The sequence below is a fragment of the Kitasatospora sp. NEAU-69 genome (assembly GCF_057158765.1).
This window is the reverse complement of record NZ_JBWXUE010000046.1, coordinates 1-56,923: the sequence shown is the minus strand read 5'-3', so window position 1 is coordinate 56,923 and position 56,923 is coordinate 1. Positions and strand designations below refer to the sequence as shown.

Here is a 56,923-nt window from a genome sequence, read left to right as displayed (position 1 = left end):
TGCTGCCACCGGAGGCATTCGGGTACGCGGAGGAGCTGGCCCGGGTGCCGGAACAGCGGCTGTCGGCCGACGGCGGCCCCGGCTCGCCGGCGGGGCTCGGCGACCCGCCGACCGCCGGCACCGCGGGTGCGACGACCGCGGGGACGACCGCGCTGGGCGGCTCGACAACGCTGGGCTCCACGGCGCTGGGTTCCACGGCGCTGGGCTCGACCGGGGTGCCGGACGCCGATCCGCGGCTGCTGCTCCAGCTGCTGGCGGCGCTGGTCGCCCGGGCCGCGGCCGCGGGCGAACTGCGGCCCGGCGTAACGGTCTCGGAGATCGTCCTGGTGCTGACCGCCGCGGTTCCGCCGTCGATCGGGCGCGGCGGCGGCGCGAACCGGGCGGAGCCGGCCGAACGACTTCTGCGGATCCTGCTGGACGGCCTGCGGGCGGCGTAGCCGTTCGACTGCCGGGGTAGCGGCGGGGAGGGCGGGGGCCCTCCGGCGCACGCGCGGCGGTCGAACGGCCGCACGCGGCCACGCACGTCCGTGCACCGTCGTGCACGCCTGTGCACCACGGCGCACGGCCCGGCGACCGGCCCACTCACGGGCCGGTCGGCGGCCGGGTTGCGCCCCACCCTCCTGGGAGGCGTCAACCCGGCGTCAACTTGCTGCGCCGGCAGAGGCGAACAGTGCCTCGCAGACGTCCCCGGAAGAGTGGGTCCGGGGCCGCGCGGCTTCCCGCGCACTCCCCGCTATGCCATTCTTTGGCCGTGGTTGGAGCCAATGTCCCGGTGCGCCCCCTTCGCGACGGCGTGAATGCCTCCGCGCCCGGCGGTGCGCCGCGGCGCGCGTCGTCGCCCTGCACGCCGTCGGCGAGCGGGACGACCGGGCGGCGGCCGGCGGCAGGGCTTGCCGGGGCCCGGCCATGAGCGGAGACGGCCGGGGAGGCGAGGGCGGCTGCCGGACAGCCCTCCACCCGCCCGGCAGGGCGGGCGAGTCGGGCGGAGCGGTCCTATGAGTGCCGAGGAGCAGAACGAGCACGACTACGAGCTCGGCGCCGAGCCGGTCACCGGCCAGGTGCCGGGCCAGGGCGGCGCGCCGTCCCGCGAGTCGCTCGCCGACGCGCCGTACGGCGGCCCGCCGGTCACCGGCCGGGTGCCGGGCCAGGCGCTGGCCGGGCAGGGCAGCGTGACGCCCGAGGCCTTCGTGGCCGGCCGCACCGGCCGTGGCGCGAGCGGTGAGTCGGCCGGCGATCCGGACACCGAGCCGGTCCCGCTCGGCACCGTGCCGCCGCCCGCCGATCCGCTGGACGGCGAGCGGCCGCCCTCCGACGCGGAGTTGACCGCGCTGGTGCGGGCCGGCGACGACTCCGCGTACGAGGAGCTGTACCGCCGCCACGTCGATTCGGTGCGCCGCTACGCCCGCAGCTGCTGCCGGGACAGCTTCACCGCCGAGGACCTGGCCGGCGAGGTCTTCGCCCGGACCTTCCAGGCCCTGAAGGCGGGCAAGGGGCCCGAGTTCGCCGTCCGGGCCTACCTGCTCACCGCCGTGCGCAACGTCGCCGCCGCCTGGGCGCGCACCGAACGCCGGGAACAACTGGTCGACGACTTCGGCACGTTCACCCGATCGGCCGCGGCCGGCACGGTCGAGTACGACCTGGCCGACCCGGGCGCGGACGCCTGGGCGATCGCGCAGGCCGACCAGCGGATGGTGATGCGGGCCTTCACCGAACTGGCCGAGGACGACCGGGTGCTGCTCTGGCACACGGAGGTCGAGCAGGAGTCGCCGAAGACGGTCGCCGTACTGCTCGGCAAGACCGCCAACGCGACCGCCGTGCAGGCGCACCGGGCCCGCTCCCGGCTGGCCGCCGCGTTCCTGCAGGCGCACGTCTCGGGGAGCCAGCCGCAGGGCTGCGAGGAGTACGCCGGGCGGCTCGGCCAGTACGCCCGGGGGCAGTTGCGCAAGCGGGCCGCGGCGGAGGTCGGCGCGCACCTGCGGGAGTGCGACCGGTGCACGGCGGCCTACCTGGAGCTGGTCGACATCAACCAGGGCCTGCGGGTGCTGCTGCCCGGCGGGGTGCTGGTCTGGGTCGGCGCGGGCGGCTTCTCGGCGATCGCGGCGGCGCTCGGCGCGGGTGCGATCGCCGGTGGGGCTGCGGCGGGCGGGGCTGCGGCGGGCGGCGGCGCGGCCGCCGGCGGCGCTGCTTCGGCTGCGGCGGGGGGTGCGGCCAGTGCAGGAAGTGCGGCCGGTGCGGGAGGTGCGGCTGCGGCAGGTGGTGCCGGTGCAGCCGCGGGTGCGGGTGCCGGTGCCGGTGGTGCGGCAGCTGCGGGTGGCGCGGCGGGCGGGGCCGGCGGCTCCGGCGGTGCTGCGGCGAGCGTGGCCGGCGAGGGGCTCGGCACCGCCGCCAAGGCGGGCATCGCGGCCGCCGTCGCGGTGGCGACCGCGGCCGCCGTCGCGTACGCACTCACCGGCTCCCCCGAGGTCGCTCCCCCGGCGGCCGCACCGCCGGCCAGCAGCGCGCCGGCGAGACCGACACCACCGCCCGCGCCGGTGGCTCCCCCGCCCGCGCCGACGCCCAGCCCGGCCCCGCCGTCGACGACGCCTCCGCCGGCACCGAGCCCGGCGCCCGTCCCGACCAAGGCCCCCGCGCCGAAGCCGACCCCGGCTCCGACGCCGCCGCCCACTCCCGTGCCGAGTCGGCCGCTGCCCACGCCGACGCCGCCACCGGCGCCCGTCACACCGCCGGCGCCCACACCGGCCGCCGTAGAGCTGCCGCCGCTGCCGCCGGTGCCGTCCCCGACGATCCCGTCGCCGCCCGCCGTCCCGACGCCGCCGCTGCCCTCGGTGTCGGCAAGCATCCCGGAGGTGCCGACGCAGCTGCCGACGCCCAGCGCGGCGCCGAGTGTGCTGCCCGTCCCGACGCTGCCGGTCCAGCCGCCGGCCAGCTTCTGGGTGGACCAGCTGCCGTTCAGCCGCAGCTCCCAGCGGGTCCCGCCACCGGGGCCGAGCATCAACCGCCGGGCGAGCGACTGGTTCTGGCAGCGCGACGGCCTCTGGATGAACGGATCGTCGTACAAGCACGGCATCACGATGCACGCGCCGGGCACGCTGGGGATCGACCTCAACCGGTCCTGCACGTCCTTCGACGCGGTCGCCGGGGTGGACGATCTGACGCTCTGGCCCGGCGCGGTGACGTTCTCGGTGACCGGGGACGACGAGCAGCAGCTCTGGAGCTCCCCCGCGCTGCACGCCGGGGACGCTCCGGTCACGGCGCACGTGCCGCTGGTCGGGCAGCAGTCGATCCGGCTGGTGGTGACGCCGGTGGACGGCTTCTGGTCGAGCGGCAACCTCGCGGACTGGGCGGACGCGCGGTTCAGCTGCTGAACCGCGCGTCCGGCTGCCCCGTCGCTGCCTGCCGGCGCGCGGGTCAGATCGCGCAGGTTCCGTCGGCGCACGCCTCGCCGTCGGCGGCTGCGGCGCGGCCCTCGGCGGCCACCTGCTCCAGCACCTTCAGGAAGGTCTCCGCCTCCTGCCCGCCCTGCACGGACCACTGCCCCTCGAAGACGAAGGTCGGCACCGCGCTGATCCCCAGTCGGCGCCCCTCGGCGAGCTGCGCGCGCACCGCGTCCGCGCCCTCCTCGCCGGCCAGGTACTCGGCGACCCGCGCGCGGTCCAGGCCCGCCGCCACCGCGACCTCGGTTAGCGCGGCCCGGTCGCCGACGTCCACACCGTCGCTGAAGTGCGCCTTGAGCAGGGCCTCCTTGAGCGCGCCCTGCACCGCGGCGCCGTACTCCACCTCGGCGAGGTGCAGCAGACGGTGGCCGAGGAACGTGTTGGCGTGCTGCGCGGCGTCGAAGTCGTAGGCGATCCCGTCGGCCCGGCCCAGCTCGGTCACCCGGTCGTCCATCGCCCGTGACTGCGGCCCGTACCGCTCGGCCAGCCACGCCCGGTGCGGGCTCGCCGTCGCGGGCGCGTCCGGCACCAGCTGGTACGGCCGGTAGACGACCTCGACCTCGGCCTTGCCCGGGAACCGGTCGAGGGCCTGTTCGAACCGGCGCTTGCCGATGTAGCACCACGGGCACGCGATATCGGACCAGATTTCGACCTTCACGGGGACTGACTCCTGTCAACGGATGCGGACGGCGTGCGTCCGATTGGGTGAACCGAGGAGTCTGAACCGAAATGTCCGACTATGCATTCCCGCTAGTGCTCAGCCGTCTGCGGGGTCAGCCGTGTGCGGGCGGCGCCGGGACCACCAGGACCGGGCAGGCCGCGTGGTGCACGGCCGCCGTGCTGACCGAGCCGAGCAGCAGCCGGGCGAAGCCGCCGTTCCCCCGGGTGCCGATCACCAGCGTGTGCTGGCCGACCGTGCTGGCCAGCAGCACCTCGATCACCTGCCCGAGCACCACGTGCAGCGAGAGCGGACCGTCGAACGGCCGCTCCCGGGCCTGCTCCACCGTGGCGACCGCGCGCCGCAGGCCGTCCGCCATGCTCTCGCCGAGCCGCTCGGTGCTCTCCTGCACCAGCTCGGCCATCCCGGGCGGGTAGCCGCCGGGGGACGGGTTGACCACGCCGAGCACGTACAGCGGCAGGCCGAACCGCTCGGCCTCGGTCATCGCCCGGTCCAGCGCCCAGAGTGAGCCGTCCGAACCGTCGCAGGCCGCGAGCACACCCGGCTGCTGCGGCGGCCCGGGCGGCTCGGAGGCGACGGGGACGGGACCCGGCGCCGGAGCGGCGGCGTGGGCGGCTGAGGCGGCTGAGACGGCGTGGGAGACGCGGGTCACCATGGCGCCATGATCCGCCGCGCGCTGCGGTCAGCCCGGCAGCGCCACGGATTCCGCTGCCGGGGCCCGACGGCGGCGTCCGTACGGCGTACGGACGCCCCCGGAGGGCGCCCGGGGCGATGGCGGCACCCTTGCGGGACCCCGGGGCGCGGCCGCCGCACGCCGCCCGTTCGCGGTCAGGCGAAGCGGGCTGCCGCGACGGCTCGGCGCTCGGGCAGCGGGAGACCGGTCCAGCAGGAGCCGTGGCGGCGGGCTGCCAGTCGGCGCAGCCAGAGTTCGGTCGCGACCAGCTCGGCCAGCCCGTCCAGGGCGCCCGGTGGCAGGTCGGTCGGCGGGTACCCGTGCGCGGCGTCCGGGGCCGGATCGGCCGCGCGGCGCAGCGCACGACGGACGGCCGGCAGGTCGATCAGCCCGGCCTCGGCCAGCAGCGGCTCGCGGAACAGCTCCGCCAGCGGCTCGGCGGCCTGCCGCAGGCCGGTCCGCGCCGCCTCGGCCCGGTCGGGGCGCGGCGCGCGGCCCCAGTCGGCCGGCAGGTCGGCCCGGCCGGCACCGGCCAGCACCGCGCGCAGCAGCGCGTGCCGGGCGCCGGGCTGCAGGCGCACCTCGTCCGGCAGCAGCCGGGCCGCCCGGATCACCCGGTTGTCCAGGAACGGAGCGTGCAGCCGCTGCCCGTGCTGCTCGGCCGCCTGGACCAGCGTGCGGTAGCCGCCCGCGTGGTAGTGCAGCGCGAGCCTTGCCCGGCGCACCCCCGGGGTGAGCGTCGGTTCGGGTCCCCGAGCGGCCAGCCGCAGGCGCAGCGCGACCTCGGAGAGCGCGTCGTCGGAGAGCCAGCGCGCGGCCGGTCCGGGCACGCACCAGGCGAGATCGGCCGCCGAGTACGCCCCGACCGTGCCCCGTGCGCCGGGGTGCGCGCTCGGCCGTCCGGGTCCGCGACGGGCGGTCAGCTGGACGGCGGCGTCGTCCAGCGCCTCGGCGTAGCTCGCCCGGGCCAGTCGGCGGGCCGCCCGCAGCACCGTGACGGGGGTGCGGACGGCGTCGACCAGCGTGCCGGTCAGCGCGCGGTCGGCACCGGCCAACGCGGCCACCGGCGGCAGCAGTTCACGCGGGCGCCCGGCCAGGATCAGGTCGGCGAGCCGGGCCGGGTGACCGTCCAGCACCTGGCGGGCGCCGTAGCCGGTGAGGTGGTCGCCGCCGCCCGCGGCGAACCGGGCCGCGGTGCCGGCGGCCGTGACCAGCGCCCGGCCCGGCTCGTCGGTGAGCGGGCCGGCCAGCGGGTCGTCGGCCAGTTCGGCGTACGGCAGGGTCTGCGCGGTGGCGGCCAGCACGGTGTGCCGCAGCCGGGGGCGGCCGGCGGCGGGCGGGGCCTCGGGGGTGGTCCGGGGCGACTCGCGGAGCGTGACGGCGGCCAGCGGCTCCGGCTCGCTCGGCGCCGGGGCCGGGGCGGGCTGCGGGCGGGCCCAGGAGCCCTTCGTCGCGCCGTTGCGGCGCGGCTGCGGCTGGGACCGCGCCGCCAAGTCGACGGCCGCCGCCGCGGCCTGCGCGGTCGGCAACAGGGTCGGCAGCGCGGGCGGCTGCTCGGCCGCAGCCGACGGCGTCGCCGCCGGGGCGGGTGCCGAGGCCGGGGCTGGAGCCGGCCCCGGGCCGATCGGGACGGCCGCCGCGAGCAGCGCGAGCGCCGTCGAGGCCGTGCCGTACGAGAGGTCGGCGCCGATCCGGGGCCGGGCGGGGCCGGCGCCGGGCGTCGACGGCGAGCTGCGCACCCGGGACCGGACCGCCTCCAGCAGGCTGCGGGTCAGCTCGCGCACGGCGGGCGCCTCGCCGCCGCTGCCCGGCCCGGTGCCGGGCAACCCGTCCTCGTCGTACCCGGTCAGCTGCGGGCGGCCGCCGCGGATGCCCAGCGTGTGGCCGGGCGGGACCCGGTGCACCCCCAGGTACGGCGTGCCGGTGCCGATCGCCTCCGGTGACTCGGGGCAGGCCAGCCGGGCGGCCAGGTAGCCGGTGTCCACGGGCGCGCCGACCAGGTCGGCGAGCGGCAGGCCGGCCGTGGCGAAGGCGGTGCCGCCGCACCACGGGGTGTGGAAGACCTGTTGCAGGCCGGCCAGGTCGGTGAGCAGCAGGGTGCTGTGGGTGCCGAGCCGCAGCACCACGGTGTAGCTGCCGGGCCAGCCGGACAAGTGGCGCACGGCGCCGCCCCGGGCGGCGGCCAGGCCGGCCGCGAGCTCCTGGTCGGTCGCGCCGCAGTGGCCGAGCACCACCAGGCGGGCGACCGCCGCGGAGTCGGCGGTCAGGTCGGCGGGCACCGGTCCGGTGCTGACCTCCGGGGAGTCGCCGGGGCGCAGCACGGCCTGCCGGATCTCCCCGGGCCGCCAGTCGCCGACCGCCCAGAGCGGGTCGGGGCCGGTCCAGAGCGCCGCGGCGGCGAGCGGGCGGACGGCGGCGAGGGCGTCCTGCGCGTCCGCCAGCGTGACCGGCGCACCGGCGGGGCGCGGCTCGCGGGCGGGGCGCGCGGCGACGTGCTGCACCGGGGGTGCGCTCGGCGTGCGGCGCACACCGGCGCCGGAGGGCAGCAGGTCGGCGGGCAGCGCGACGCCCGAGGGACTGCGGCGGCCCGGGATCCGGGCCTGGGACACGCCACCGCTCCAGCCGACCAGCCACCGCATCGCGCCTCCACCGGGTGTGGACGTCTCGACCGGCGCGGCGGCGACCGGCAGCGGGGGTCCGCCGTCGGCTCCGCAGTGCCGCGCCAAGGGACATCGTGCCACCGGAACGCGGGGGCGCCGCCCGGCGCGGGGTCGGGTGATTCCGGACGGCGGAGGGTGATTCGGGCATGGGCGGGCGGTTGCCGCAGGGGGTTTCCGGTCAGCCACGAGGTGCCGGCACGGGAGCTGCGGCTACGGGCAGGGCGGGCGTGACGCGAACGGGTGGGCGCAGGAGCGGGCCGGAAGCGGCAGCCGGGACCGGGAACAGCAGGAGTGGCGGCGGCCGGCACGGCAGGCCTTGGGGGCGCGCGATGGCGATGTGAGCGCCGGGGGCGTGCATCAGTCTGGGTGCCACAGTCTGGGGTGCCGCGCGGGCCGGATCCTCCCCTCCGTGACCCGGACCGCGCGGCGCGGGCGGCGCCCGCCGGGGTCCACCCGGCCCCGGCCGCCCGGGAGTGTGGGCCCGGGTCGGGCGCCGGACGGGACGGCGTCCGCGTCCGACCCGGGCGGTCTTCGGGGAGCTGCGGCGGGCGCACCCGGCGCACCGGCGCGAGGTCGAAGCTCGGGCACCCGGCGGCGGTGGCCGCCCGGCGGGTGCGCGCTGGTCAGCCGTGGCAGCGCACCCGCCGGGACCCCGCCGCCGGCGCGGCGAGTCACAGGTGGGTCCCGGCACCGGCACGTCCACGACCAGTCGAGCCCGTGCCCACAGGCCCGGCCGTGCAGTCGTGCAGCCGTGCCGTTGTCCGCAGGTCATGCGGCGCCCCGGCCCGGGCGGCTGCCGGCCCGCTGCCTGCCGGTGGTCCGGGCGCCGCGCGTCCGATCGCGGCGCCCGCACCGGGCCGACGGCCCCTCCGGCCCGGCCGCTACCCCGATCGCGTCATGGTCATGCCCAAATGGCCAAAAAGCGGCGTACAGCCCGGGAGGGCATCCGCATGCCCTCCCGGACCTCCGCCACCACCCGCGGGGAACTGAGGCAGCGGCTTCCCCCGGCCCGCCGGGTCCTCGACGACGGGCCGACCCACAGCTCCCAAGCGAACTGCCGACACGCGTTGCGAACCAGGGGGCACAGGTGGGCGCACGTCAACACGCGACCGGAGCACGCCGCTCCCCGCCCGCAGCACCCGCCGCACCCGCGGCCGGGCGTGCCGGACCCACCGGGAGAACTGCCCCGCCCTGGGCGCCGGGAGCCGTCCCGGAGCCGCGCCGGAGCCGACCCGCCGGGCACCGCGACCCGCCGACGTGCGGACGCGATCCCGCCATCCGGAAACCCGCCCCTTAACCCTGGGAACCCGGACGACTACGCTAGGTGCCACCGCGCCGGGGCGGCAGCGCCCCACGGGCTGCCCGGCACCGGACTGCGCCCCACTCGGACTCGCGGTGCCCGCCGGACCGCTGCGGCCCCCGACTGCCGCAGCCCCGGACTGCCGCAGCACCGCGCGACCACCGGTCACGACCACCGGCCCCGACCAGGGCCCCGGCCGCGACCACCAGGCAACACCGACAAGGGGGTGCCGCCGCCTTGAGCATCAACCCACGGGGACCGAACGAACGGCTCGGCTCCCTGCTGACCCAGGCCCAGATCAGCAACGCGGGCCTGGCCCGCCGGGTCAACGACCTCGGCGCGCAGCGCGGCCTGACCCTCCGCTACGACAAGACCTCGGTGGCCCGCTGGGTGAGCAAGGGCATGGTCCCGCAGGGACCGGTGCCGCACCTGATCGCCACCGCGATCGGCGGCAAGCTCGGCCGGCCGGTGCCACTGGAGGAGATCGGGCTCGGCGACACCGACCCCACGCCCGAACTGGGCCTGGCCTTCCCGCGCGAGGTGGCCGAGGCGGTCCGGTCCGCGACCGACCTGTGGCGGGTGGATCTCGAACTGCGCCGCGGGCCCGGCGGCGGACGGTGGAGCGAGAGCCTGGCCGGCACCTTCTCGGTCTCCGCCTACGCGACTCCGGTCGCCCGCTGGCTGATCACGCCGGTGGACGGCTCGGTCGCCCGCGAGGCGGACGAACCGGCGGCGCGCGTCACCGATCCGGCCGCCGCCGCGCGTACGCCGGCGGGCGGCACCGCCCGGACCGGCCCGAGCGCCGCCGTCCTGCCGAACCCGCGGGCGCACGGCGCGCGCTCCGCCTACCGGGTGGGCCAGTCCGATGCCGCCAAGCTCCGCGAGGCCGCTCAGGAGGCCCGCCGCTGGGACTCCAAGTACGGCGGCGGGGACTGGCGCTCCTCGATGGTCCCGGAGTGCCTGCGGCTGGAGGCCGCACCGCTGCTGCTCGCCTCGTACAGCGACGCGGTGGGCCGCGCGCTCTTCGGCGCGACCGCCGAACTCACCCGGCTGGCCGGGTGGATGGCCTTCGACACCGGCCAGCACGAGGCGGCGCAGCGCTACTACATCCAGGCGCTGCGGCTCGCCCGGGCGGCCGCCGACGTGCCGCTCGGCGGGTACGTGCTGGCCTCGATGAGCCTGCAGGCCTGCTACCGCGGCTTCGCCGAGGAGGCGGTGGACCTCGCCCAGGCCGCGCTGGAGCGCAACCGCGGCCTGGCGACCACCCGCACCATGAGCTTCTTCCACCTGGTGGAGGCCCGTGCCCAGGCCAGAGCGGGCAACGCGCCGGCCTGTTCGACCGCGCTCGCCGCCGCCGAGGGCGCGCTGGAGCGCTCACGCGCCGGGGATCCCGATCCGGCGTGGATCGACTTCTACGCCTACGACCGGCTGGCCGCCGACGCCGCCGAGTGCTTCCGCGACCTCGGCGTGCCCGCGAAGGTCCGCCAGTTCACCCGGGAGGCGCTGGCCCGTCCGACCGAGGGCTTCGTCCGCTCGCACGGGCTGCGCCTGGTGGTCTGCGCGATGGCCGAGGCGGAGGCGGGCAACCTGGACGCGGCGGTGGAGGCCGGCGAACGCGCCGTCGAGGTGGCGGGCCGGATCTCCTCGCAGCGCAGCCGGGAGTACGTGCTGGAGATGATCCGCCGGCTGGAGCCGTTCCAGAGCGAGCGCCGGGTGCGCGAGCTGACCGAACGGGCCCGGCTGATGCTGGCCGCCCCGGCCTGACCCGGGGGCTGTGCCGGGCCGCCGGCCCGTGGCACGATCGGCTGATGGCGTACGACTACGACGTCCTGGTGGTGGGCGGCGGCATCGTCGGGCTCTCCACGGCCTACGCGCTGACCCTGGCCCGCCCCGGGCTGCGGGTCGCCGTGCTGGAGAAGGAGGCCGACCTCGCCCGGCACCAGACCGGCCGCAACAGCGGCGTGATCCACAGCGGCGTGTACTACCGGCCGGGCTCGCTGAAGGCCCGGTTCGCCGTCGAGGGCGCCGCCGAGCTGGTCGCGTTCTGCCGCGAGCAGGGCCTGCCGTACCGGGTGACCGGCAAGCTGATCGTCGCCACCGGCGCCGCCGAGCTGCCCGGACTCGCCGCCCTGTCCGAGCGCGGGCGGGCCAACGGGCTCGCCGTCGAGGAGCTGCCCGGCCGCCGGATCGCCGAGTACGAGCCGGCCGTGACCGGCCTGGCAGCGCTGCGGGTGGCCGCCACCGGGATCTGTGACTTCACCGAAGTGGCCCGCTGCTACGCCCGGCTGGCCCGGGAGCGCGGCGCGGCGCTGCACACCGGCAGCGAGGTGCGGGCCGTCCACCGCCGTCCGGACGGCGTCACCGTGCTCACCAGCACCGGCACCGGCACCGCCGAGCTGCGCTGCGGGGTGCTGGTCAACTGCGCCGGGCTGCACAGCGACCGGCTGGCCCGGCTGGCCGGCCACGACCCGGGGGTGCGGATCATCCCGTTCCGCGGCGAGTACTACGAACTCGCGCCGCAGCGGACGGACCTGGTGCGTGGCCTGGTCTACCCGGTGCCGGACCCGGCGTTCCCGTTCCTCGGGGTGCACCTGACCAGGGGCATCCACGGCGACGTCCACCTCGGCCCGAACGCGGTCCCTGCGGCCGCCCGGGAGGGCTACCGGTGGCGCACCGTGCGACCGGGCGACCTGGCCGACACGCTGCGCTTCCCCGGCAGTTGGCGCCTCGCGAGGCGGCACTGGCGCTACGAGTGCGGCGAGCTGCACCGCTCGCTCTCCAAGCGGGCGTTCACCGGGGCCGTCCAGCGGCTGCTGCCGGCCGTCACCGAGGCCGACCTGCGCCGCGCACCGGCCGGGGTGCGGGCCCAGGCGGTGGCCCGGGACGGCTCGCTGCTGGACGACTTCGCCTTCGCCGGCTTCGACCCGGCCGACCCCGCCTCGCCGCGCCGCCTGGTGCACGTGCTGAACGCGCCCTCGCCCGCCGCGACCGCCTCGCTGCCGATCGGCCGGGAGGTGGCCCGGCGGGCCCTGGCCGCGCTGGCGGCAGGCGGCTAGGGCCTGTGGCGGGTACGCGGACGGGCCCCGCGGGCTTCTGGACGGGCCCCGTAAACTCGACGGCATTGTGACTTCGACTGCCCCCACCCCCCAGCTCCCCGGCCGCAGTGGCCGCGTGTTCGCCGATTCGCCGTCCGCCCGGCTCTCCGCCGCGCCGGCCGGCTACCCGGCCCCGATGTACCCGCACCTGGCCACCGAGGCGCAGCACAGCGAGCGGCGGATCCGCAGCTTTCAGCCGCGCCGCGGCCGGATGACCCAGGCCCAGGCCGGCGCGCTGGACCGGAACTGGGAGAGCCGGGGCCTGGCCATCGACGGCACCCCGGTCGACCTGGGCACGCTCTTCGGCGGGCTGCCGGTCACGCTGGAGATCGGCTTCGGGATGGGCGAGACCACGGCCGCGATGGCGGCCGCCGACCCGGCGATGGGCATCCTGGCCGCCGACGTGCACACCCCGGGCCACGGCAACCTGCTCAACCTGCTGGAGCAGAGCGGCGCCGACAACGTCCGCCTGGCGGCCGGCGACGCGGTGATCCTGCTGCGCGACATGCTCGCCGACGCCTCACTGGCCGGTCTGCGGGTCTACTTCGCCGACCCGTGGCCCAAGCCGAAGCACCACAAGCGCCGGCTCGTGCAGCCCTCGTTCCTGGACCTGGTGCTGCCGCGGCTCGCCCCGGGCGCGCTGATCCACTGCGCGACCGACTGGGAGCCGTACGCCGAGCAGATGCTGGAGGTGCTCTCGGCCCGCCCGGAGCTGACCAACCTGCACCCCGAGGGCGACGGCACCGGCTGGCTCGAGGAGCGTGCGGACGGGACCGTCCCCGGCTACGCGCCGCGCCCGGACTGGCGGCCGCTGACCAAGTTCGAGCGGGCCGGCCTCGCCAAGGGGCACGTGGTACACGATCTGCTCTTCCGGAAGATCTGAGCAGCACACGACCTGAACAGCGCACGATCCCATCACCGCACGATCCGACCGTTGCTGAAGGACCCGCCTTCGCCCCCACCGAACGCCGGTCGTCCCCTACGCTTTCCGGGTGAGCAGCGCGTCGGCTGACGGGCCGTCCGCACCGGACGCCCCCGGCTCGGAGCGGAGCGCGCCCACCCGGGCCGGGTGGGGCGTTCCGGTACGCGGCATGTTCCGCCATCCTCTGACCGCCCCGGCCGCGACCGCGCTGCCGCTGGCCTGCTGCGCCGTGCTGATCATCCACCTGGTGCAGCTGCAGACCGGCACCACCGGGCTGCTGGTCGGCCTGGGGCTCGCCGTGCTGCCGGTGCCGTTCGTGCTCGGCACGCTCACCTGGCTGAACCAGAGCGCCCGGGTGCCGGCCCGGCGGCTGGCGCTCTGCCTGGCCTGGGGCTCCTGCGCCGCCACCACGGTCGCACTGTTCGCGAACGACTGGGCCGGCGACTACCTGACCGCGCTCCAGGGCAGCGACCGCGGCCAGCTGATCGGCGCCGAGTTCGCCACCCCGCTGATCGAGGAGGCCGCGAAGGCCGCGGTGCTGCTGGTCACCATGCTGCCGCTGCGCCGCCGGCGCTCCCGGGCGCCGCTCCCCGCACAGATCGGCGCGACCGCACGGGCCCGGCGCCGGCGCCGGGCGGTCGCCACCGGCATCGTGCTCAGCGGCATGACCGCCTGCGGCTTCTCCTTCACCGAGAACGTCCTGTACCTCGGCCGCGCCTTCAGCGACGACCAGCGCCAGCGGCTGGACGCGATCGGCCTGGGCGTCACCCCCAGCCTGCGCGACTACGACGGCACCGTGCACACCTTCGTGCTGCGCGCGCTGCTCACGCCGTTCGCCCATCCGCTCTTCACCGCCCTGACCGGCCTGGGGCTGGCCGTCGCGCTGAGCACCACGCGCCGCTGGCTGGCCCGGCTGGCCGCGCCCACGGGCCTGCTGCTGGCGGTCGCCCTGCACGGCGGCTGGAACGCCGCGGCGGGCCTGGGCACGCACCGGTTCCTGTTGATCTACGCACTCGCGATGGTCCCCTGCTTCGCCGCCCTGACCGGCCTGGCGCTCTGGGCGAGCGGCCGCCCGGGACCGCGTCGCGCCAGGTCATGACCGCGGAGCCGGAGGAACGGATTTCCCTTCTCCGTCGCCGTCCCGTACTGTTGGGTTTACCGACGCGGGGTGGAGCAGCTCGGTAGCTCGCTGGGCTCATAACCCAGAGGTCGCAGGTTCAAATCCTGTCCCCGCTACTCAGTAGCACGAAGGCCCGGCAGACATCGTCTGCCGGGCCTTCGCCGTTCCCCGGTCGAACGCCTCCGATCACCCGGATTAATCCGTTGCCTTCCGGACCCGGTCCTGCCTAACCTGGCAGCACATTGAAAGGAGGTGATCCTGAGTTGAGTACCCACGCAACTGCGCTCGTGCGCGCGTCTGACCAGCTCGGGCGCGCCTCCGTGGAGCTTTCGGCCTAGCCGTAGTTCTACGGACGGGAACGCGCAGAAGTTGTCGTGCCCCCGGGACACCCTCAAGTCGAGGCCCCGGGGGTTCGGCACATCCGGACCCGGTCACGGACGCGGGCCCGGATCCGGATGTGAGCCCGAAGGTCAGACCAGGCGCTCCAGATAGCCGTTGGTGACCAGCCAGCCGACGTTGATCTGACCCGGCGCACCCGGGACCAACGTGGCGTCCAGCTGGTACTGCCAGCCGAGGCCGGGCTGGTCGAACCACGGGGCGATCGGACCGGCGTCCACCTCGAACGGCTTGAGCACCTTGTAGTCGTGGTAGTTGCAGCCGGCCGCCGGGGTGCCGTCCAGGCTCTGCGGCGGGATCGCGCGCATCGCGTACGGCAGGCCCTCGGGTGCGAGGAACGAGCCGTACTCACTGCCGTACCGGTCGATGTCCTCGCCGGGCTGGAGCGTCTGCTGCGTCTCGATCGGCTGACCGAGCGGGTTGAGCAGGTAGCCGTTGGACGGCGGGTAGCGCCAGGAGCCGGCGGCGGAGTCGTAGTACTGGTTCAGGAAGTCCTGCGTGCTGGCGCCGCCGGTGCGCTGGTAGCCGAGCAGCTGCCAGCCGACCCGCCCGGTGGTGGGCAGCTGCTCGGGACCGAGTCGCTTGTCCCCGTTCTGGAAGGTGGCCGAGCACTGGTCCGACGGAAGGTCCCTGGCGGTCGGGGCCGCGGAGGCGGCCGGGGCCGAGGCGGCCAGTGCGGCGACGGCGACGAGGGCGGTCAGCAGGCCGCCGGCTTTGCGGTACGTGTTGGTGACGATCATTCACGCAGGGTAGAACGCAGGGCAGTTGCCTCGGCCGGGTTCAGGCCATGACGCGCCAGGTACGTTTCGACATCACCGTACTGCTCACGGATCCGGGTCAGCACGCCCTCGATCAGCCGGGCCTCGACCGGCCAGGAGAGCCGGGCCACGCCGTGCGCGTCGGTGTACTCCTGCGGCCCGTCCAGCATCCCCAGGCCCTCGTTCGAGAGCAGAAAGTCGGCGACGATCTCCTCGTCCGGCACCTCCAGCAAGGCCAGCAGCAGCGCGACCACGATGCCCGTCCGGTCCCGGCCGACCGCGCAGTGCACCAGCGCGGGCAGCGCCCGCGGCTCCAGCAGCCGGCGCAGCAGCGCGACGATCATCGGCCCGGCGGTGTCGGTGAGCAGCGGGTAGACCTCGTCGAGCCGCAGGTCGCCGCGGTCCACACCGTCCTGCGGCAGGAGCGGAAAGTTGGCCAGATCGACTTCCAGATCATGGAGGCGGTCCGGGAAGACGCTCCGCTCGATCGGGTCGCGCAGGTCGAGGACGCTGCGCAGGCCGAGCTTGCCGAGTTCGCGGGCGCCCTCGGCGGTCAGGTCGGCCAGCCAGGCGGAGCGGTAGAGCAGCCCGGGGCGCACCGAGCCGAGACCGCCGAGGTCGCGGAGGTTGCGGATGCCGGGTATCGGGAGCAGACGGGGTTCGGTCACATGACGGCACCGTAGCGGTGATGCCTGGTCAGCGCGAGGACGTATCCGCGCCGGCCGTCGCCCCGGTGCCGCAGCACCCGCAGCTCGCTGCGGACCCGGTGGCCGCCGAGCGCGGAGCGCAGCTCGGGCAGGTGCGGGCAGCGCCGGCTGCGGTCGTCGTGCAGCGGGTAGACCAGCACCTCGCCGCCGGGCGCGGTCACCCGGACCAGTTCGAGCAGCGCGCTGAGCTGGGCGGCGGGCGGAAAGAGCCGGGGGTAGGCGAAGAGCAGGTAGGAGCTGAGGGTCAGCGCGAACGTGCCGTCCGCGAAGGGTAACCGGGGCAGCGCGGCGGCGACGTAGTCCTGCGGGTGGGCGCCGCGGTCGGCGGCGAAGAGCGCGCGGGCCCGGTCCCAGCTGCGCAGGTACCGCTCGTACGGCCGGTGGCGCGGCGGCGGGTAGCGGTGCGGGGCGGCGGGCATCGCGCGGGCCATCGTCCGGCGGGCGGCCTCGGCCCGGAGCAGCAGCTCACGGCCCGGGACCGCGTAGGCCGGGTCGGCGGCGACCACCCGGCAGCCGAGCGCGCGGGCTTCGGCGACCAGCCCGGCGGCGCCGCCCGGGCAGTCGAGCACCGGACCGGGCAGCGCGGCCAGCCGGGCCCGGCTGAGGCCGAAGAGCTGGCAGTACTCGTCCAGGGGGCGCGAGGTGATCAGCATGAGCGCATCCGAACACGCGGCCGCCCGCCCCGCACCCGCAGCCGGGTGGACGGTGGCGGACGGTTGGCGGAAGGCTCCGTGACACCCGATCATGACGCCGGGTCATGACGCCGGCCATGGCGCCCGTCAGCCTGCCAGCAGGGCCTCGGCCGCGCCCCGCGAGACGCTGGTCAGGCCGTGCACCAGGCGGGCCGTCAGGATCATCAGCAGCAGCCCGCCGAGCGAGGCCGCGCCGACCTGCCACCAGTGCGCCAGGTAGAAGGCGTGGTGGACGCCGCCGCTGTGGTACTCGAAGAGCCGGTAGCCCGGCCACTTGACGAAGGTCGGGAAGACCCAGTTGTAGGCCGGCAGCAGCAACAGCGCCCAGCTGACCGCCCAGAGCGTGACGCCCACGACGAAGCTGAGCACGTGCCACGGGAACATCACCACCTGGTACGCGACCGCCCGCCAGCCGACCGGGTCGGCCAGCCGCGCGGTGAGCCCGCCCCAGAAGCCCGGCCGACCCACCGGCACCGGCGCGGGCTCGGCGAGCGGCCGGCCGAGCAGCCGGGCCATCCGGCCGCGCTCCAGCGTGCCGAGCCCGCGGGCCAGGGCGAGCAGCAGCGCGAGCACCGGGAAGCCGAGCACGGTGACCATCGTGCCGAGGCCGAACGCGAGGAGTGCGATGGTCACGGCGAAGCCGAGCACCGCGATCGGGAGCGAGCCCACCAGGTAGCCGAACTCCCGGCCGGCCTCGCGGATCATCGGAGCGATCGAGTACCGCGCCGCGGTGCCGGTCGGGCCACCCTTGGTGGCGGCGGCTTCGTGGAAGCTGTCCTGGTAGGTCGTCATGGTGCAAGCCTGCCCGCGCGGCCGGCGCGGCGAAATCGTGGCAACCGGTGGACCCGGGGTGGGGTTAACCCCCCGCCCGCCATTCGTCCTCCAGCAGCGAGTACTGCAGCGCGTCGTGCCAGCGGTCGCGCAGGTAGAGGTCGTGCCGGATCCGGCCCTCCAACTGGAAGCCGCTCTTGCGCAGCACCCGGGCCGAGGCGAGGTTCTCCGGGTCGAGCCGGGCGGAGAGCCGGTGCAGGCCGAGCGTGTCGAAGCCGAACCCGCAGAGCAGCCCGGCGATCTCGGTCGCGTAGCCGAGCCCCCAGACGTCCCGGCGCAGCGCGTAGCCGATGAACGCGGCGCGCTGCGCCTCGGTGCCCTCGACGCCGAGCACGGCGTTGCCGAGCGGCACGGCGTCCTCGCCCTCGGCGGTCAGCGTGACGGCGAGCCGGTAGACGGTGCGCGGGTCACGCTCGGCCTCGTCCAGGTAGAGCGCGACCTGGTCGGCGCAGTCCTCCCGGTCGCGTGGCTCGAACGGGAGGAAGCGCGCGGTCTGCGGGTCGCCGAAGATCGCGTGCAACGCGTCGATGTCGCGCGGCACATGGTGGAACTCGCGCACGGTCAGCCGTGGACCGGTCAGCAGGACGGGCATCATGGCCGGTAACGCTAGCGGCCCGACCGGCCGGCCCCAGCGGCTACGGTACGGGGATGGACGACGAAGACCTGCGGCTGGCACCCCGGCCGCACACCGCTGACCTGCTGCGATGGGCCGCCGAGCAGGGGCTGGAGCCGGTGCCCGAAGGCCCGCTGAGCGCGGTGCTCACACTGCTCGAACTGGGTGACGGGCGGATGCACGAGGGCTTCCCCGAGCTGACCTCGCCGCTGGTCCAGGAGCTGCTCTACGAGCGGATCCACCTCTACGTGCAGCCCGGCGAGGACGAGTCGCCACTCGGCTACGGCGCCGCTGTGCGGCTGCTGATCGACCACCAGCGCGCGGCCAAGCGGCTGAACGCCAAGCGGCACCAGCGCCTGCACGAGGAGGCGCTGTGGCAGGGCGAGCTGCTCGCCGGGCTGCTGCGCCAGCCGCACCTGGTGACCTGGCCGCGGCTCTACACGCTGCTGCTGCGCGAGGCCGGCGTGGACACCGCCGACCTGGACGCCGTGCGGGACTGGCTGGACGCGTTCCGCGAGCTGGACGAGCCGGCCCGGATCGACGCGTTCACCGCGCTGGAGTCGCTCGACCAGCCGGAGGGCGTGGCCGGCTGGACGGACGGCGTGCTGCTCTCGATCGGCATGGCCACCGACGGCGCGCGGCTGCTGATCGAGAACCGGCTGATGCAGCGCAGCTACCGCAACCTGGCCGGCCTCAACGCGCTCGGCCTGCCGATGCCCGCCGAACTCTCCGGCGACTTCACCGACTTCGAGGCGGCGGTGCAGGCCGAGGCGCTGCGACTGCTCGGCGACTGGACGGTGCCCGGGCTGCCCGGGCTGCTGCTGACCGAGTACCCGGACCTCGCGCCCGAGCCGGGCGCGGCCGAGGTGGACGGCTACATCGTGCAGCGGGGCCTGGTCGAGCTGCCGGACATCGGCGCGATCGGCGCCGACTGGCCCGCCGAGGGTGACTGGCCTGCCGAGAGTGACTGGCCCGCCGAGGGCGACCCGGCCGCCGCCGACGGATCAGCGGCGGCCGACTGGACGCAGGAGGAGACGACCCAGGACGGATCGACCGAGGACGGGCCCGTTACGGGTTGACCCCGTGCTGCTGGAGCCAGACCAGCGGATCGACGGGGGCGCCGCCACCGGGCCGCACCTCCAGGTGCAGGTGCGGGCCCACGGCGCCGCCGTCCGCGCGCCGGCCGGGTGAGTTGCCGGTCTCGCCGACCTTGCCGAGCACCGTCCCCGGACCCACCGGGCCGGTCGTGACGGCGATCGAGGAGAGGTGGCAGTACCAGAGCTCGGTGCCGTCGGGCAGCGTCTGGATCACCCGGTAGCCGTACGCCCCCGACCAGCCGGCCGAGCTGACGGCGCCGGTGGTGACGGCGGTGACCGGGGCGCCGGTCGGAGCGGCGAAGTCGAGGCCGGTGTGCAGCTGCGCCCAGTGCGAGCCGGTCTGGCCGTACTGCGCGGTCAGCACGTACTTGGCGACCGGCAGCTCGGCGGCCACCGCGGCCGGCGCGGTCGGCTCGGCCGCGACGGACGGCGTGGCCGGGCCGGGCTGCGCGACGGCGGCGGCAGCGGCGAGCGCCTGCGCCTCGGCCTGCACGGCGCGCTTGGCCGCGGCCTCGTGGGCGGCCTCCAGACGGGCCGCCTCCTCGGCGGCGGTGCGGCGGCTGTCGGCCTGCTGCTGGATGCGGGCGGCGAGCGCGAGGCCCGGGTCGGCGCTGTCCGGCGAGGCGGTGGCCGCGTGTGCGGCGGCCGTGTCCGGGGCTGAGTGTGCGGGGACGGAGAGCGCGGGGGCCGGAGCGGCGGGGGCGGCCGCGGCGGCGGTGGCGGCGGAGAGGCCGGTCGCGCTGAGCGCGGCCGTCATCGCGGCGACCCCGAGCGCGGGGGCGCCGGCGCGGGCCTGCCGGGGCACCTTGTGCCGGGCGGTCTCATCCCCGTCGGGGGCGTGGTCCAGCAACTGGGTACGACTCTCCGGGGAGTGCGTCAACGCCACGGGGGCGCGCTCCTTTCCTTCCCTCGCGCCTACCGGGTTAGCTGACGGGTTCGGAGAGGAAGGTCCCCTACGGTCGGGCCGGAGCCGTTCCGATTCACCCCAAGGAACGGTGGTTCCCCGGCTCCGGGACCGCGCCGTGGGGGCGGGTCCGTGGATTAGGCGACGGCGCACGGTGCCGTTCGGGTACGGCGTTGCCGACCGCGCTGCGTTATCAAACGTTAATCCCAGAAGCCCCTGATTCCAAGCCGATCTCCAGGCATTGTCACCCACTTCCATGGTGATTTGACGGGTTTGTACCTGATGCGGCATCAGGTCATCACATTCTGTGACTACGTCACCTCGAACGCCACATGAACGCCGCCTGATGCGGCACTTGACGGCTATGGCTATTAGCCATAGCTTTGTGATGTCGGCAGGCGCCGGCGGCACGGCCGACAGGCCAAGGAGGCCCGCTCAGATGAACAGCACCCTCGCCCCGCAGACCCGTTACCTGGAGCTCGCCGGCGGCACCCTCGCCTACGACGACAGCGAAGGCACCGGCACCCCGGTCGTCCTGCTCCCCGGCATGCTCGACTCCCGCCGCAGCTACCGGCACCTGCGTCCGCTGCTGCTCGCCGCCGGCCACCGGGTGATCACCATGGACCTGCGCGGCTTCGGCGAGTCCTCGATCGCCTGGGACGACTACAGCCCCGCCTCGGCGGCCACCGACGCCCTCGCGCTGCTGGACCACCTCGGCATCGAGCGCGCCGTCCTGGTCGGCAGCTCGTACACCGGCGCCAGCGTGGTCAAGGCCGCCACCACCGCCCCCGCGAAGGTGGCCGGGATCGTGCTGATCGACGCGTTCGTCGAGAGCCCGAAGCCGAACCCGGTGATGGGCGCCGTCGCCAAGGGGATCGGCGAGCTGATCCCGTACTTCCCCTCGCTCTGGGGCATGTACCTGAACAAGATGGCCTACCCGTCCGGCGGCCCGGCCGACCGCGCCGAGTACAACGCGGGCCTGGTCGCCGCGCTGCGGACGCCGGGCCGGCGGCCCGCCGTCAAGGCCCAGGTCCGCGGTGACTCGGCGCCGGTCGGCTGGACCGAGGGCGTGCGCTGCCCGGCGCTGGTGCTGATGGGCGCCAAGGACCCCGACTTCACCGACCCGTCGGCGGTGGCCGACCGTCAGGTGGCCGCGCTGAACGGCCGTAAGGTGATGATCGACGGGGCCGGGCACTACCCGATGGCGGAGTTCGCGCAGGCCACCGCCGATGCCCTGCTCCCCTTCCTCGCCGAGGTGGCCTGATGCCCCGAGTCGGACTGACCCCCGATGGCGTGGTCGACCACGCGCTCGCACTGATCGATCAGGAAGGCCCGGAGGCGCTGTCCCTGTCCGGCGTGGCGCTGCGGGCCGGCGTGGCCGCCCCCTCGCTCTACAAGCACGTGCCCGGCGGGCTCACCGCACTGCGCCGGCTGGTCGCGATCCGGGTGACCGGCGAGCTGGCCGCCCGGCTGCACGAGGCGACCGCAGGGCTGCGCGGGGACGCCGCGGTGGACGCCCTGCTGCGGGCGTACCACGGGTACGCGACCGAGCACCCGCGTCGCTACGCCGCGCTGCCGCAGGCGCCGTCGGCCGCCGACCGGGAGCTGATCGAGGCGAGCACCGAGCTGGTCGGCACGATCATCGGGGTGCTGCACGACTACGGGATCGAGGAGTCCGAGGCGATCCACGCGGCCCGGACGGTGCGCGCGCTCTCGCACGGGTTCGCCTCGCTCGCGATCGGCGGCGCGTTCCAGCTCGCCGAGCAGACGGCGGTCACCCAGGACCGGCTGATCGCGGTGCTGACCAGCGGACTGCGCAACTGGCCGGCGGCTGGTCGGACGGCCTGAGCCGGGCAGCTGAGTCGGACAGCCGCGTCGAGGTCCGCGTCGAGGTCCGCGTCGGAGTCTGCGGCGGAACCGCTCTGGCCACAGAGTGCTCTCATCGGATAGGACTAAAGTCCCATCCCGTACCGATTCGGATCGGGACCGAGACAGAACCAGTCTCCGAAGCACGGTCAGACCAGGGCCCGGCCGGGTAGCAACAGCCCGACGGCGCCACGTCTCCCGGCCTCCGGCCAGGGGGACCCGCATCGCAGAGGACGAGGGCCCATGACGCAGCCGACCACCGCGCGGACCACCCCGGCGAACGGCGCGACCGCCCCCGCAGGTGGCGTCCCCACCGGCACCGTCCCGGCCCAGCGCACCGGCGGCCGCTCCACCGCCACCACCGCCCGTGACGGCGGCCGGGTCACCGGCCTGGCCACCGGCCACCAGGTCACCGGGAGCGGGCAGCCGACCGGGTGGGCCGCCGTCCGGCGCAACCTGGCGATAGTGCGTGGACTGCGCTCGCTGCGCACCGTCCCGGCCCGCCCGCAGCCCGGCTACGGCGAGTGCGACGGGCAGTGAGCGTCCCGCCGTTCGAGGCCGTTCCCGGTAGGACCAAATAGGATATTCAGCATCAAGCGCGGCACTCGGGCCGTCGACCGCCGCCGCCCGGTGCGGTGGGACGCCCCCGGAGCGGAAGAGGCCTCGATGGACGGTCAGCACGGGGACCCGGCCGCCTCCGCGCTGCTCGGCCCCGCCCGGCTCGACGCCGCCCGCCTCGACCGGGACCGCGCCGCCGCCGCCCGTCCCGCACAGCGCTCCGCGCTCGGCTGCGTCCGCGCCCTGCTCCGCTGCCACAGCGCCGCCGAGCTGCTGGCCGCCGTGCTGACCGAGGGACCGGGCTGGATCACCGGCGAAGGCTCCGCGATCTACCTGCTCGACAACGCGGGCCGGCTGCGGCTCACCGTCTCCAGCGGCCTGCCTGACTGGGCGCACGAGAGGTTCGGCACGATCGACCCGGCCGGCGACCTGCCCGCCGCGCTCGCGCTGCGCCGCCGGGCACCGGTGCTGCTCGGCCCCGAGCAGACCGGCCGCGACTACCCGAACCGGCTGGCCGGGCTCGGCACCGGTGAGGTCGCCGTCATGACGCTGCCGCTGATCGTGGACGAGGAGCCGCTCGGCGTGCTCGCGCTCGCGCTCGCGCTCGCGCACCGCGGCACCGTGCCGCGCCGTGACCTGGACGCACTGGAGACCATCGCCGACGCCTGCGCGCACCGCCTCGCCCACCTGCTGGTGAGCGCGACGGCGAGCACCGGCGCCGCGCCGGGCGAGCGGACGCACGCCGAGCGGTCGGCCGCGCAGCCGTCCGACGCGCTGCTCGCCAGGGGCGTCCGGGCGGCCGGCACCGGCGCGTTCGAGCGCGACCTGGTCACCGGCGAGACCGCGTGGGACGCCACCGCGTACCGGGTGGTCGGCCGCAGCGTCCCCGACGGCGCCGGCCCGTTCCCCGCACCCGAGCTGACCAGCCTGGCGCACCCGGAGGACCTGCCGGACATCCAGGCCGCGCTGGTGGACGTGCTGGCCCGCGGCGGCCCGTACCGGCTGACCTACCGGGTGCTCACCCCGGAGCACGCGGTGCGCTGGATCGAGGAGTGCGGCGAGGTCCAGCTGGACGTGCACGGGCGCCCGGTGCGGATCGCCGGGCTGCTGGTGGACCAGCGGCGCGCGGGCACGCCGCCGCAGGAGCCCTCGGGCACCCCGGCCGACCCGTCCGAGCGGGCCGAGGCGTCCGGCCCGGCCGGCGCCCGCACCGCGCTGCTGCTCGCGCTGACCAGGGCGCTCTCCCGCGCGGTGACCGTGCGGGACGTGACCACCGCGCTCACCGATGTGGCCCGCCCGGCGCTCGGCGCCACCGGGCTGGTGCTGGACCTGGTGGACGAGGGCCGGCTGCTGCCGCTCTCCCCCTCGGTCTACGGCGGTGCGCACCGCGGCGAGCTGAACCGGCTGCACGAGCTCTCCGGCGACGCGACGGAGGACTCGCAGGCCCGCGCCACCCCGCTGTTCAGCGAGCCGGGCCGCACGGCGCCGGGTGGCGGACCGGCCGCCTGGGCGGTGCTGCCGCTGGTCGCCTCCGGCCGCCAGGTCGGCTCCTGCCTGATCACCTTCGCCGCACCCCGCGCGTTCAGCCGGGAGGACCGCACGCTCTACTCGGCCTTCGCCGGCATCCTCGCGCAGTCGCTGGAGCGCGCCAGGCTCTACGACACCCACCAGCACCGCGCCACCGAGCTGCAACGGGCGATGCTGCCACGCACGTTGCCCACGCTGCCCGGACTGCGCTCGGCCGCCCGCTACCTGCCGAGCACCGAGGGCATGCAGATCGGCGGCGACTGGTACGACCTGATCCCGCTGCCGTCCGGCAAGGTCGGCGTGGTGATCGGCGACGTACAGGGGCACAACGCCGAGGCCACCGCGGTGATGGGCCAACTGCGCAGCGGCCTGCGCGCGTACGCGACCGACGGCCACGACCCGGCCGCGACGCTCGCCCGCACCAGCCGGCTGCTCGCCGAACTCGACACCGAGCTCTTCGCCACCTGCCTCTACCTCACGCTGGAGCCGGCCACCGGTGCGGTGCACGGCGCCCGGGCCGGCCACCCGGCGCCGGTGCGGATCCATGCGGGCCGGGCGGTCGAGCTGGAGCTGCCCGGCGGCCCGCCGCTGGGTGTCGATCCGTCGATCGGCTACCCGCTCGCCGTGGACCGGCTGGGCCCGGGCGAGACGCTGCTGGCCTACACCGACGGCCTGGTGGAGGACCGCAGTGAGGACTACGACGACTCGGTCCAGCGGATGCTCGGCGGGCTGGAGTTGTGGAGCCGACAGACCGGCCCGGACGCGGAGTTGGAACGGCTCGCCGACCTGCTCACACTGAACGTGACGGAGCGGAACGCCCGGCCCGACGACGTGGCGCTCCTGCTGCTGCACCGGACGGGCCGGTAGCCCCGACCCTCCCAGCCCGTGCATCACGTGCCAATACCTGACGCCTGGTCAATTCCTTTGTGCAGAAGTACCGTTCGAACATGGAGACGTCCGACACGCTGACCGCCGTCCGGCTCGATCCCTTCGGCCGGGCCCAGCACCAGGAGAACGCCCGGCTGCGCGAGCTCGGGCCGGTGGTGCTCGTCGAGCTGCCCGGCGCGGTGCCGGCCTGGGCCGTGACGCACCACGAGGTGCTGCAGGAGCTGCTGACCGATCCCCGGATCGCCAAGGACCCGCGGCACTGGCCGCTCTTCACCGAGGGGCGGCTGCCGGAGGGCTGGCCGCTGCTGAACTTCGTCACGGTGGTCGGCATGGTCACCGCGGACGGCGCCGAGCACCGCAGGCTGCGCGCGCTGGCCGGCCAGGCGCTGACGCCGCGCCGGGTCGAGGCGCTGCGGCCGCGGATCGAGGAGCTGGCCGGGCAGTTGCTCGCGCCGCTCGACAAGGAGTTCGACCTGCGCGCCGCGTTCGCCTACCCGCTGCCGATGAAGGTGATCAGTGAGCTGATGGGCCTGCCGGACTCGGAGCAGCCCGAACTGCACGCGCTGACCCGCACGGTGATCAGCACCTCGGCCGAGCCCGAGGAGGCGCTCGCCGCCACCCGCGACCTGTACGCGCTGCTCGGCCGGCAGGCCGCGCTCCGGCGCGAGCAGCCAGGGGACGACCTCACCACCGCGCTGATCGCCGCCCGGGAGGCGGGCGAGGGGCTGAGCGAGGAGGAACTCGTCGGCACCCTGCTCCAGTTGCTGCTGGCCGGCCACGAGACCACGCTCGACCTGATCACCAACGCGGTGCGGGCGCTGCTCGCCGACCCCGGGCAGCTGGCGCGGGTGCTGGCGGGCGAGGTGAGCTGGTCGGCCGTGGTGGAGGAGACGCTGCGCTACGACTCGCCGGTCGGCCAGTTCCCGCTCCGGTACGCGACCGAGGACATCGCGGTCGGCGATGTGCTGATCCGGCGCGGCGAGGCGCTGCTCGCCTCCTACGCGGCGGCCGGCCGGGACGGTGAACACTTCGAGCGCGCCGATGAGTTCGAGCCGGGCCGGGCGGACTCGCGCCACCTCTCGCTCGGCCACGGCCCGCACTTCTGCGTCGGCGCCGGACTGGCCCGGCTGGAGGGCGAGATCGCGCTGCGCGCGCTCTTCGACCGGTTCCCGGGTCTGCGGCTCGCGGACACCGCGACGCCGCCGGAGCCGATCGCCACCTTCGTGACCAACAGCGTCCGCGAGCTGCGGGTGGTGGCGGGCTGACGGCTCCACCCCGAGCGGCTCAGGCCTCGGTGAACGCTCCGCCCACGTAGCGGAACTCCGGGTCGTCCGCGGCCGGTTCGCCGTACTTGGCGAGCAGCGCCGGGGCGAACGCCTCGGCGTCGTCCTGCGGGCGGTAGCCGAGCGCGCGGGCCGGGCCGAGATCCCACCAGGCCCGGGTGTTCGCCGAGATGCCGTAGACGGCGACGTGCCCGTGGACCGGGGCGCTGAGCGCCGCGTGCACCAGCCGGCCGCAGTCGCCCGGGCTGAGCCAGGTGCCGAGGTGGCGGAGCGTCGTCGGTTCGCGGAAGCAGGAGCCGATCCGCAGCGAGACGGTGTCGATGCCGTGCCGGTCGGCGTAGAGCGAGGCGAGATCCTCGCCGAAGCACTTGGAGAGGCCGTAGTAGGTGTCCGGGCGGTGCGGCGTGTCGCTGCCGACCTCGGCGCCCGCGGCCGGGCGCTCGGTGAAGCCGACGGCGTGGTTGCTGCTCGCGAACACCACCCGGCGCACGCCGGCCGTCCGGGCCGCCTCGTAAAGCTGGTACGCGCCGACGATGTTCGCCGCCAGGATCTCCGGGAACGGCGCCTCCTGGGCGATCCCGGCCAGGTGGACGATCGCGTCCACCCCGCGGGCGGCCTCGGTCAGCGCCTCGGTGTCGGCCAGCTCGGCGGTGATCGCGCCGGGCTCCGCGGGCATCGGCGCGCGGTCGAAGAGCCGCAACCCGTATCCGTAGCCGGGGAGTTCGGCGCGGAGCATGGTGCCGACACCGCCGGCGGCGCCGGTCAGCAGCACGGTCCGCGGGTGGGCGGGCATCGGGTCGGTCTCTGGCATCGCAATCTCTCCGTTCACAGGCGCAAGGTGCATGGGCTTCAGCTCAGCGGCTCAGGTCAGCGCCTCGGCTTCGGGATCCTGACGCTCCTCGGTCAGGTGCCAGTGCAGGTCGCGCACGCCCGGTTCCAGCGAGAGCCGGGTGATCAACTGCTCCAGCGCCCGGGCCGGGTCACCAGTCACCGCGACGGTGGCGCGGATCCTCGTGGTGTGGTCGTCCTCCTGCCGGGCCCGCAGCCCGGTCGGGGTGAGCCCGGCGGCGCCGAACGCCTGCAGCAGCAGGGCCCGCACCTGGGTCTCCTTCTTCCGGTCGCAGAGCAGGTGCACGCTGGCCCGGACGCCCTCGATGTCCGGGTCGTCCTGCGGCACCCGGTCGATCAGCCGGCCGGCCGGGCGCAGCAGCAGGTGGACCAGCAGCACGGCCAGCGTGCCGAACAGCGCGAACTGCAGGTGGCCGGAGGCGGCGAGCACGCCGACGGCGGCCGAACACCAGAGCGTGGCCGCCGTGTTCAGGCCGCGCACGCTGGCACCGTCGCGCAGGATCACCCCGCCGCCGAGGAAGCCGATGCCGGAGACCACGTACGAGGCCACCCGGGTGGCCGAGCCGGGATCCAGCACCGCCTCGCTGTAGAGCACGAAGAGCGTGGCACCGGCCGCGACCAGGGCGTTGGTCCGCAGCCCGGCCATCCGGGCCCGCCACTGGCGCTCCACGCCGATCAGCGCACCGCAGCCGACCCCGGCCGCCAGCCGGGTGAGGAAATCCACCGTACTCAAGGTGTGCACGGGCCGCACTCTAACGGCTGGAACCGCCGGAACGGCCGGACCAGCCACAACGGCCGCGGTGGTGCCGGGACAGGGCCCGACACCACCGCAGTGTCTCTGCCGGGGCAGCAGTCCCCGGCCGCGTCAGCACCCGAAGGTCAGTGGTGCCCGCCCTCGTGCAGCGAGATCGACCAGATGCCGCGCCCGTGGGTGGCCGCGTAGAGCCGTCCGTCCGGGCCGATCTTCAGCTGATCGACCGCGACGGCCGGCAGCTCGCCGACCCGCTGCCAGTTCTTGCTGCCCGGCGCGCGGTAGAGCACGCCGAGGTCGGTGGCCAGCGCCAGCCCGCCGCCGGGGGTGACCAGCACCGCGTTGGACGGGACGTCGGGCAGGTTCGCCGAGATGTCGGCCCAGTGCGCACCCGCGTCGGTGGACTCGAAGACGTGCCCGATGCCCGCGCCCGGTCCCGAGGTCCACTGCCGGGAGAAGCCGTTGACCGCGAGGAAGAGGTGGTTCGAGTTGCCCGGGTCGATCGCCAGACCGGCCAGGTAGCGGTTCGGCACGGTCGCGTCCACCGGCAGGTTCAGCTGCTGCCAGCCGGTGCCGTCGGCGTTGCCGACCGCGATGCCGCGCGCGAAGCCCTGGTTGTTGCACGGGCCGCACCAGGCCGCGTAGACCTTGCCGCCCGAGTCCGCGACGGCGGTCGCGACGCGTCCGGCACCGAGGTCGTAGGCGCTGCTCCAGGCGCTCGCGTCGCGGATCCCGTAGCCCTGGTGCTGGATCCAGATGTGCCGGCCACCGGCCACCCAGGTGTTGCCGTCCTTCAGGTCGGTGCCGAGCGGCGCGATGAAGCGGGCACCCGCGCTGCCGAGTGCGTTGTCCGGCGGGGCCACCGCGAAGGTGGTCGCCTTGCTCGGGTCTGTCAGGTAACTACCGTCGTTCACAGCGCAGTTCTGCGTGACGTTCACCGCGAGGTAGACGTACTCCTGGGCGATGTTGCAGCCGTTGGCCGGGTCGGTCAGCGTATCGCCGCCGTCACCGCCGAAGTTGGAGCCCATCACGGTGTCGCCGGGGCGCAGTATCGACTGGCCGTTGTCCTGCATGCCGCCGTTGACGGCCACCCCCGCGGCGTTCGGGTCCTTGCCGATGCCGACGGAGTAGTACTCCAGCGCGTCGATGGTGCCGTCGTTGAGCGAGGTCCAGTCGGTGGCGTGACCGCTCGCGTTGACCTGGCCGTTCAGCGGACGCCGGTAGACGCCGCCGTCGTTGCCCGCCAGCAGGTACGGCTTGCCCTGGTAGCTGCCCATCGCCAGCGCGTGCTGGTCGGGGTGCGTGGTCTGCGGGCAGCTGCCGCTCTGCTGGGTCGGATCGATGCTCCAGCAGGGGAAGTTGAAGTTCCAGTACGGGCCCACCGTGTTCCAGCTGCTGCCGCCGTTGGTGGTCTCGAAGAGCTCCTCCAGGCCGGCGTAGACGTGGTCCGGGTTGGTCGGGTCCACCTGGAGCGACTCGTCGTACCAGGCCTGCTGGCCGGGCAGGTCGGTCGGGGTGGTCAGCGCCGAGCCCGACGCCGCGAGCGCCTGGGAGTCCGCGACCTTGGTCCACGGGCCGAGCGGGGAGCCGGACTTGGAGACGAAGATGCCAGCCAGCGCGCTCGGCGCGCCACTCGTCAGCAGCGCCGGCGACTGGTCGATCGCGTAGTAGCGCGAGCCGTCGGCCGACCGGGCGAAGGTCACCGAACCGACGTCGGCAGCGTCCGTGGGCAGGTCGCCGAGCGATCCGATCCGCTGCCAACTGCCGTCCGCGGCCTTGCTGTAGAAGCCGTTGTAGTCGTCACCGCTGCGCCAGCCGACGGCCAGCACCACCTTGGACGGGTCCTTGGGGTCGATCGCGATGTCGTTGGCCAGGTTCTTGTACGGCGCGTTCGGGTCGCTCGCCAGCGAACCACCGGGCAGATAGGCCGGATTGGGGGCGAACTCCAGCGTCCACGGCCCGCTCAGGTCGATCGTGGAGTGGCTCCAGACGCCCTTGCTGGTCGCGGCCCAGACCTTGTTGCCGCCGAACCGCAGCTCGTGGATCGTGGTGCTGTCCAGCTCGGGACCGCCGACGTGGTTGTGCGCGGTGAACTGGCCGTTCTCCGGGTGCTCCAGCACGTAGACGCCGGAGCCGAGGTAGGCGTCCGCGCCGGTGGTGGCCTCGCCGGTGCCCAGCCAGAGGTGGTTGCGGTCGTCGAGCGCGAGCGCGCCACCGGACTGGGTCGGCAGCTGGTCGCTGATCGGCTGCCAGTCGCCGCCGCCGACCGAGGAGCGCCAGACCCCGCCGCCGGCGCTGGCCGCGTAGACGTGGCCCTCGCTGTCGGCCGCCAGACCGGCCATCCGGCCGGTGACGTTGCCCATTCCCGCACTGGAGTTGGAGGAGACGTCACGGTAGCGCGGGTCGTCCGAGTTGTACGGCAGCCCGGTGGCGTGCTGCCAGCTCCCACCGGTATCGGGCAGCGCCGTCATGGCCTTCCAGGCGGCGGCGAAGGCACCCGGTGCGACGGTGCCGGGGGAGGTCCGTGCCTCGGCCCGCTGGTCGGCCCCCTCCTGGATCGAGTCGGACTCGTCGCCGCCGTCGCCGTCCTGCGGCGAGGCCGACGCCCTGGTGACGGGCTTGAACTGGTGCGGTAGCGGGACCGACCCGGCCGGTGAGCCGATCATCCCGATGGTCGCGGCAAGGGCGCAGATCGTGAGCCATCGCCCGGTGTGCAGTGGTGCCGACAACAGAACCTCCCGGTCGTCACTGGCCATTCGGCCGGGGTGACTCGACCACAGCGGTGGCCGGGCTGCCGGGAGATCGGCGCAAGCTTGACCGATTCGTTGTCCGGAAACGGTCAATACCGGGAGGTTCCAAGCACGTTGGTGCACGACATGCTGTCGGCCGCAGCGACGGTCAGCGCGCGGGCGGGCTCATCCGCAGGCTGACCCCGAGCCGGTTCCAGGCGTTCATGGTGCCGATCAGCGAGATCAGCCGGATCAGCTCGGCCTCGTCGAACTGCTCGGCGGCCTGCTGGTGGACCGCGTCCGGCACATGGCCCTCGGTCAGCTTGGTGACGGCCTCGGTCAGCGCCAGCGCGGCCCGCTCGCGGGCGGTGAAGAACGGCGTCTCGCGCCAGGCCGGCAGGGCGAAGATCCGGTGCTCGGCCTCGCCGAGCTTGCGGGCGTCGGCCGCGTGCTTGTCGATGCAGTACGCGCAGCCGTTGATCATCGAGGTGTGGATCTTCACCAGCTCGACGAGCACCGGGTCGAGGCCGGCCGAAGCCGCCTCGGTGAGCTTCAGCATGGCCCGCAGGACCTCGGGCGCCTTCTGGTGCCAGTTCTCGACGCGAACGGCGGGCGCGGGGACGGTGGACGCGGGGACGGCAGTCGCGGGGACGGTGTTCGGATCGGTCGCAGTGCTCATGCCCACCACCCTAGGGTGCAACTGGACCGCCACTCTGGTTCATTTATGGCATGGATACCTGGGCCATTTGGGGACGCGACCTGCACCTGGACCTACCCCGGCTGCGGGCCCGCGGGCTCGGCCTGCGGGCCGCGCTGGAGGACGCCCTGCGCGAGGCGGCGGCCGGCGGCAGCCTGGCCCCCGGCACCCGGCTGCCGTCCTCCCGGGCGCTCGCCGCCGACCTCGGGATCGCCCGCAACACGGTGGCCGAGGCCTACGCCCAGCTGGCCGCCGAGGGCTGGCTGATCTCCCGTCAGGGCTCCGGCACCACGGTGGCCGACCGCGCCCCGCAGCGCCGTACCGAGCCCGCGCCGGCCAGTCGGCCCGAGCCCCCGATCAGCTGCGATCTGCGCAGCGGCCGCCCCGACCTGGACCTGTTCCCGCGCGCCGCCTGGCTGGCCGCCACCCGCCGGGCGCTGGCCGACGCCCCGCGCGAGGCGTTCGGCTACTCCGACCCGCGCGGCCGGATCGAACTGCGCCGGGCACTCGCCGACTACCTCGGCCGGGTCCGCGGCGTCCGCACCGACCCCGACCGCCTGCTGCTCTGCTCCGGCTACGCCCAGGGCCTGGCACTGCTCAGCACGGTGCTGCACGAGCGCGGCGCCGGGCCGATCGCCGTCGAGGGCTACGGGCTGGCGCCGCACCGCCGACTGATCGAGGCCGCCGGGCCGGCCACCGTGCCGCTCCCGCTGGACGAGCAGGGCGCCCGCACCGAGCTGCTCCCCGAGCTGGGACCTCGCGCCGTCCTGCTCACCCCCGCGCACCAGTTCCCGACCGGCACGCCACTGGCCCCGGCGCGCCGGGCCGCCGCGGTGGACTGGGCCAGGCGCAGCGACGGCCTGGTGATCGAGGACGACTACGACGGCGAGTTCAGGTACGACCGGCAGCCGATCGGCGCGGTGCAGGCGCTAGACCCGGACCGGGTGGTCTATGCCGGGACGGCCAGCAAGAGCCTGGCCCCCGGCCTGCGGCTCGGCTGGCTGGCGCTGCCGAGCCACCTGGTCGAGCCGATGGCCAGGGCCAAGGCACGGGCCGACGGGCAGTCGGCGGTGCTCGAACAGCTCGCGCTGGCCGAGCTGGTCTCCTCCGGCGGCTACGACCGGCAGGTGCGCCGGGCGCGGCTGCACTACCGGCGGCGCCGCGACCGGCTGGCCGCGGTGCTGGCCGAGCGCGCGCCCGGCGTGCAGGTGACCGGGATCGCGGCCGGCCTGCACGCCGTGATGCGGCTGCCGCCGGGCGCGCCGAGCGAGGAGCAGCTGATCCGGCGCGGGCGGCGGCGCGGCCTGGCGCTCCAGGGGCTGGACTGGTTCCGGCACCCGCTGACCCCGGCCGGAGCGCTGCCGCCCGCGCTGGTGATCGGCTTCGGCACGCCGTCCGAGCGGTCCTTCGGCGCCGGTCTCACGGCACTGGCCGAGCTGCTGGGGTGATGGGCGTCAGTGGTGGTGGGCGCCGAGCCAGAAGAGCAGGTAGAGGAAGCCGCCGAAGAGGTGGGCGGCGGCCATGTAGATGCCGACCCGGATCGCCACCCGGTGGTCGGTTCGCTTGCCGCCGTCGGTGGTGGGGGCGTAGTGCGGGCGAACGGGCTGGACGGACATGGCAGAGGTCCTTCCTGACGGTGCAGCAGGGAATGACTCGGGGGATGGCCCAGGGGACGGCTGGGGGGACGACTCAGTGGACGCCTCAGTGGCTGCGGGGTGCGTCGCCCAGGCAGAGTTCGCTGCCGGGGCTCTGCACCAGCGTGTGGACGAAGAGCAGCTCGACGCCGTCGGCGCCGTCGGCCGCGATCCGGTGCGGGGTGAGCGAGTCGAACTGCGCGCTGTCCCCGGGGTCGAGCAGATGGACGGTCTCGCCGAGGGTCAGCCGCAGCCGGCCGCGGACCACGTGCAGCCACTCCTCACCGGCGTGCACCCGGACCACCGCGTCCTGCAGGCCCGGCGGCACGTGCACCCGCAGCGCCTGCATCGCCCGGCCGGGCACGCCGGCCCGCCGGTAGCCCCAGCCACCGGCACGGCCCGGCTCGATCGCGCCGCCCCGGATCACCGGGTCGGGCGTGCCGGGCTGCTCGCCGAGCAGCCCGGCCACCGTGCCGCCGTACAGCCGGGCGAGCGCGAGCAGGACCGGCAGCGAGGGCTGACGCCGGCCGGTCTCCAGCCGGGACAGGTACGCTGGCGAGAGCCCCGTCCGGGCGGCGGCGACCTCCAGCGTGAGGTGGTTGGCCTGCCGGTGCTCGCGCAGCCGGGCGCCGAGGCCGGGCAGTTCGGGCTCCGCCGAGTCGGGCGGGGGGCTGGTGCTCATGAGACCAGTGCACACCCGTCCTGCCTGACAGGCAAGGAATGTGCCTCAGAGGCAAAAAGCTGTCGCCCGCCCACACCTCGCCCCAGCCCGCCCCACTCCACCCCGGCCCGCCCTGAAAACGCGCGGCGGCCCGAGGAGGAACCCTCCTCGGGCCGCACGTTCAGCGGTTGAGCGCCAGGGCTACTCCGCGGCCAGGTGCTCCATCGACGGGGCCGAGCCGGTGGTCGGGGAGGTCCCCGAGCCGACCGAGCCGATCGCCGAGCCGGTCTGCGGGTGGCGGCGGGCCGGCTCACGGCCGGGCGGCTGGATCGGCCGCTCGCCGGCCGGCGGGTTCAGCGTCGGCCGCTTGGCCGGCTGGCCGACCTCGACCCAGACCGACTCCCCGTCGTGCTCCAGGCGCATCTTGTCGCCCTCGCGCAGCGTGTAGGTCGTCTCGTCGTGGGTGATCTCGACCCGCAGCAGGTGCCCGCGGATCTGCAGCGAGAACGCGAGCCGGACCAGCCCGGCGGGCAGCCGCGGCCGGAACCCGATCACCTCGCCGTGGTCGCGCAGCCCGCCGAAGCCGGCCACCAGCGCGATGCAGGCGCCGGCCAGCGAGGCCATGTGCAGACCGTCGCGGGTGTTGCCGCCCAGGTCGTGCAGGTCCATCAGGGCGGCCTCGGCGGTGTAGTCGTAGGCCAGGTCGAGCTGGCCCACCTCGGCCGCCATCACGGCCTGCGTGCAGGCCGAGAGCGAGGAGTCGCGCACCGTCAGGCGCTCGTAATACGCGAAGTTGCGCGCCTTCTGCTCCGGCGTGAAGGCGTCGCCGCGGATCTGCATGGCGAGCACCAGGTCCGCCTGCTTCACCACCTGCTTGCGGTACAGGTCGAAGTACGGGTAGTGCAGCAGCAGCGGGTACTTCTCCTGCGGCGTGCCCTCGAAGTCCCAGACCTGGTGGTCGGTGAACCCGTCCGCCTGCGGGTGCACGCCGAGCTTCTCGTCGTACGGGATGTACATCGCGGCGGCCGCGTCGCGCCAGGCCGCGGTCTCCTCGGTGTCCACACCGAGCGCGGCGGCCTCCAGCTGGTGGCGGCCGACCGCCTCGGCGGCGGCCTTGAGGTTGGTCTGCGCCATCAGGTTGGTGAAGACGTTGTTGTCCGCGACCGCGCTGTACTCGTCCGGGCCGGTGACGCCCTCGATCCGGAAGTTGCCGAACGAGTCGTGGTGGCCGAGCGAGCGCCACATCCGGGCGGTCTCCACCAGCAGTTCGAGGCCGTAGTTGCGCTCGAAGTCGATGTCACCGGTGGCCCGTACGTAGCGGGCGACCGCGACCGCGATGTCCGCCCCTATGTGGAACGCCGCGGTACCGGCCGGCCAGTAGCCCGAGCACTCCTCGCCGCGGATCGTCCGCCACGGGAACACCGCGCCTTCCAGGCCCAGTTGGGCCGCTCGCTCGCGGGCCAGCGGCAGCGTGGTGTGCCGCCAGCGCAGCGCCTGGGCGACCGCGGCCGGCAGGCTGTACGTGAGCACCGGCAGCACGAAGGTCTCGGTGTCCCAGAAGCTGTGCCCGTCGTAGCCGGGACCGGTCAACCCCTTGGCGGGGATGGCGCGTTCCTCACTGCGGGCGCTCGCCTGGAGGACGTGGAAGAGCGCGAACCGGACGGCCTGTTGGAGCTCGACGTCGCCGTCGATCTCGATGTCGCTGGCGGTCCAGAACTCGTCCAGGAACTCCTTCTGCTCGGCGACCAGGCCCTCCCAGCCCGAGTAGCGCGCAGCGGTGATCGCCGCCTCCACCTGGTCCCGGACCGCCGGAACCGAGCGGGTCGCGGACCAGCCGTAGCCGATGAACTTGACCATCCGCAGCTTCTCGCCGGGCTTCAGCACGGTGGTCGCGCTGATCCGCGCCTGGTCGTGCCGGGACTCCGAGGTGACGCTGACCCCGTCCGGGCCCTCGATCAAGTGGTCCATGCCGGCCGCCACCCGCAGGCCGCTGTACCGGGTGCGGTGCACCAGCGAGGCCTTCGTGCCGTGCGCGTGGTCCGCCTCGGCGACCAGCGGCGCCTCCAGCACCGCGGCGGCGCGCGGGTCGTCGGCGGCGCCCTCCGGCAGCTGCTCGTTGGCGACCAGCTCGGACTGGAGCACGATCCGGATCGCGTGGTCGACCGCCTCGACCTCGTACTCCACCGCCGCGATCGCCCGCTGGGTGAGCGAGACCAGGCGGTTGGTGCGGATCTTGACGGTCCGGCCGGCCGGGCTGGTCCACTCCGCCTCGCGCCGCAGCACGCCCTCGCGGAAGTCCAGCGAGCGGCGGTGGCCGCGCAGTTCGCCGTAGCGCAGGTCGAACGGCTCGTCGTCGACCAGCAGCCGGATCAGCTTGCCGTTGGTGACGTTGATGACGCTCTGGCCCGACTCGGGGAAGCCGTAGCCGCCCTCCGGGTAGGGCAGCGGGCGCAGTTCGAAGACACCGTTCAGGTAGGTGCCCGGCAGGCCGTGCGGCTCGCCCTCGTCGAGATTGGCGCGCAGGCCGATATGGCCGTTGGAGAGCGCGAAGACGGACTCGGTGCGGGCCAGGCCCTCCAGGTCCAGTCTGTACTCGGTCACGCTCCACGGATCGACCGCGAAGCCCTCCTGTGCGGTCACTGTGCCGCCCCCTCGATCAGTTCCGACAGATCGTCAACCACCAGGTCCGCGCCGTTCTCCCGCAGCGCCTCGGCCTGCCCGGTCCGGTTCACGCCGACCACGGTGCCGAAGCCCCCCGCCCGGCCGGAGGCAACCCCGGCCAGCGCGTCCTCGAAGACCGCGGCGTCCTTGGGCTCGACGCCCAGCTTCTTCGCCGCGGCCAGGTAGGTGTCGGGCGCCGGCTTGCCCGGCAGCCCCTCCCGCTTGGCCACCTCACCGTCGATCACGACGTCGAACAGGCCGTCGATGCCGGCCGCCTTGAGCACGTCCCGGCAGTTGGCGCTGGAGGAGACCACCGCGCGCGGCAGCCCGAGCACCCGCAGCCGGTGCAGGTACTCGACCGAACCGGCGTACGGCTGCACGCCCTGCTCGCGGATCAGGCGCAGCACCAGGTCGTTCTTGCTGGTGCTCAGGCCGTTGATGGTGCGGGCCGACGGCGGATCGGCCGGGCTGCCCTCGGGCAGCTCGATCCCGCGCGACTGCAGGAAGTTCCGGGTGCCGTCCAGGCGCGGGCGGCCGTCCACGAAGCGGTCGTAGTCCTCGACCGGGTCGAAGGGGACGAACTCGTCACCGGTGCGCCCGGCCTCCTCGCGGAGGAAGGCGTCGAACATGGACTTCCAGGCGGCGGCATGGACTTTGGCCGTCTGTGTGAGCACGCCGTCAAGGTCGAAGAGATAGGCGCGAATGTGATCGGGTAGCCCCAGCAGCATGCTTGCAGTCTGGCCCAGAAAACCTGACTCCGGGCCGATTCGGGACGGCGCGTCGTACAGCGTTCAGTCGCGCCCTGGACTCCCGCCGCAGCGCCTCTGCCGAGCGGCCCCGCCGCTGGTGGGAGAGCCAGCACGGCGGCCGGGGGCGGGCGGGGGGCGGCCGCCGGAGCAGGCGGCGAAGCGCACGCCGGCCGACCGCCCGCCCGCGCACGCCTGCCAGCCACCGCCGGCAGGCCGCCGGGGCCGCTCCGGTCCTAGCCGATGCGGCGGGAGCGGCCGCGGAGCTGCTCGGCGAGCTCGCGCCAGCCCTCCGCGCACTCCAGCGCGAGGTCGGCGACGACCGGGAGCAAGTGCGGCGGGATGTGCTGGAGTTCGGGCTCGGCCTGGTCCACCGAGGCCAGCCGCTGGTGCAGCCAGACCAGCAGCGCGCGGCCGTTGTCGGTGAACTTGAGCGACGGGTCGCGGCGCAGCCTGGCCAGCGCCGCGAACGAGCCGTCCGGCGTGCTGTCGCCACCGACCGGCAGGCGGCGCGGGCCGATCCGGTGCAGCTGCTGGTCAGCCGGGCGCGCGGCGCCCGGGGCCGGCGCGGCGACGGCGGCGTGCACGGCGGGCTGCGGGTGCGCGCCGACGGGCTTCGGGCGCTGGACCGGGCGGGCGGGCGCCACCGCCGGCTTCCCCGGCCCGTTCACCGGCAGCTTGCCCTGCACCTGGACCGGCCCCTGAACCGGCACCGGCCGCTGGGGCTGCACGTGCCGCTGCACCGGGTGCTGCGTGGCGTGCGGGGCGGTGTGCTGCGTGGCGTGCGCCTTGGTCTGCGCCGTGACGTGCTGAGTGGGGTGCTGCGTCGCGTGCGCCGTGGCGTGCTGGACCGGCCGCTGCACGGCCCCCTGCACCGCGCCCTGCATCGCGTGCTGCACGGCCCCCTGCACCGCGTGCGCCGTGGCGTGCTGGACCGGCCGCTGCACGGCCCCCTGCACCGCGCCCTGCATCGCGTGCTGCACGGCCCCCTGCACCGCGTGCGCCGAGCCGGCCCGCCGCTGCACCGGCACCGAGCCGCCGGCGCCCACACCCCGGTGCGCGACCGACCCGACGGACCCGACCGAGCCGACCGCCGCCGACCCCGCCGAGCCGACCGCGCACCGCTCGCCACAGCCGCGACCGCCCGTCGCCCCACTGCAGTTGTGCCGCGCACGGGCCACCCCGGCCCCCTCGCGCGCCCCCGCGCCCTCGCGGACGTGGCCCGCCGCACCGGCCGTCACCGACGCCGGCTCCAGCCCGCGGTTCACCCGGCTGCGCACCCCGTGCGCCGTCCCCAGCGAGACACCGGCCGCTCGCGCGATCTCGCGCAGCGAGGCGCCGGGCCGCTCGCTGATCACCTGGAGCACCCGCTGCCGCCCCGCGTCCGGGTTGACCGGCCGCAGCCGGCCGTCCCGGCCGACCCGGGTCGCCAGCTGGCTGCCCGCCCCCTCCGACCGCCGCCGGATCCCGCCGACCGTCTTCGCCGACAGCCCCGCGTTGAGCGCGATCGAGCGGTCGGACAGCTCGGGGCGCAGGCTGATGATGTGCTCGGCGGCGGCCTTGCGCTCCGCGATGCTCAGCGGCAGGCCGTACTCGTCGCCGGCCGTGTTCGCCTCCACGGCCCGGACGTACGCGTCCTGCGCCGACCCGTCGAAGTACTCGACGGCGATGGTCTCCTCGCCCCGCAGCCGGGCCGCCTGCAGCCGGTGCCGCCCATCGACCAGGGTCATGGTCTGACGGTGCACCAGGATCGGCGGCAGCTCGCCGGCGCTCTCGGCGAGCCGGGCGGCGTGCGCCGCGTCCTCGGCGATGAAGCGCGGCGACTCCCCGAGGCGCACGGAGTCGAGGGGGATACGGTCGGCAGCAGTCATGACGGCCCCTCTGTGGTGGAAGTCAGTGGCAGATCGCGGCGGGTGACGGTTCGCGATGCGGAGGTCGAACGCCCGGCGGTGGACGGCCGGCGAGACTCTCAGTCGCTCGTTGACGCGTTCAGGTCTCCTCAACACCGTTGCTGCCGCCGCTGATTCCCGATCCGCAGCACTCGGCTCCGGATGTTTGCGCGACCTTTGCCGGCCGGCCCCCACGCGGCCGCCGCTCGCCCCTGCCTCGTGTCCCCCTCGCCCTCCCCGACCAGCCACGACGGCGGGCGCGTACGGTGGTCGACCGGCACGGCCCACCACGTAACGGAGCACCCGATGACCGCGCAGCCCACCGTCTCCCTCGCCGATGAGTTCGTGTTGGCCCGCAAGGACGGCCGGGTCGGCCGGATCACCCTGAACCGGCCGCGCGCGATCAACGCGCTCAACCACGCGATGGTGCTGGCCCTGCACACCGTGCTGGCCGACTGGGAGCAGGACGAGCAGGTGGCCGCCGTGGTGATCACCGGCGCCGGCGAGCGGGGCCTGTGCGCGGGCGGTGACATCCGCTTCTTCCACGACGACGCCCGTTCCGGTGGCGACGCGGTGCGCGCGTTCTTCCGCGACGAGTACCGGCTGAACCGGCGGATCGCCCGCTACCCCAAGCCGTACGTCGCGGTGATGGACGGCCTGGTGCTCGGCGGCGGGGTCGGCGTCTCGGCCCACGGCAGCGTCCGGGTGGTCACCGAGCGCTCGGCGGTCGGCATGCCGGAGACCGCGATCGGCTTCGTCCCGGACGTCGGCGGCACGTGGCTGCTCGCCCGGGCCCCCGGCGAGCTGGGCACCCACCTGGCGCTGACCGCCGGCCGGATGACCGGGCCGGACGCCGTCCACTGCGGCTTCGCCGACCACTACCTGCCCGCGGACCGGCTGCCGGCCTTCACCGCCGCCCTCGCCGAGCTCGAACCGACCGCCGCCGTCGCCGAGTTCGCGCTGCCCGCCGCGCTCGTCCCGCCCGCTCCGCTCGCCGAGCAGCGCGACTGGATCGACCACTGCTACGCGTCCGACAGCGTCCCGGAGATCCTGCGCCGGCTCTTCGACACCGGGCTGCCCGAGGCCAAGGAGGCGGCCGAGCAGATCGCCGCCAAATCCCCCACCGCGCTGCGGATCACGCTGGCCGCGCTGCGCCGGGCCCGCTCGCTGCCGAGCCTGGAGGACGCGCTGGAACAGGAGTACCGGGTCTCCTGCAACGGCGTCTCCTCCCCGGACTTCGTCGAGGGCATCCGCGCGCAGGTCGTCGACAAGGACCGCAACCCCCGCTGGTCCCCGGCCACGCTGGCCGAGGTGACCGACGCCGCCGTCGAGCGCCACTTCGCCCCGGTCGTCCCGGGCCTCTTCTGAACCGGGCCTCTGCTGAAGCAGCCGGCCCGGGAGGCCCAGGGGAGCCGGGGAAACCCGGGAGTCCCGACCAACACCTCCATTACCACTGTGCCGCCGAGCCGCGGATGGCACGATGAAGCGGTGAACGCCACCCCGAGTCTCTACGCGATCAGCGACCTGCACGTGGCACACGCGGAGAACCGGGCCTTCGTCGCCGAGCGGCTGCACCCGCGCTCGCCGGGGGACTGGCTCCTGCTGGCCGGTGACGTCGGCGAGTTGACCCCGGACATCGAGTGGGCGCTGACGCTGCTCGCCGAGCGGTTCGAGCGGGTCGTCTGGGTGCCGGGCAACCACGAGCTGTGGACCCATCCCAAGGATCCCGAGCAACTGCGCGGCCAGGCGCGGTACGACAACCTGGTCGCGCTCTGCCGCCGCCTGGGCGTGCTCACCCCCGAGGACCCGTACGCCACCTGGGAGGGCCCCGGCGGTCCGGTGCTGCTCGCCCCGCTGTTCGTGCTGTACGACTACACCTTCCGGGCCCCGGGGACGCAGACCAAGGAGGAGTCGCTGGCCAAGGCGCACGAGGCCGGCGTCGTCTGCACCGACGAGTTCCTGCTGGATCCCCAGCCGTTCACCGCCATCGACGCCTGGTGCGCCGCCCGGCTGGAATACACGCTGGCCCGGCTGGAGGAGCACCGCGACGGTCCGCGCATGGTGCTGATCAACCACTTCCCGCTGAACCGCCGGCCCACCGAGGTGCTGCGCTACCCGGAGTTCGCCCAGTGGTGCGGCACGGTCTCCACGGCTGACTGGCACACCCGGTTCCCGGTCGATACGGTTGTATACGGACATCTGCATATCCCGAGGACGACCTGGTACGACGGCGTCCGGTTCGAAGAGGTGTCGCTCGGCTACCCGCGCGAACGCCGCTGGCGCCCGCCGGGCCGTGTCCCGCTGCGTCGAATCCTCCCGCACGGCACGGACCAGAGCTGACGCGCTGACGCGTTCCGCCGTCCCGCGTCGAACGTATTGCCAGGGCATCCCGCGAAGTTCACCATTCTGACAGGTCATGGACAACCCTGCCGCCCCCGACGGCGCCTACGCTCTTGCACCGCACCTCTCCGCGAGCCGGCCAATCGGGCCCGGTTCGTGCCGTCCCGGAACTCCTGGAGTCCTCATGCGTTCGAGGTCGCGTCTCGCTGCACTGTGTGCCGTCGCTGTGACGACAGCCATCTCCTTCTCCGCCGCCGTCTCCTCCGGTGGCTCCGCCGTCGCCGCTGCCGCCACCGGCAGCGTCCCGACCCCCTCGCACGTGGTCGTCGTCGTGGAGGAAAACCACTCCTTCGACGACATCATCGGAGACACCGCCGACGCCCCGTACATCAACTCGCTGGCCGACCAGGGGGCGCTGCTCACCTCCTCGTTCGGCGTCTCGCACCCCAGCGAGCCGAACTACATGGCGCTCTTCGGCGGCAGCACCTTCGGTCTCAGCTCGGACAAGTGCCCGGTCAGCGAGGGCACCAAGGCGAACCTCGGCTCCGAGCTGCTGGCCTCCGGCCACACCTTCAAGGGCTACTCCGAGGGCCTGCCCTCGGCCGGCTCCACCACCTGCACCTCGGGCGCCTACGCGCGCAAGCACGCGCCGTGGGTGAACTACAGCAACATCCCCGCCGCCGACCAGCAGCCGTTCACGGCGTTCCCGACGAACTTCAACTCGCTGCCCACCGTGTCGTTCGTGATCCCGAACCTGGACGACGACATGCACGACGGCAGCATCGCGCAGGGTGACAGCTGGCTGCAGGACAAGATGTCCGCCTACGCGACCTGGGCGCAGCAGAACAACAGCCTGCTGATCGTCACCTGGGACGAGGACGACTACACCGAGAGCAACCAGGTGCCCACCATCGTCTTCGGCGCCGGTGTCGCACAGGGCCAGTACGACGAGACGGTCAACCACTACAACGTGCTCGCCACCCTGGAGCAGATGTACGGGCTGACCAAGGTCGGCAACAGCGCGACCGCCGCGCCGATCACCGACATCTGGGGCTGATCTCGAGCAGAGCCCAGCAGACAGAGTCCAGCACGCATACCGGGCACCACCCGGTGCCCCCGGCCGCGCTTCCGCGTGCGGCCGGGGGCACCGGCTCGACCGAAGGAGCGTCCCCGCCATGCCGGACCCCGCCCCGGCCGACCCCGTCACGACGGACTCCGCCACGACAGCACCCGCCCCGGCCGACCCCGCCGCCCCCAGGCCGAGACCCTGGCTCGACGTCGCCCGCCGGCGGCCGCTGCGGGTCGCACTGGCCGGCCTGCTGCTGGCCGGCACCGCCGGTCTGATCGCCTCCGCGCCGGCCGGCGGCACGCCCGCACCGCCCGGCGGGCAGCTGACGGTGAACACCACGAGCTGCGGCACACCACCCGCCCAACTCCCGGCCGGCCCAATCGCGTTCAGCGTCACCAACAGCTCCAAGGTGTACGCGACGGTCTACCTCGTCTCGGCCGACGCGAGCCTCGCCTACGCCGAGATCACCTGGCTGGGCCCGGGCAAGACGCTCCCGCTGACCACCACCCTCACCGGCGGCGGTTACGCCGTCCGCTGTGTCTTCTCCAGCGGCCCGGTGCTCACCACCAGCCCGATCCAGGTCAGCGGCACCGCCGCCGGCGCGGTGGCCGGCTACCTGCCGATGAACGACAAGGAGCTGACCGACCCGGTCAACGCCTACCGCGCCTACGTCCAGGGGGCGTTGCCGAAGCTGGCCACCGACGCCAGGACGCTGGACGGCGACCTGACCCGGGGCGACCTGACCGCGGCCCGCACCGACTGGCTCACCGCGCACCTGGACTACGAGCGCCTCGGCGCCGCGTACCACTCGTTCGGCGACTACGACGACTCCCTCAACGGCATGGCCGACGGCCTGCCGCAGGGCGTCAACACGCCGGACTGGACCGGCTTCTTCGCGCTGGAGTACGGCCTGTGGCACGGTCGCAGCGCCGACCAGCTGCGCCCGCTCGGCAAGCAGCTGGTGAGCGACGCCGAGGGCCTGATCAACGACTTCCCCAGCGAGGACACCGACCCCGGGGACCTGCCGCTGCGCGCCCACGAGATCCTGGAGAACGCGCTCCAGTTCCAGCTGAACGGCATCGCCGACTACGGCAGCGGCAGCACGCTGGCCACCCTGGACGCCAACATCAAGGGCACCGAGGAGGTGCTCGGCGTGCTCGCCCCGGTGATCCAGCCGCGCGACGCCGCCCTGCTGACCCAGCTGGACAAGGCCCTGCCCGCGCTGGACGCCGAGGTGACGGCCACCAAGGCCGCCGACGGCTCCTGGACCCCGGCGGCCGCGCTGGGCGCCGCCGCGCGCCAGCGCCTCGACGGCGATCTCGGCGCGCTGCTGGAGCAACTGGCCGTTCTGCCCAACCTGCTGACCCCGAGGAATCACGCATGACCAGGCCGGACCCGCTCGACCCGACCGCCGACGCCGCCACGGCAGCCCCCGCCCAGTGCCCGATGACGGCCGGCCCGGCGCTGCGCCGCCGGTCCTTCCTGCGCGGCGCCTCGATCGGCACGGCTCTCGGCGCAGCACTGGGCACCGGCGCGCTGGCCGGCGCGTTCGCGGCGCACGCCGAGGACGCACCGGCGGCGCCGGGCCCGTCCGGCCGGACCATCCCGTTCCACGGCCCGCACCAGGCCGGCATCACCACCCCGCAGCAGGCCGCCGCGAGCTTCGTCTCGTTCGACGTGATCGCGCCCGACCGGGCCGGGCTCCAGCAGCTGCTGGGGATCCTGACCGACCGGGTCCGCGCCCTGACCGCAGGCGGCCCGGTGCCGGCGACCGACCTGGCCTCGCCGCCCACCGACAGCTCGACGCTCGGCCCGGTGCTGCCCTCCGACGGCCTGACCGTCACCGTGGGCGTCGGCGCCTCGCTCTTCGACGCCCGCTACGGCCTGGCCGCCCGCAAGCCCGCCAAGCTGGTCGAGATGCCCGCCTTCCCCGATGACAACCTGGTCGGCTCCAAGGAGCTGCACGGCGACCTCTCGCTGCAGATCTGCGCCGACTCGCAGGACACCGTGATGCACGCGCTGCGGGACATCACCCGGCACACCCGCGGCCTGATGCAGCCGATCTGGAAGGTCGACGGCTTCCACGCCGCACCGCGCCCGAGCGGCACCCCGCGCAACCAGCTCGGCTTCAAGGACGGCATAGCCAACCCGGACGTCAACGACCCGAAGACCACCGCCGCCCTGCTGTGGACCCACGGCGGCACGAACGGCGAACCGGCCTGGGTCGAGGGCGGCTCCTACCAGGTGATCCGGATCATCCGGATGCTGCTGGAGTTCTGGGACCGGGTCTCGCTGCACGAGCAGGAGACGATGATCGGCCGCCGCCGCGACTCCGGCGCCCCGCTGGACGGCACCACCGAGTCCGACATCCCGAACTACCCGGCCGACCCGCAGGGCCTGATCATCCCGATGACCGCACACATCCGGCTCTCCAACCCGCGCACCGCCGACACCGCCGACCAGCAGATCCTGCGGCGCGGCTACAACTACGAACGGGGCCTGGACCTGGACGGCAACCTGGACGTCGGCCTCGCCTTCTGCTGCTACCAGCAGGACGTGGCCCGGCAGTTCCAGGTCGTGCAGCAACGCCTCGCCGGTGAACCCCTGGTCGACTACATCTCGCCGACCGGCGGCGGCTACTTCTTCGCACTCCCGGGCGTCACCGGCCCCACCGACCGCTTCGGCTCAGGCCTGCTCGCCTGACCATCCGTCACGAGCACTGCGTGGCACCCCCGCCGGCCCGGGGGTGCCACGCGACAGACGTCAGACAGCAGTGACGTTGGCGGCGCTCGGACCCTTCTGTCCGTCCTGAATCTCGAACTGGACGTTCTGACCCTCGGCGAGGGTCTTGAATCCGGTGCCCTGGATCGCCGAGAAGTGGACGAACACGTCCTTACTGCCGTCCGCAGGGGTGATGAAGCCGAACCCCTTGCTCTCGTTGAACCACTTGACCTGTCCCTGCATCATCGACGACACCTGCATCCCCTCGATCGAGTCCCGATACCCCCAGCCGCGAAGCGACTCGGACTTCTTCGTCGTGCCCACGGAGTCGATCAGGCAACCCCGGGATCACGCCAACCTGTGGGTGGCGGACTTCGCCGCCACCCGGGCATGAGCCAGTCGCCTGATCGGAGGGGCAGGTCCTAGGTGGACTCGATGTCGTCCTCGTCGACATAGGCATCGGACCACTCAGGGACCTTGTAGAAGTGCTTGTACGAGCCGAGCGGCCAGGCGCAGGGGATCCACTGGCCGGGGCCGGCCTTGGCGTAGCGGCCCTTGACGACGTCCGGTGTGGCAGGGATCGGCACGCCCTCGCCGGCCTGGTGGAAGTTGCCGGGCATGAGGTACCCGGAGCTGTCCCAGTAGGCCCAGCCGCCCCGCTTGAAGCGGGCGGGGTAGGAGCGCGCCGGTGGCGGGGGCGGCGGCCGCCAGGCGGTCGGCGCCCCCGCCACCACGTTCCCGGTGAGCTGGGGGAGCCTGACCTCCCGCCGTTCCTTCGGGTCTGTTTCGGGACGGAGCAGAACGCACGTCATCGGGTTTTCGAGGACGCAGAGCGTGCCGTCGGCCGCCGTGGTCGCCGCTTCCCCGCCGGCGGTGAAGCGCCCCGTCTCCTTGAGGGTTTCGGCCTGCAGGATTCTGCCCTCACCTTGCACGAACACGAGGTACAGGTGCTGACCGTCGGTGGACAGGGCGATGTCCTGGGGCCGGCCCCCGCCGTCGTAGCGGGCCGTGACAGCGAGCGTGAGGGGGTTGAGGACGACGAGGGTCCCGGAGTTGCCGTGGAGGGCGTGCAGGCGGGTGCCGTCGGGGCTGGGCAGGAGCTTGACGCCGCTCGGGCCGTAGGCTTGCCCGCTGAAGTCCACCGCGTCGCCTGCCTTGCCCTCGGTCAGGACCGTCGCGCGCACCGCCAGGTTCCGGCCCCGGGACAGTCCGCCGTACAGGCGTCGGCCGTCCGCGCTCACCGCCAGGTGCCCGAGGTCGTCGGTGACGTCCTCGATGGTGCGGACCACCTTGTTCGTGGCCGTGTCGATCTCGGTCACCTCGCCGTTCCAGCCGGTCACGGCGAACAGGCGGCTGCCGTCGGCGGAGACGGTCAGGTCCCCCGCCCCGTTCGGCATCTCGATCTCGGCGGTGACGTCCAGCGACTCGGTGGCGACGACGAGGATCGCGAAGCCGCCGTACGCGGACCTGGCCGGGATGTAGAGGCGGCTGCCGTCGGGATGCGCAATCATCTCCCCGGGGCGCCGGCCCGGCACCCGCGCGGTTCCGACCAGAGCGCCGGCCACCGGGTCGATCACCGACAGGGCGAACGTCTCCCCTCCGCCCGGCACCAAGGGGGCCGGGCCGTCCTCAAAGGAGGGCGGGGCCGAGCCGTCCTGAACCGCATAGAAGTGGTAAGTGGCAGAGCCAGTCACGCAGCTGTTCCTTTCCTGAGTCGTCGGGGCAGAGAGATCCTGGTCCGGGCATGCCCGCTTCAAACTCCACACGCCTCGGGGCGCCTGCGGTACGCAGCATCAGGCGGCCGGGATCTCGTCAGCGACGCCCTGCGCGGGGTGGGTTCACTTGCGCTGGAGCTTCATCTCGTCGTCGCGGATCCAGTCGTAGTGGCCGCCACCGCCGCCCGCCACCGGGGTCTCGTAGTAGGTGTGGCCGTCCCACTTCGTGGCGCTGCCGGTGAGCTTGACGCACTGGTTCTTGCGCCAGCGCCCACCCAGGTCGGTGAAGCCGGTGACCTCGTTCCACGTCCTGATCCAGTCGGTCAGCTGCAGGTTGGGCTCGCCATAGATCCGGATGTCGGCCCGCCAGGCACGGGACAGGTCCTTGGTCGCCCTGGCGTCGCAGTTCACGTTCTCGGCGACGTCCCGCAGCTGGTCCAGGTCCACGGTGTAGCCCTCCGTGTACCCGTTGGACTCCCTGCGGACCACCGCGTAGGCGAACTGCTTGTACACCGCCCCCTTCTCGTTCTCCTTGGCGATGCTCCAGCTCCCGTCCCAGCCCGTGTACCAGCCCGGGGGGTACCGGTTCTCGTCCATCTCGATGAAGCAGGTGTCCTTCGCGATGGTGTCCGCCGTGCCGCCGGCCCTGCGGAAACCACCGTCAGAACGCTTCAGGTAGGCGATGGCCTTCACCTTCGTCCACGCCACGCAGGACGCCGCTCGCGGCTGCGCGTCGGCCATGGCCACCGGACTGCCGGCCAACCCGACCAGGACGGCCGTCGCCGCGACAGCCGAAACACTGCGGTACCTCACGGGAACTCCCCACCACGCGACCGATAGTTGAGACACCAGAACAACCGGCACCAAGATCGAAAGGTCACGCGCGACCCGCGCGGCTCACCAGCAGCAGCGGCAACAACCGGGCTGAAAAACAGCAGCACCCCGGCCAATCGAACTGGCCGGGGTGCTGCACTGCTTGGTCAGAGGGGTCTTCCCGCCTCGTTCCGGGTGGGGCGCCAGGGGCTCGAACCCTGAACCTACGGATTAAAAGTCCGCAGCTCTGCCGATTGAGCTAGCGCCCCGTTGGCCGGTGCGACCACCGTGGTGGTACGGCACCTGCCGGGACGATCCTACCCGGTGATCCCCAGGCATTGGCCAGTGGATATCCGCCCGCTCGGGTCACGATCGCCCGTACCGACGGATCGTCAGCCGACCGGTAGGGCCAGATGGGCCAGTCGGACCCGGCGCAGCCAGTCCTCCACCGGTGCCTCGTCCGGGGTCTGTGGGAGGGCGCCGGGGCGGTCCAGTCGGCGCTCGGCGTCGGCGAGCAGTGGTTCGGCGAGCTCGGGGTGGTCGGCGATCCGCTCGCCGAGGTCGCGCACCCGCTCGGGGTCGGCGAGGCGGATCGTCAGCTCGCCGGTCTCGTGCAGGCCGACCGCCTGCTCGACCAGCCGCACCAGGTGGCGGGCGTGCTTGGCGGCCCGGGCCCGGGTCTCGGGCTGCGCGCGGTCGCGGCCGAGCAGCTTGCGGAACTGCTGGCCCGCGTAGCCGAGATACGCGCCGCGGACGGCCGGCGCGCTCAGCAGGCTGCGCCGCAGGCCGATCAGCTCCTCCCCGAGCGGCGTCCTGACCTCGTACAACTCATCGGGCAGCCAGACCAGTTCGGATACCGTCGGATTGCACACCAGGGCCAGCCGGCACCACTTCGCGGCCTCGTGCCAGGTCTGGTCCGGCTCGGTGCGCACCACCGACTCGGCCGGCCGGCGCAGCCCGTGCAGCTCCTCGGTGGGCACGGCGAAGACGCCGAGCCGGTCCACGTCCGATTCGGGCCGCGCCAGCCCGTACGCGGTCGATCCGACGACGCCGGACAGCAGTATCCGCATGACTCCCCCTTCGATGCGGTGATGGCCCGCGCCGCCAGTCTCGCCCGCCCCACCCGGCCGCCGCGAACGATTTCCGCCGCTCCGGGTGCCCGGCCGGGCGCGCCATCTACTGACACGGCGTCAGATACATCAGCCGAGATGGCCAGGCGATGGTGACACGGCAGCCGGAACGGGGCAGGATCAGGGAGGGGGTCGAGGGGAACCGGCGGAAGTCCGGGGGAAGTCCAAACGAAGTCCGGGGGGACGGCGATGGGCGAGCAGAGCCAGACCGCACTGATGATCTGCTGGTGGATGGGGCTGGTGCTGCTGGTCGCGGGAGTCCCGACGACGGCGCTGCGCCTGACCCGGTTCGCCCGGCGGGGCTTGCAGGTGCAGGGCAGCGTGGTGCGGGTGCTGGTGCAGCGGCGGAACGGGTCGGCCTCGGTGCTGCCGGTGGTGCGGTTCACCGATCCGGCCAGCGAGCGGGAGATCACCGGCGCGCCGGCCTCCGGCCGGGTGCCGCAGGTCGGGTGGCCGGGGCAGGCGATCTCCGTGCGCTATCTGCCGGGGGCGCCGGAGGTCTTCCAGGTGGGGCCGCAGACCGGCGTGTCCGACGCGTTCCTCGGCAGTCTGCTGGTGATGACGCTCGGCTCGATCGCGCTGGTGCTGACCCGCTGGACCGATCCGGACGCGATCGCGACCAGCGCCGTGCTCGCCGCCTCGGCCGTCGCGCTGGGCGCCGCGACCGCGCTGGGGCACCGGGCCGGCGACTTCGAACGGCAGCGGCTGCTCGGCAGCAAGGGGGTCGTCACGCCCGCCCGGGTGGTCGGCACGCTGGTGGTGGACGGCGGCGCGGAGGCCGCGCACCGCTACCACCCGGTGCTGCGGTTCACGGCGGCCGGCGGCGAGCAGGTGACCGGGGTCGATCTGGCCACGCACGGCAGCCGGCGGTACGAGCCGAGCGGGGAGCACGAGACGGTGCCGGTGCGGCACCTGCCCGAGGACCCGCTGCTGTTCCGGGTCGAGGGCCCGACCGAGCCGTCGGCGGCGGCGGGCCTGGCCCGGCGGGCGCGGCGGGCCGCACTGGCGCCGAACGCGGTGGGCCTGCTCGCCGTGCTGACCTGCTGCGGGATCCTGATCACCGTCGGCGCCTCGCTCGCCGGGCGCTGAGTAGGCATCGAGCGGTGAGCGGACGGTCGGCCCGACGGCTGTCAGTCGCGCGCCGCGCCGAACCGCTGCTCGAACGCCGTCCGGTTCGCGGAGACCGGCTTCCGGTCCCAGACCGCGAACACCAGCTGGTCGAACGCCGCCCCGAAGGTCTCCAGCCCCACCGCGAACGCCTCGGCGACCTGCGCCGGGTCGTTGGCGAACACCCCGCACCCCCAGGCTCCCAGCACCAGCCGCCGCATCCCGTGCCGCGCCGCCACCGCCAGCACCCGGGCGGACCGCTCGGCCAGCAGCTCGGCGATCTCGGGCGAGCCCGGTCCGGGCAGTGAACGCGCCGCGAGCTGACCGGCGTTGGGCGCGGGCGAGGTCAGGAACGAGACGCGGTGCGAGCGCGCGAGCAGCTCACCTCGCTCGTCACGGATCACCGGGACCTCCGGCGAGAAGATCACCCGGTGGCTGTACCGCAGGTCGTCACTGGCGCGGTGCGCGGCGTAGTAGTCCGGCGCGCCGATCAGGCACTCGTACAGCAGCGCGCTGCGGCACAGGTCCTCCTCCTGGGCCCGCGCCCCGCGCAGGTAGCCACCGCCCGGGTTGCGCGCCGAGGCGAAGTTGAGCACCGCGAGGCCCTCCTCGCCGCCGTCCCGCACCAGCCGCGCGGCGGCCTGCATGCTGCCCTCCGCGGTGACCTCGACCAGCGGACAGCCGGGGCCGGCCGGCGGCAGCTCGCGCAGCACCGCCGCCAGCGCGTCGGCGGTGTCCTGCGGTCCGTACGAGACGGTGTCGGCGCGTGCCGCCGCGAGCGCCGCGGCGATCTCCACCTCGGCTCCGCCCGCCGCGCGGTAGCCGCCCCGCTCGGCGATCTCCTCGTTCTCCCTGGCCATCTGACGCACTCTGCTGCTCATCTGACCGACCGTAAGGGCTACGGGTCCGCTCGGCCACCGAGTTATCGCCAAAGTGACGCAAAGGCGGCGGGCCCGCCCCACCGAAGTGGAGCGGGCCCGCCGGGAACTACCTGTCAGTCGCCTGACTGCTGCGTGTCAGCTCTTCCAACGCGGCTTGCGGTCGCCGCCGTTGAAGCTGCTGCCGCCGCCGCGGTTGTCGCGGTCACCGAACGAACGGCCGCCGCGGTTGTCACGGTCACCGAACGAGGAGCCACCCTGCGGACGGCCACCCGAGCGGTGGTCGTCACGGCGGGCGAACGGACGGCTGGTGCTGCCGGCGCCGCCGCCACGGTTGTCGCGGTCACCGAACGAACGGGCCGGACGGTCACCGAAGGAACGCGAGCCACGGTCGTCACGGTCACGACCAGCGCCACCACCGAAGCCACCGCCACGGTTGTCGCGGTCACCGAACGAACGCGAGCCACGGTCATCGCGGTCACGACCAGCGCCACCACCGAAGCCACCACCGCGGTTGTCACGGTCACCGAACGAACGCGAGCCACGGTCGTCACGGTCACGACCAGCGCCACCACCGAAGCCACCGCCACGGTTGTCGCGGTCACCGAACGAACGGGCCGGACGGTCACCGAAGGAACGCGAGCCACGGTCGTCACGGTCACGACCAGCGCCACCACCGAAGCCACCACCGCGGTTGTCACGGTCACCGAACGAACGGGCCGGACGGTCACCGAACGAGCGCGAGCCACGGTCATCGCGGTCACGACCGCCACCGAAGCCACCGCCACGGTTGTCGCGGTCACCGAACGAACGGCCGCCGCGGTTGTCACGGTCACGGTCGCCGTACGACGGACGCTCGTTGCGGGCCTCGCGGTACGCCGGGGTCCGCTCCTCGCGCGGCTCGCGGACCTCGCGGACCGGCGCCTCGGCGACGACGGCCGCCTCGGTGCCCTCGCCCTCGGCCGCGGCCTCGGCCGGCTCCTCGTCCACGATGCCCAGGTCGGCCCGCTCGCGCGCCGCACGGGCGGCGAGGCGGTCGGCCTCCTCGCGCAGCTCGTTCGCACGACGCTGCGCGCGCTCCAGCTGGCGGGTCATCTCGGCGATCTCGCGCTCCGCCGCACCGGCGATGCCCGCGGCGCTCTCGGCCTGGACCTCGATCAGCGAACGGGCGCCGGTGATCTTGGCGACCTCGGCGTCGAAGGCGTGGTCCAGGATGTGGCGCGAGGCATCGACGCCCGCGTCCTCCATCAGGCGGAAGACGCCACGGCGCTGGTGCGGCAGGACCAGCGTCACGACGGCGCCGGAGCGGCCGGCGCGAGCGGTACGGCCGGAGCGGTGCAGGTAGTCCTTGTGGTCACCGGCCGGGTCCACGTTCAGCACCAGGTCGATGCCGTCCACGTGGATGCCGCGGGCGGCGACGTCGGTGGCGACGACGACGTTGACGTAACCGTCCTTGAAGTCGCCCAGCACCCGGGTACGGGCGCCCTGGGTCATACCGCCGTGCAGCGCGTCGGCCTTCACGCCGGCCTCGATCAGCTGCTCGGCGACCCGGTCCGCGCCCATCTGGGTGCGGACGAAGATGATCGTGCGGCCCTTGCGAGCGGCGATCGCGTTGGTGATCGGCGCCTTGTCCTTGGGCTTCACCACGAGGATGTGGTGGGTCATGGTGGTGACCGCGCCCTGGGCCGCGTCGACCTCGTGGGTGACCGGGTTGCTCAGGTAGCGCTTGACCAGGCTGTCGATCTCGTTCTCCAGGGTGGCGGAGAAGAGCAGGCGCTGGCCGCCGGTCGGCACCTGGTCGAGGATCTCGGTGACCTCGGGCAGGAAGCCCATGTCGGCCATCTGGTCGGCCTCGTCGAGCACGACGGTCTGGACGTCGGCCAGCTTGGCGGTGCCGCGGTTGATCAGGTCACGCAGGCGGCCGGGGGTGGCGACCAGGACGTCGACACCGCGCTCCAGCGCGTAGATCTGGTTCGACATCGAGGTGCCACCGCAGACGACCTTGAGCTTGAGGCCGAGCACCGAGCCGAACGGCTCCAGCGCGTCGGCGACCTGCATGGCCAGCTCGCGGGTCGGGACCAGGATCAGGCCGCGCGGGTGCTTGGGCTTGGTGCGCTCGCCGTCGGCGAGGCGGGTGAGCAGCGGCAGACCGAAGCTCAGCGTCTTGCCGGAGCCGGTGCGGCCACGGCCCAGCACGTCTTTGCCGGCCAGCGCGTCCGGGATGGTCGCGGCCTGGATCGGGAACGGGGTGGTGACACCGCGCTTGGCGAGGGCACGCACGACGTCGTCGTGCAGGCCGAGGTCGCCGAAGGTGATGGTGGGCTCGGCCTCGACGGCGTCGGCCTCGGGGGCCTCGACCTCGGTGGCGTCGGTGGTGTCGTTGGTGGCGTCGATGTCGGCGTCGATCAGGTCGGCGGCGGCGATGGCCTCGTCCTGGGCGTCAGCGGGCATGACGAAGCGGGCGTCGTCAACGAGAGACAATGCAAAACCTTCCGGAAGTGGCACGCGCCTAAGTCCGGGGTTCTGACTTACAACCGCCTCTATGCGGTCAGCCACGGATCGCCGGAACGCGCCAAGGGCGCCAGATGAATAATGGGGCGCCAGTCAAATGGATCAAACGAACGATCTCCCACCATAGACGAGCCGTAGGTCCGAAGGCAAATGCTCTGGCCAACTCTCTAATGTGAGCTGGAACCCACTCCTCCGGCAGCGGATCCGCTGCCGCCGCCTGCGGGCGCCGAGGCGCTCGGGGAGGCCGAGGGGTGGCCGCCGGTGCCACCGGCCGTACCGCCGCCACTGCCACCCGTGCCACCGCCCGAGCCGCCCGAGCCGCCGGTGGTCGGACCGGCCGACGTCCCCGGGGTGGCGCCGGTGCCGCCGGAGCCGGCTCCCGAGCCGCCACCGGCCCCCGCGCTCGGCGAGGCCCCGCCACCGCCCGTGGTGCCGTGCGAGCCGCCCGAAGCACCGCCGGCGCCCGTCCCGCTCCCGCCGCTCCCGCTGCCGCCTCCGCTCCCCGCGCTCGGCGCGCCGGACGTGCCCTGCGTGCTCCCGCCGGCACCGGCCCCGCCGCCCGCAGTGCCGCCCCCGCCGCCGGCGCTCGCGCCGCCGCCGGACGCCCCCGACCCGTCCGCAGCCCGTCCGCCGCCGGCCGCCCCCGCGCCACCGGACGCGCCCCCTGCGGGCTCGGCAGGACCGACCGGCACCGCCACCACGCCCGGGGGCACCGACACGCCCGGTGCGGGCGACACACCCGGGCTCGGGTCGCTGACCGGCGCCACCCCGGGCCCCGCCACCCCGTCGCCCGCCGCGACCGCGCCGCCCGGAGCCACCGAGCCGCTCTCGCCCTTCGCCCCGCCACCCCGCTCCGCGTGCGCGCCGGTCCCCGGCCGGGTCTGGCCCGCGACGGCTCCGGCCGAGGGCTTGGCGGACGGGTTCGCGTGCCCCGAGGCGTGCCCGGCGGGCACCTGGTCGGCGCTGGGCCCGACCTCCATGCAGCCCGCGGCGCTCAGCCCGGCCAGCGCCAGCATCGCCGTCCGCAGCAGCACTCCCCGGGCCGAACGCCCCGCCGCGCCTCCCCCCGCCCGCGCGCATCCGCCCGAACGTCCGCTCGACCCCGTCGTGCCCATTGCCGCCGCCTCTCGCGCACCCCACCCCGGCCGCACCGACCGCACAGCCGTTTCGGTGCCCAACGCCCGGCCCGCCCCCTGGACACGGCCCCGCCCGCAAACCCGACCGCCACCCCGCTGCGCCACGCCCGCGCGCCACCCCACCCCGCGCGCCCCCGGCCGGATCCCGCATCACCTGGCAGACCCTCACCCCGCGCCCGACAATGGCCCCGTGGACATGACCCGGGACGACTTCGAGACGCTGGTCAGCGACGCCCTCGACCAGATCCCCCCGCAGCTCGCGGCGATGATGGACAACGTGGCCGTCTTCGTCGAGGACGAGCCCGACCCCGCCACGCCCGACCTGCTCGGCCTCTACGAGGGCACCCCGCTGACCGAACGCGGCGAGTGGTACGCCGGCGTGCTGCCCGACCGGATCATCGTCTACCGCGGTCCGACCCTGCGCCTGTGCGAGACCCGCGAGCTGGTCATCGCCGAGGTCCGCACCACGGTGATCCACGAAGTCGCCCACCACTTCGGCTTCGACGACCACGAACTCCACGAGCTGGGCTGGTCCTGACCCCGCCTCGGCCCACCCGTGCGAAACCCGTTTTGGCGTTCCAGCCCAGATCCCATATGCTTCTCAACGTCCCCGACCGCTGGATCCCAGCCGGGCGGGCCGCAAGCCCTCATCGTCTAGTGGCCCAGGACGTCGCCCTTTCAAGGCGGTAGCACGGGTTCGAATCCCGTTGGGGGCACGGCAGTACCAGCAGTACGCGGTAAACGTAGTAAAGTTCAGGGTCGCAAGGCTCTGTCGAGGTCCTGTGGAGCAGTTGGTTAGCTCGCCACCCTGTCAAGGTGGAGGTCGCGGGTTCAAGTCCCGTCAGGATCGCTCATCCCGCAAGGGATGGTGCAGTACGGCCAGGTAGCTCAGTTGGTACGAGCGTCCGCCTGAAAAGCGGAAGGTCGCCGGTTCGACCCCGGCCCTGGCCACAGAGTACGACCGGAACGATGCCCCGAAGCGATTCGCTCGGGGCATTTTTCATGCCCGCTTCCATGCGCCCTCCCATGGCCACTGCCAGAGCCGCATCGGGCCCAGGCGGTTGCCGACCCAGACCCGGCGTCGTCCGGACCCGCCCTCGACGCCGGCTCAAGCTCCGACTCCGGCCGGCGCCGGAGCTGCCCTACCGACACCGCCCGAACCGCAGCAGCCCGCCCGCGCCCGGTCTCTCCCAAGGCCCACCCGGGAAAACCCCCGGAAAACGCGGAGAGGGCCGGTACCGCGCGATAAACGCGGTACCGGCCCTCACTGCCGGCTATTCGCCGGGCAGCCGCAAACGCTTAGCTTGAAATTAAAGGTCGCCCCTTGGCTGTGTAGCCGAGGGGCTGTCCCTTATGTGTTGAGTTTTGCCGACGGGGTGGCGGGGTGCGGGGCTGCTGGTGCGGCCGCGAGGGCGGCCGGGGCCGGGGCGGGTGGCTTTCGGCGGTTTCGCGGGTGTGCCCAGGATCTTGCGGAGTCGGGGATAGCCGCGGCGGACCCGGCCGGGGGTGAGTTGATCTTGATTGAGGGGTTTCTCCCAGGGGCGGCGCAGGTCGTCGGTGAGGGGTCGGGCGAGGCGGAGCTGGGTGTATGCGGCCAGGATGAGCCAGACCCAGCGGTCGGCCTGGTCGGGGTTGCGCAGGCGGGGACGGGTCATCCCGAGGGACTGCTTCCAGAATCTGAAGGTGTGTTCGATGTCGAATCTTCTGAGGAAGATCCTCCACAGTCGGTCGACGTCGTGGGCTGTGGCGTCCGGGTCGGAGTGCCACAGCCATAGCGGCTTGGGGTCGCGGTTGCCGGGCAGGTGCTCGACCTGGAGGTGGACCAACGTGCCCTCGACGTTGGGCAGTTCGCCTATGTGATCGTGCCAGCCGCCCTGGCGGCGTTCCAGTTTGGGGTGCAGGCGTCCCCAAGCGCGGGCGGTCACGGCGCCGTACCGGTCGTGGCGGCTGGCCGATTCCTGGACGGGGGTGGCGTGGGTGGCCGGGTCGTCGAGCCGGAACCCCTCACCGTGACGGGGCCGGCGGCCGGGCCGGTCACCCTTGCGGCGGCCGGGCGGCTGGTACATGACCCGGTTGGCGCGGATGCGCCCGAGCAGCCGGACCGGTGCGTCGCGCAGCAGCCACGTCAACCGCACGATGTCGTAGCCGGAGTCCAGGACGATCAACACCTCGGGGTCGTCCTCGCGCCACTGCCCGGTCTGCCGCAGACGTAGGAGCAGGTCGCGGATCTGGGCGGCCGTGACCTCGGTAGGGTCGTCGTCAGGGGTGAGACGGACCGCGTCCAGGGGGCCGGTCCACGAGGAGCGTCCTGCGCCCAGCGCGACGGCGACCTGATAGGGCCAGCCCGGGATCGTCCGGCGGACCCCGTCGCACCGGCACGGCCGGTAGCAGTGCAGCCTGTCCGGGGAGCACTCCGCGTCCGGCCGCGGCCACGGTGTCACGTCGAGCGCGATCGAGAGCTGCCCGTCCGCGCCACGCGGAAGCGCGAGGCCGGCCAGGGCGATGCGCAGCCGGGCCACGTCCAGGCGGCCACGGGCGAGGGCGTCGTACATCGCTCCATGCCCGCGCCGGTGCACTGCCTCCAAGGAGAGCTCCGGCAGCGACACCACCGGGCCACCGGCGCACAGCACCGCGTCCGCCAGCTCGAACAAGGCATCAGCCCGCAAGGTCAGGCAGGAGTAGAACTCGCGGCGGAACCGCGACAACGCGGTCAGGGCCTCGACGCGCGCGGCGTCGTCTTGCAGACTGTCCATCACGGCCTTTGGGTAGATCCGTTGTCGACTTCAGCGAGAAGACACGATCACGCAAAGGCCGCCCAGCTGTCAGGCGAACGACGAACCCCGCCAAGAAATGATCTTGGCGGGGTTTAATTTCAAGCTTAGA

46 protein-coding genes, 5 tRNA genes and 1 riboswitch (1 of these 52 cut by a window edge) are annotated in these 56,923 nt (G+C 74.2%); of the genes, 24 read left to right on the top strand and 27 right to left on the bottom strand.

Annotation, left to right across the window (positions count from 1 at the left end; all coding sequences use genetic code 11):
- Together AC060L_RS34115 and AC060L_RS34110 are read left to right on the top strand one after the other, a co-directional pair.
- A protein-coding gene (locus AC060L_RS34115) for a TetR/AcrR family transcriptional regulator (protein WP_483802860.1) crosses the window boundary here: on the top strand, positions 1-437 show its 3' end. The gene continues 454 nt to the left of window position 1, outside the view; 437 of the gene's 891 nt are visible here — the last part of the coding sequence; its start codon lies beyond the left edge, outside the window; its stop codon occupies positions 435-437.
- A gap of 558 nt (positions 438-995) precedes the next feature.
- The gene (locus tag AC060L_RS34110) at positions 996-3,365 is read left to right on the top strand and encodes a sigma-70 family RNA polymerase sigma factor (protein ID WP_483802859.1); all 2,370 of its coding nucleotides are present in this window, start codon (positions 996-998) and stop codon (positions 3,363-3,365) included.
- A 43-nt stretch (positions 3,366-3,408) separates the two neighbouring features.
- On the opposite strand, the gene AC060L_RS34105 is transcribed toward AC060L_RS34110, so the two are convergent.
- The 3 genes from AC060L_RS34105 to AC060L_RS34095 form a co-directional block, all read right to left on the bottom strand.
- Positions 3,409-4,092 carry a DsbA family oxidoreductase gene (locus tag AC060L_RS34105; protein WP_483802858.1) on the bottom strand — a complete coding sequence of 228 codons (684 nt, stop codon included), beginning with the start codon at positions 4,090-4,092 and terminating at the stop codon, positions 3,409-3,411.
- Between the two features lie 115 nt (positions 4,093-4,207).
- On the bottom strand, positions 4,208-4,768 hold the full coding sequence (locus tag AC060L_RS34100) for a universal stress protein (RefSeq protein WP_483802857.1): 561 nt from the start codon (positions 4,766-4,768) through the stop codon (positions 4,208-4,210).
- A 173-nt stretch (positions 4,769-4,941) separates the two neighbouring features.
- Positions 4,942-7,425, bottom strand: a complete 2,484-nt coding sequence (locus tag AC060L_RS34095; RefSeq protein WP_483802856.1) for an asparagine synthase-related protein — start codon at positions 7,423-7,425, stop codon at positions 4,942-4,944.
- 1,558 nt (positions 7,426-8,983) lie between these two features.
- On the opposite strand from AC060L_RS34095, the gene AC060L_RS34090 reads away from it, so the two are divergent.
- From AC060L_RS34090 to AC060L_RS34070, 5 genes are all read left to right on the top strand, one after another.
- Complete coding sequence (locus tag AC060L_RS34090) at positions 8,984-10,510, top strand: NsdA family TPR-like regulatory protein (RefSeq protein WP_483802855.1); 1,527 nt, start codon at positions 8,984-8,986, stop codon at positions 10,508-10,510.
- Positions 10,511-10,554: 44 nt separating this feature from the next.
- Positions 10,555-11,802: an L-2-hydroxyglutarate oxidase gene (gene lhgO, locus AC060L_RS34085; protein WP_483802854.1), complete on the top strand. Its 1,248-nt coding sequence runs from the start codon at positions 10,555-10,557 to the stop codon at positions 11,800-11,802.
- A 175-nt stretch (positions 11,803-11,977) separates the two neighbouring features.
- Positions 11,978-12,724 (top strand): tRNA (guanosine(46)-N7)-methyltransferase TrmB, encoded by a 747-nt coding sequence (gene trmB / locus AC060L_RS34080; protein WP_483802867.1) that lies wholly within the window; start codon positions 11,978-11,980, stop codon positions 12,722-12,724.
- 208 nt (positions 12,725-12,932) lie between these two features.
- Positions 12,933-13,862 (top strand): PrsW family intramembrane metalloprotease, encoded by a 930-nt coding sequence (locus AC060L_RS34075; RefSeq protein WP_483802853.1) that lies wholly within the window; start codon positions 12,933-12,935, stop codon positions 13,860-13,862.
- A gap of 63 nt (positions 13,863-13,925) precedes the next feature.
- Positions 13,926-13,999, top strand: a tRNA-Met gene (locus tag AC060L_RS34070).
- A 354-nt stretch (positions 14,000-14,353) separates the two neighbouring features.
- Here the strand turns inward: AC060L_RS34070 and AC060L_RS34065 are convergent.
- The 5 genes from AC060L_RS34065 to AC060L_RS34045 all read right to left on the bottom strand — a co-directional run bounded on the left by AC060L_RS34065 (position 14,354) and on the right by AC060L_RS34045 (position 17,862).
- The gene (locus AC060L_RS34065) at positions 14,354-15,019 is read right to left on the bottom strand and encodes a TNT domain-containing protein (protein WP_483802852.1); all 666 of its coding nucleotides are present in this window, start codon (positions 15,017-15,019) and stop codon (positions 14,354-14,356) included.
- Entirely contained in the window at positions 15,016-15,705 is a 690-nt protein-coding gene (locus AC060L_RS34060; RefSeq protein ID WP_483802851.1) for a tyrosine-protein phosphatase, read from the bottom strand. The genes AC060L_RS34065 and AC060L_RS34060 overlap by 4 nt, the downstream gene beginning before the upstream one ends.
- Entirely contained in the window at positions 15,702-16,397 is a 696-nt protein-coding gene (locus AC060L_RS34055; protein ID WP_483802850.1) for a class I SAM-dependent methyltransferase, read from the bottom strand. Before AC060L_RS34055 ends, AC060L_RS34060 begins: the two co-directional genes overlap by 4 nt.
- Before the next feature lie 126 nt (positions 16,398-16,523).
- Complete coding sequence (locus AC060L_RS34050; RefSeq protein WP_483802849.1) at positions 16,524-17,228, bottom strand: sensor domain-containing protein; 705 nt, start codon at positions 17,226-17,228, stop codon at positions 16,524-16,526.
- 64 nt (positions 17,229-17,292) lie between these two features.
- The gene (locus AC060L_RS34045) at positions 17,293-17,862 is read right to left on the bottom strand and encodes a GNAT family N-acetyltransferase (protein ID WP_483802848.1); all 570 of its coding nucleotides are present in this window, start codon (positions 17,860-17,862) and stop codon (positions 17,293-17,295) included.
- 53 nt (positions 17,863-17,915) lie between these two features.
- Between AC060L_RS34045 and AC060L_RS34040 the strand changes: the two genes are divergently transcribed.
- Positions 17,916-18,959 carry a hypothetical protein gene (locus tag AC060L_RS34040; RefSeq protein WP_483802847.1) on the top strand — a complete coding sequence of 348 codons (1,044 nt, stop codon included), beginning with the start codon at positions 17,916-17,918 and terminating at the stop codon, positions 18,957-18,959.
- Here AC060L_RS34040 and AC060L_RS34035 read toward each other — a convergent pair.
- The gene (locus AC060L_RS34035; protein WP_483802846.1) at positions 18,949-19,863 is read right to left on the bottom strand and encodes a M23 family metallopeptidase; all 915 of its coding nucleotides are present in this window, start codon (positions 19,861-19,863) and stop codon (positions 18,949-18,951) included. The genes AC060L_RS34040 and AC060L_RS34035 overlap by 11 nt on opposite strands.
- Positions 19,864-19,874: 11 nt before the next feature.
- Positions 19,875-20,035, bottom strand: a riboswitch (cyclic di-AMP (ydaO/yuaA leader).
- A gap of 285 nt (positions 20,036-20,320) precedes the next feature.
- On the opposite strand from AC060L_RS34035, the gene AC060L_RS34030 reads away from it, so the two are divergent.
- The 5 genes from AC060L_RS34030 to AC060L_RS34010 all read left to right on the top strand — a co-directional run bounded on the left by AC060L_RS34030 (position 20,321) and on the right by AC060L_RS34010 (position 25,985).
- Positions 20,321-21,145, top strand: coding sequence for an alpha/beta fold hydrolase (locus AC060L_RS34030; protein WP_483802845.1), 825 nt, complete (start codon positions 20,321-20,323; stop codon positions 21,143-21,145).
- A complete protein-coding gene (locus AC060L_RS34025; protein WP_483802844.1) occupies positions 21,145-21,729 on the top strand; it encodes a TetR/AcrR family transcriptional regulator in 585 nt (194 codons plus the stop codon). Before AC060L_RS34030 ends, AC060L_RS34025 begins: the two co-directional genes overlap by 1 nt.
- 261 nt (positions 21,730-21,990) lie before the next feature.
- The gene (locus AC060L_RS34020; RefSeq protein WP_483802843.1) at positions 21,991-22,287 is read left to right on the top strand and encodes a hypothetical protein; all 297 of its coding nucleotides are present in this window, start codon (positions 21,991-21,993) and stop codon (positions 22,285-22,287) included.
- Positions 22,288-22,413: 126 nt separating this feature from the next.
- Positions 22,414-24,699 carry a SpoIIE family protein phosphatase gene (locus tag AC060L_RS34015; RefSeq protein ID WP_483802842.1) on the top strand — a complete coding sequence of 762 codons (2,286 nt, stop codon included), beginning with the start codon at positions 22,414-22,416 and terminating at the stop codon, positions 24,697-24,699.
- 80 nt (positions 24,700-24,779) lie between these two features.
- A complete protein-coding gene (locus AC060L_RS34010) occupies positions 24,780-25,985 on the top strand; it encodes a cytochrome P450 family protein (protein WP_483802841.1) in 1,206 nt (401 codons plus the stop codon).
- 19 nt (positions 25,986-26,004) lie between these two features.
- Here AC060L_RS34010 and AC060L_RS34005 read toward each other — a convergent pair whose 3' ends face one another.
- The 4 genes from AC060L_RS34005 to AC060L_RS33990 form a co-directional block, all read right to left on the bottom strand.
- Positions 26,005-26,796 (bottom strand): NAD-dependent epimerase/dehydratase family protein, encoded by a 792-nt coding sequence (locus tag AC060L_RS34005; RefSeq protein WP_483802866.1) that lies wholly within the window; start codon positions 26,794-26,796, stop codon positions 26,005-26,007.
- Between the two features lie 69 nt (positions 26,797-26,865).
- Complete coding sequence (locus AC060L_RS34000; RefSeq protein WP_483802840.1) at positions 26,866-27,594, bottom strand: MgtC/SapB family protein; 729 nt, start codon at positions 27,592-27,594, stop codon at positions 26,866-26,868.
- Positions 27,595-27,731: 137 nt separating this feature from the next.
- Entirely contained in the window at positions 27,732-30,332 is a 2,601-nt protein-coding gene (locus AC060L_RS33995) for a WD40/YVTN/BNR-like repeat-containing protein (protein ID WP_483802839.1), read from the bottom strand.
- A gap of 169 nt (positions 30,333-30,501) precedes the next feature.
- Positions 30,502-31,011, bottom strand: coding sequence for a carboxymuconolactone decarboxylase family protein (locus AC060L_RS33990; RefSeq protein WP_483802838.1), 510 nt, complete (start codon positions 31,009-31,011; stop codon positions 30,502-30,504).
- 50 nt (positions 31,012-31,061) lie between these two features.
- On the opposite strand from AC060L_RS33990, the gene pdxR reads away from it, so the two are divergent.
- Positions 31,062-32,477 (top strand): MocR-like pyridoxine biosynthesis transcription factor PdxR, encoded by a 1,416-nt coding sequence (gene pdxR / locus AC060L_RS33985; protein ID WP_483802837.1) that lies wholly within the window; start codon positions 31,062-31,064, stop codon positions 32,475-32,477.
- Between the two features lie 6 nt (positions 32,478-32,483).
- On the opposite strand, the gene AC060L_RS33980 is transcribed toward pdxR, so the two are convergent.
- The 5 genes from AC060L_RS33980 to AC060L_RS33960 all read right to left on the bottom strand — a co-directional run bounded on the left by AC060L_RS33980 (position 32,484) and on the right by AC060L_RS33960 (position 38,602).
- Positions 32,484-32,645: a DUF6126 family protein gene (locus AC060L_RS33980; RefSeq protein WP_483802836.1), complete on the bottom strand. Its 162-nt coding sequence runs from the start codon at positions 32,643-32,645 to the stop codon at positions 32,484-32,486.
- Between the two features lie 85 nt (positions 32,646-32,730).
- On the bottom strand, positions 32,731-33,345 hold the full coding sequence (locus AC060L_RS33975; RefSeq protein ID WP_483802835.1) for a helix-turn-helix domain-containing protein: 615 nt from the start codon (positions 33,343-33,345) through the stop codon (positions 32,731-32,733).
- 180 nt (positions 33,346-33,525) lie between these two features.
- Positions 33,526-35,964: a glycoside hydrolase family 65 protein gene (locus AC060L_RS33970; protein WP_483802834.1), complete on the bottom strand. Its 2,439-nt coding sequence runs from the start codon at positions 35,962-35,964 to the stop codon at positions 33,526-33,528.
- Positions 35,961-36,713 carry an HAD family hydrolase gene (locus tag AC060L_RS33965; RefSeq protein WP_483802833.1) on the bottom strand — a complete coding sequence of 251 codons (753 nt, stop codon included), beginning with the start codon at positions 36,711-36,713 and terminating at the stop codon, positions 35,961-35,963. Before AC060L_RS33965 ends, AC060L_RS33970 begins: the two co-directional genes overlap by 4 nt.
- 254 nt (positions 36,714-36,967) lie before the next feature.
- A complete protein-coding gene (locus AC060L_RS33960; protein ID WP_483802832.1) occupies positions 36,968-38,602 on the bottom strand; it encodes a ParB and winged helix-turn-helix domain-containing protein in 1,635 nt (544 codons plus the stop codon).
- Positions 38,603-38,926: 324 nt separating this feature from the next.
- On the opposite strand from AC060L_RS33960, the gene AC060L_RS33955 reads away from it, so the two are divergent.
- From AC060L_RS33955 to efeB, 5 genes are all read left to right on the top strand, one after another.
- A complete protein-coding gene (locus tag AC060L_RS33955) occupies positions 38,927-39,988 on the top strand; it encodes an enoyl-CoA hydratase/isomerase family protein (RefSeq protein ID WP_483802831.1) in 1,062 nt (353 codons plus the stop codon).
- An 87-nt stretch (positions 39,989-40,075) separates the two neighbouring features.
- Positions 40,076-40,960, top strand: a complete 885-nt coding sequence (locus AC060L_RS33950) for a metallophosphoesterase family protein (RefSeq protein WP_483802830.1) — start codon at positions 40,076-40,078, stop codon at positions 40,958-40,960.
- Between the two features lie 226 nt (positions 40,961-41,186).
- Entirely contained in the window at positions 41,187-42,017 is an 831-nt protein-coding gene (locus AC060L_RS33945; protein ID WP_483802829.1) for an alkaline phosphatase family protein, read from the top strand.
- Between the two features lie 118 nt (positions 42,018-42,135).
- Positions 42,136-43,413, top strand: coding sequence for an EfeM/EfeO family lipoprotein (locus AC060L_RS33940; RefSeq protein WP_483802828.1), 1,278 nt, complete (start codon positions 42,136-42,138; stop codon positions 43,411-43,413).
- Positions 43,414-43,475: 62 nt separating this feature from the next.
- A complete protein-coding gene (efeB, locus tag AC060L_RS33935) occupies positions 43,476-44,732 on the top strand; it encodes an iron uptake transporter deferrochelatase/peroxidase subunit (protein ID WP_483802865.1) in 1,257 nt (418 codons plus the stop codon).
- Positions 44,733-44,792: 60 nt separating this feature from the next.
- On the opposite strand, the gene cspE is transcribed toward efeB, so the two are convergent.
- The 5 genes from cspE to AC060L_RS33910 form a co-directional block, all read right to left on the bottom strand.
- Positions 44,793-44,996: a transcription antiterminator/RNA stability regulator CspE gene (gene cspE / locus AC060L_RS33930; protein WP_483802864.1), complete on the bottom strand. Its 204-nt coding sequence runs from the start codon at positions 44,994-44,996 to the stop codon at positions 44,793-44,795.
- Positions 44,997-45,172: 176 nt separating this feature from the next.
- On the bottom strand, positions 45,173-46,444 hold the full coding sequence (locus tag AC060L_RS33925; protein WP_483802827.1) for a YncE family protein: 1,272 nt from the start codon (positions 46,442-46,444) through the stop codon (positions 45,173-45,175).
- Between the two features lie 144 nt (positions 46,445-46,588).
- On the bottom strand, positions 46,589-47,278 hold the full coding sequence (locus AC060L_RS33920) for a hypothetical protein (protein ID WP_483802826.1): 690 nt from the start codon (positions 47,276-47,278) through the stop codon (positions 46,589-46,591).
- A 196-nt stretch (positions 47,279-47,474) separates the two neighbouring features.
- Positions 47,475-47,547, bottom strand: a tRNA-Lys gene (locus AC060L_RS33915).
- Between the two features lie 123 nt (positions 47,548-47,670).
- Positions 47,671-48,348 (bottom strand): nucleotidyltransferase domain-containing protein, encoded by a 678-nt coding sequence (locus tag AC060L_RS33910; protein WP_483802825.1) that lies wholly within the window; start codon positions 48,346-48,348, stop codon positions 47,671-47,673.
- Positions 48,349-48,597: 249 nt separating this feature from the next.
- On the opposite strand from AC060L_RS33910, the gene AC060L_RS33905 reads away from it, so the two are divergent.
- On the top strand, positions 48,598-49,497 hold the full coding sequence (locus tag AC060L_RS33905; protein ID WP_483802824.1) for a DUF3592 domain-containing protein: 900 nt from the start codon (positions 48,598-48,600) through the stop codon (positions 49,495-49,497).
- Between the two features lie 41 nt (positions 49,498-49,538).
- On the opposite strand, the gene AC060L_RS33900 is transcribed toward AC060L_RS33905, so the two are convergent.
- From AC060L_RS33900 to AC060L_RS33890, 3 genes are all read right to left on the bottom strand, one after another.
- A complete protein-coding gene (locus tag AC060L_RS33900; RefSeq protein ID WP_483802823.1) occupies positions 49,539-50,396 on the bottom strand; it encodes a TIGR02452 family protein in 858 nt (285 codons plus the stop codon).
- A gap of 135 nt (positions 50,397-50,531) precedes the next feature.
- A complete protein-coding gene (locus AC060L_RS33895) occupies positions 50,532-52,844 on the bottom strand; it encodes a DEAD/DEAH box helicase (protein WP_483802863.1) in 2,313 nt (770 codons plus the stop codon).
- Between the two features lie 227 nt (positions 52,845-53,071).
- On the bottom strand, positions 53,072-53,938 hold the full coding sequence (locus AC060L_RS33890) for a hypothetical protein (protein WP_483802822.1): 867 nt from the start codon (positions 53,936-53,938) through the stop codon (positions 53,072-53,074).
- 298 nt (positions 53,939-54,236) lie between these two features.
- Between AC060L_RS33890 and AC060L_RS33885 the strand changes: the two genes are divergently transcribed.
- The 4 genes from AC060L_RS33885 to AC060L_RS33870 all read left to right on the top strand — a co-directional run bounded on the left by AC060L_RS33885 (position 54,237) and on the right by AC060L_RS33870 (position 54,991).
- Positions 54,237-54,578, top strand: a complete 342-nt coding sequence (locus tag AC060L_RS33885) for a metallopeptidase family protein (RefSeq protein ID WP_483802862.1) — start codon at positions 54,237-54,239, stop codon at positions 54,576-54,578.
- Between the two features lie 105 nt (positions 54,579-54,683).
- Positions 54,684-54,756: transfer RNA gene (locus AC060L_RS33880), tRNA-Glu, on the top strand.
- Positions 54,757-54,816: 60 nt separating this feature from the next.
- A tRNA-Asp gene (locus AC060L_RS33875) sits at positions 54,817-54,890 on the top strand.
- A 27-nt stretch (positions 54,891-54,917) separates the two neighbouring features.
- Positions 54,918-54,991: transfer RNA gene (locus tag AC060L_RS33870), tRNA-Phe, on the top strand.
- 359 nt (positions 54,992-55,350) lie between these two features.
- Here the strand turns inward: AC060L_RS33870 and AC060L_RS33865 are convergent.
- Positions 55,351-56,793, bottom strand: a complete 1,443-nt coding sequence (locus AC060L_RS33865) for an NF041680 family putative transposase (RefSeq protein ID WP_483797048.1) — start codon at positions 56,791-56,793, stop codon at positions 55,351-55,353.
- Positions 56,794-56,923: the final 130 nt, after the last annotated feature.

Coding starts and splice junctions, on each gene's coding strand:
- AC060L_RS34015 (WP_483802842.1), top strand. CDS start 22,414: ATGGACGGTCAGCACGGGGACCCGGCCGCCTCCGCGCTGCTCGGCCCC.
- AC060L_RS34095 (WP_483802856.1), bottom strand. CDS start 7,425: ATGCGGTGGCTGGTCGGCTGGAGCGGTGGCGTGTCCCAGGCCCGGATC.
- trmB (WP_483802867.1), top strand. CDS start 11,978: ATGTACCCGCACCTGGCCACCGAGGCGCAGCACAGCGAGCGGCGGATC.
- AC060L_RS34050 (WP_483802849.1), bottom strand. CDS start 17,228: ATGACGACCTACCAGGACAGCTTCCACGAAGCCGCCGCCACCAAGGGT.
- AC060L_RS33955 (WP_483802831.1), top strand. CDS start 38,927: ATGACCGCGCAGCCCACCGTCTCCCTCGCCGATGAGTTCGTGTTGGCC.
- AC060L_RS33960 (WP_483802832.1), bottom strand. CDS start 38,602: ATGACTGCTGCCGACCGTATCCCCCTCGACTCCGTGCGCCTCGGGGAG.
- AC060L_RS33905 (WP_483802824.1), top strand. CDS start 48,598: ATGGGCGAGCAGAGCCAGACCGCACTGATGATCTGCTGGTGGATGGGG.
- AC060L_RS34065 (WP_483802852.1), bottom strand. CDS start 15,019: ATGATCGTCACCAACACGTACCGCAAAGCCGGCGGCCTGCTGACCGCC.
- AC060L_RS33940 (WP_483802828.1), top strand. CDS start 42,136: ATGCCGGACCCCGCCCCGGCCGACCCCGTCACGACGGACTCCGCCACG.
- AC060L_RS34010 (WP_483802841.1), top strand. CDS start 24,780: ATGGAGACGTCCGACACGCTGACCGCCGTCCGGCTCGATCCCTTCGGC.
- AC060L_RS33895 (WP_483802863.1), bottom strand. CDS start 52,844: ATGCCCGCTGACGCCCAGGACGAGGCCATCGCCGCCGCCGACCTGATC.
- AC060L_RS33865 (WP_483797048.1), bottom strand. CDS start 56,793: ATGGACAGTCTGCAAGACGACGCCGCGCGCGTCGAGGCCCTGACCGCG.
- AC060L_RS34075 (WP_483802853.1), top strand. CDS start 12,933: ATGTTCCGCCATCCTCTGACCGCCCCGGCCGCGACCGCGCTGCCGCTG.
- lhgO (WP_483802854.1), top strand. CDS start 10,555: ATGGCGTACGACTACGACGTCCTGGTGGTGGGCGGCGGCATCGTCGGG.
- AC060L_RS33910 (WP_483802825.1), bottom strand. CDS start 48,348: ATGCGGATACTGCTGTCCGGCGTCGTCGGATCGACCGCGTACGGGCTG.
- AC060L_RS34025 (WP_483802844.1), top strand. CDS start 21,145: ATGCCCCGAGTCGGACTGACCCCCGATGGCGTGGTCGACCACGCGCTC.
- AC060L_RS34005 (WP_483802866.1), bottom strand. CDS start 26,796: ATGCCCGCCCACCCGCGGACCGTGCTGCTGACCGGCGCCGCCGGCGGT.
- AC060L_RS34040 (WP_483802847.1), top strand. CDS start 17,916: ATGGACGACGAAGACCTGCGGCTGGCACCCCGGCCGCACACCGCTGAC.
- AC060L_RS33975 (WP_483802835.1), bottom strand. CDS start 33,345: ATGAGCACCAGCCCCCCGCCCGACTCGGCGGAGCCCGAACTGCCCGGC.
- AC060L_RS34020 (WP_483802843.1), top strand. CDS start 21,991: ATGACGCAGCCGACCACCGCGCGGACCACCCCGGCGAACGGCGCGACC.
- AC060L_RS34110 (WP_483802859.1), top strand. CDS start 996: ATGAGTGCCGAGGAGCAGAACGAGCACGACTACGAGCTCGGCGCCGAG.
- AC060L_RS34045 (WP_483802848.1), bottom strand. CDS start 17,862: ATGATGCCCGTCCTGCTGACCGGTCCACGGCTGACCGTGCGCGAGTTC.
- pdxR (WP_483802837.1), top strand. CDS start 31,062: ATGGATACCTGGGCCATTTGGGGACGCGACCTGCACCTGGACCTACCC.
- AC060L_RS33885 (WP_483802862.1), top strand. CDS start 54,237: ATGACCCGGGACGACTTCGAGACGCTGGTCAGCGACGCCCTCGACCAG.
- AC060L_RS34055 (WP_483802850.1), bottom strand. CDS start 16,397: ATGCTGATCACCTCGCGCCCCCTGGACGAGTACTGCCAGCTCTTCGGC.
- cspE (WP_483802864.1), bottom strand. CDS start 44,996: ATGATGCAGGGACAGGTCAAGTGGTTCAACGAGAGCAAGGGGTTCGGC.
- AC060L_RS33990 (WP_483802838.1), bottom strand. CDS start 31,011: ATGAGCACTGCGACCGATCCGAACACCGTCCCCGCGACTGCCGTCCCC.
- AC060L_RS33965 (WP_483802833.1), bottom strand. CDS start 36,713: ATGCTGCTGGGGCTACCCGATCACATTCGCGCCTATCTCTTCGACCTT.
- AC060L_RS33900 (WP_483802823.1), bottom strand. CDS start 50,396: ATGAGCAGCAGAGTGCGTCAGATGGCCAGGGAGAACGAGGAGATCGCC.
- efeB (WP_483802865.1), top strand. CDS start 43,476: ATGACGGCCGGCCCGGCGCTGCGCCGCCGGTCCTTCCTGCGCGGCGCC.
- AC060L_RS33980 (WP_483802836.1), bottom strand. CDS start 32,645: ATGTCCGTCCAGCCCGTTCGCCCGCACTACGCCCCCACCACCGACGGC.
- AC060L_RS34030 (WP_483802845.1), top strand. CDS start 20,321: ATGAACAGCACCCTCGCCCCGCAGACCCGTTACCTGGAGCTCGCCGGC.
- AC060L_RS34100 (WP_483802857.1), bottom strand. CDS start 4,768: ATGGTGACCCGCGTCTCCCACGCCGTCTCAGCCGCCTCAGCCGCCCAC.